Genomic DNA, 48,153 nt, shown 5'->3' with positions numbered 1-48,153 from the left:
CCGAGGGAGTTCAGGCGCTTAGCGGCAGCATCAATTTAACGGGGACTTGGTGTCCGGTTTGGTAGGGGCAAGTCCAGAGCGTGCCCTACATGATCCGTCTGCTAAAGGTCTGCTTCTAATATCCGTAGGGCCAGGTGCGTCGCCGCCCGTGCATACCAAATTTGGTGTAACTGGCCAGGTATGGATTCCCGAAGCGTTGTGTTCAGAAATCTTGGAGTACGCCAAGGGTCTTCGCAGGTTGACTCGCGAGGCATCTGCTGCTGGCGAGCATCAAGACTTAGTGTTCTTGACACGTTTCGGAAACCCTTTCGGACGTCGCAACAGTGATCAATCCTCGGCCATAAACGTTGAGATGTCATCGCTTAGAAAATTAGGCATCGCGTCGGGCATCAAAGCGCTCAGGAAGTTTCGCTTCCACCAATCCCGGTGCACCTTCGGAACTGAGCTAGCTATGCTCGCTTTAGCAAATTGCACTGATGTGGCAATAGTGATTGCGATGGTCAGCAATGCATTGCTTCACGGTCGAAACTCGGAGGCCACCACCTTCAAATACATTAAGTTTGTGCAGGCCGCACCTGCTAAGCAGGCCCTTGCGAACAGCTTCATGACTGCGTTTACAGGAATTGCTTCAAGGCAGGGAGCGAGCAATGAGTAACCTGACGTCTTTAGATCTGACGTTTCCAATGCTTGAGTACGGGAAAACCGAGACGCCCTGGGATTTGGCACCGCTTTTATACAGCGGTGGTGCTGGGGCAAAAGTGAAGACCGTGCGCAGTGAAATCACATCAGGTGTTTTAGGTGATCTTTTGCTGGAACGGGCAGAGCTTGTGAAGGAGCTTCATGACTGTTTGACCGACGACCTTGTCGGCGGGGGGAGCCGCTTTTCGGCACATAACAAGATTGGTGCGTTGAGGAGGTTTTTTCAGTGGGTGGATCAGTGCGAGCGTCCGTTGAGCATTGATACGGTCGCGGAGGAATACCTGGGGTGGGCTGAACATCTTCTTCAGCGTCATCGCGTGGAAGGATATCAAACTGCTAGTTCATTATACGACGTGGCAAGTTTAACCGCGACGATACTCGACCGAGTTCTAGGCCGAAGCTCGACGCTTCTGTACAGCACCCGAATCCGCAAGCCTAGAGGCAAGGGAAAGGCCAGTAATGGGGGCGCTGATAAGCAAAGTTTAGAAGAGAGCTTTTCATTCGGGCTGAATCGCCCCTAATTTCGTAGACGGATCCAAGTCTTAAATGGACTGCCCATCGGCACCGTTACAGGGTTAGTGGACGCTTAAGTGTCCGGCAGTCTTGCTACTCTAGGGCTACATGCTATGGACATAACAAAGCAGGATCGACAGCAAATGTCTTATCACTATGGACATTTGAATAGAGAGCTGAGACACCGCGCAACATGGTGCGGAACCATGTCCATAGCTTGAAACCTTTCCTTTACGTCGACGAGTCCTTTGCCGACCTGAGCGGTATCGTTGACGCCACCGCCATGGGCCGTCAGTTGCGCAGTCGCATCCTGCAATGCACGGGCATTCCGGTGGGGGTCGGTATCGCGCATACCAAGACCCTGGCCAAGCTGGCGAATCACACCGCCAAGCGCTTGCAGGCCCACACGGGGGGCGTGGTGAACCTGTGTGGCGACCATGAACGTGACTGGGTACTGCGCAATACCGCGGTGTCGGAGGTCTGGGGCGTTGGCCGACGCATGACCGCGCATCTTGAAGGTATGGGGATTCGCACAGCGATGGACCTGGCCAAAGCGGACCCGTGGTCGCTGCGCAAAAAATTCAGCGTGGTGATCGAAAAAACGGCCCGTGAATTGAACGGTACATCCTGCCTGGCCCTGGACGAGCCCGACCCGCCCAAGCAGGAGATCTGCTGCAGCCGCATGTTTGGCAAGCGCCTGACCGAGCTGGCACCGATCAAGGAGGCCGTAGCCACCTATATGATGCGTGCCTCGGAAAAACTCAGGGCACAAAAGTCATACTGCCAAAAAGTCCGGGTCAGCATTCGTACCGGCATGTTCAACCCGGACGAGGCGAAGTACGCCAAGGGCGTGGTGGTGACCTTGCCCTATCCTACCGATGATGTGCGGTTACTCACCAGAGCAGCGGTGGATGCTCTGGAGCATGTGTTTCAGCCCGGCTTCAGATACAGCAAGGCCGAAGTGTTGTTGCTCGACCTGCGCCAGCCGGGGGAGTTTTCCGACGATCTGTTTGCCGTCAATCAACCGGCAGAAGCTTCACGGGTGATGGCGGTACTGGATGCCATCAATGGCCGCTGGGGCAGGGGCACGTTACGGGCCGCCAGCGTGCCGGGCAAACCCGACTGGGGGATGCGCCGGGAGATGATGAGCCAGAGTTATACGACGCGGGTGGATCAGCTTTGGCAGGTTTCGTGCCGATAAATACGGCCGTTGATTGTGCAGAACTGTGGGCAATGAACTGTACGCGCAAAGTGGAGATCCGGTGTGTGAAGTTCAAACATATGGCCTGCTCAGAACACTGGGCTGTCGTGTGCTGCTGGTTTGCTTGTTGAAGACTCAAGAAAAATCAAGGTAGGAAAACCCTGAATTAATAGTGGGGTTATTCTTGCGCTTGCTCCTGGCAGTTGAATGTTAGTACTGATGCTGTACTAATGGTGTTGCCCTGTTATATCAATTGCCGAACAGGCACTGGTTTTAATTGCAAGAGTGGCGGGCTATCAAGACTATCAAGAAAAGTCAAAAAAGCAGGTGCAGGTACGTGCCTGCTATCAGGCAAGGTCAGGATTAAAGATGATAAACACAGTTGCATTGTATTGGTTGCTCACTTATGCGATTTAAATGGATTGTTTTTGTTGTCGGGCTGGTCGCATTATCTTCTTTTGCATTTTATGGGTTGTTTGATCGGTCTGATAAAGTGAGCCATATCGTTGCGCCAGTAACGAAAATCGACATGGAAAGTCTGGTTTTGGCAACAGGCCCGATAGTCGCAACGGGCTTGGTCGATGTCGGCGCGCAGGTTAATGGTCAAGTTAAAACAATCCATGTGCGACTGGGTGACAAGGTCAAAAAGGGCCAGGTATTAGTGGAGATTGATCCGGAGCTTCAGGAAAATGCCTTGAGCAAGGCGAAAGCCAGCCGCGATCTTGTACTGGCACAGCAAAAGGCCAGGGAAAAAGCACGCCAGCGCGCAGAGAGGGTATTTACCCGCCAGCAAGCGCTGTATCAGGCAGATGCCAGCGCAAAAAGAGACCTTGAGCAAGCCGAGGTGGAGCTGGAAAATGCCCGGGCTGAAGTCTTCGTTCTAAAAAGCCAGATTCATTTGGCTCAAATCGAGATGGATAGCGCAGTGGCTAATCTCGGGTATACGAAAATCAAGGCGCCTGCCGATGGCGAAATCATCGCTATTGTGACTAAAGAGGGCCAGACAATTGTGTCCGCCCAGACATCACCGACCATTCTGATTATGGGCAATATGGACAGGATGACAGTCAAGGCCAGAATATCCGAGTCGGATATTGTACGAGTGCAGGAGGGGCAAAAGGTTGTTTTTACCGTGACCGGTGCACCGGAGCTGTCTTTCGAATCGAACATTCTTGCCGTTGAACTTCTGCCGGAGTCCGTCGTTACTGACAGCAAAGAACTCTCAAAGCCCAATGCAACGTCCAATGTTCCTGTTTACTACAATGCTACGTTTGAAGTTGATAACCCTGATCGTCTGCTCAAGCCTTTGATGACAGCCAACGTTAAAATCACTCAGGAAAGCGTTGATCAGGTGATGGCAATTCCTTTGGCCGCTCTCGGAAAAAAGCAGTCTGCGGGCAATCTTTATGAAGTGCGTATATTGACGGAGCAGAAAGAAGTGGTTGCAAGATCCATTGCGATCGGTCTGCGAAACAATACGCATGTGCAGGTTAAGTCGGGGCTTGAGCTAGGCGACAATGTCATTATCGAATAGGCGTTGATTGATGTTGTGCTGTGGGAGTCATTGTTAATATTTATTTGTCGGGTAGTGTATGGAATGTCTCAGGAAAATAAAGTTTCGAACTCGGCCCACGAAGGATGCCGTAAAGCCTGGCAACCTGCCAGAGGAAAACCTGAGCTTATCCGCGCCATTAATCCAATTGATAAATGTCAGCAGGAGCTATTTCAATGGTCATTCATCTACAGAGGCTTTACGAGACGTCAACCTGAATATCCGTGCAGGTGAGATGGTTGCAATTGTCGGGACATCGGGCTCGGGAAAGTCGACCCTTCTCAATATTCTGGGGTGCCTTGTCCCGCCTTCGCAAGGGCAATACATCCTGCACGGGCGGAGTGTGACCCGTCTGACGAATAATGAGTTGGCAGATTTGCGCAGGGGCACTTTCGGATTCGTATTCCAGCGCTACCATTTGCTGGGCCACCTGAATGCTGAAGAAAACGTTTTGTCTCCAGGCCTTTATGTCGAAGGGGAGAAGAAAACACTGCGTGCACGCGCACAAATGCTGTTGAACAGTCTTGGGTTGAGTGACCGCTTGCACTTCTTTCCGGGACAGTTGTCAGGTGGGCAGCAACAGCGTGTCAGCATTGCGCGTGCACTGATGAATGGCGGCGACATCATATTGGCCGATGAGCCGACCGGTGCGCTGGATACCAAGAGCGGTGAGGAGGTGATGGCCGCCTTATGTGAACTGAATGCAAAAGGGCATACCGTCATTATTGTTACGCACAATAATGACATCGCTTCATATGCGCAGCGGCTGATTCATATTCAGGATGGATGCATCTCTTCGGATACAGGCAATCACCCTGCCTCGTCAACGGCAGGGCCGCGAGGGGGGCCCGGGTTGAAACCTGCACAGGGCTCCTCGATAAACATGCTGTCAGGCTGGGTGGAGGCAATTAAAATTGCTTTTTCGTGGCTGGTCAGAAAACCCTTGCATGCGGGATTGACGGTACTGGGAATCGTCATCGGCATTGCTGCGGTTTCATCGGTTATTGCCCTGGGTGAGGGGGCGCGCGACCGTATAGTTCAAGAGATCAGCGCCCTGGGTGCTGACACCATCGATATTTACTCCGGAAAGGACTGGGGTGATATCTACAAGGGTTCAAACAAAGCGCTGAGTGAATCTGATGTGGACTATCTGCGATCACTTCCCTACGTTGACAGCATCTCCCCGGTCACTTCTGCGACAGCCACCATTACATCAAAAAACGCCAACCTTTCAGCTCAGGTATTGGGTGTCGGTGAAGCGTTTGCCAGGGTGAGAGGCGAGGTATTTGCGCAAGGTACTTTTTTTTCCAGTGATGATGTTAAACGGCAGGCGCAAGTTGCAGTCATTGATGAAAATATGCGCAAAAGACTTTTCCCGAGCTGGGAGGACCCGATTGGAAAAGTCATATTGGTAGGCCCGATGCCGGCAATCGTCATAGCGGTTATCAAGAATACACCGTCTTCATTTGGTGAGGCGCCTGTTCTGCAGATGTATATGCCTTATACCACGTTGATGTCACGTATTTCGGGTCAGTCATTTCTTGAGAGCATTGTAGTGCACGTGGCTGGTGGGATTTCAAACGAACTGGCCGAAAGTAATATCAATCGTCTTTTGGAACTCAAACGCGGCAGCAAAGATTTTTTCACAAGTTCTGCAGACTCAATACTCCGGTCGGTGACCAGTGCTACCAGAGTCTTGAACGTGCTGAGCATATCGGTCGCATCGATTTCTCTCCTGGTTGGAGGAATTGGCTTGATGAATATGATGCTTTACTCAGTAGCAGAGCGAACCTATGAAGTAGGCGTTCGTATGGCGTTCGGTGCCCGTCGACGAGATATCATGCAGCAGTTTCTCAGCGAATCCTGTTTGCTGTGCATATTTGGCGGTGGTTTTGGGTTTTTGCTGGCCCTGCTTGCCGGGGAAATTTTAGGCGGATTACAAACTGATTTTCCGCTTAAATTTTCTTATTGGTCGTTCATGGTAGCGTTTGCAAGTTCTACCGTTATTGGTCTTGTATTTGGTTATATACCTGCTCGAAATGCCGCCAGGCTGGATCCTGTCGAGGCTTTGTCCCGGGCGTAAGTCAATGGGTTTGCCATCGTAATCATTCAACATGAAGTCGATGCCTTACTGGACGCAGTCAACACTGCGCTCCAATGTTCTTGAGAATATCATTGTGATTACTAGATATTACCCTGCTGTGTTTTGTAGCGTGATGCTGTTGGCAGGTTGTAGCACTCATCTGCCCAATGTGAACGCTGTCAAATCACAACTGGCGCTGCCTGCAAAATGGCGTAATGCATTACCTGAGGGTAAAGATATAAAGCAGACACAGCATTGGTGGCGCTCATTTCAGGACCCTGACCTGGACGCTCTGGTGGAACGTGTACTGCGCAATAATAATAACCTGGCAGCGGCTGCATACAGGGTCAAAAAGGCAGAGGCACAAGCGGGTATTGTCAGGACGAATTTAACACCAGATGTATCAAGTGGATTCAAACTGAGCAGTAGCAAGGAACTGAACAGAGGAAGTTCGGAACAAAAGGCTTTTTACCAGCACATTCTCCTTGAGCTACGAGCTGGATTTATGGGGGCGTCTTGCAAAGGCTCGCGATATCTCGGCCTGGGAAGCCATGGCGACCCGGGAGGATCGTGAGCACATCGCGATGCAACTGATCGGTACAACAATGGAGCTGTACTGGCGATTAGCGTTTTTGAATGAAAGCATTGAAATTAACGACACCAGCATTGCCAGCGCCCGTTCAATCCTTGAGCTGGCACGCCTGGGTGAATCCGTTGGGCAGGAGGGGCGTCTTCAGTCGATTCAGGCAGAGCAACAGTTAAGTGTACTGCTGGCCGATAAAACAGGGCGGCTTCAACAGCGTGAAGAAAGCCGCAATGCCTTGTTGGTTTTATTGGCGTCGCCTATGGGATGGGATGACACGATCAAGATTCGTCCAGTTCCGACTCAACCGTCTACAGCGCTACGGTCGGAGATACCTGCCCACATTCTGAGCCAGCGACCCGACATGAGGGCTGCTGAACTCAGGTTGCGCGCTCATTTCAGCAATATTGAGATCCAGCAAAGAAACCTCTATCCGGCAGTGAATCTTACGGCAGGTATCACTGGAGGAGGGACACGCGAACTGTCAAATATTCTGCGAAATCCGGTGGGTTTTTTTACGGCAGATTTACTGCTTCCGTTTTTTGAGTTCAATAAAGGCAAGTTGCAAGTTGAAATCGCCGAAGCAACGTACCAGGAGAGTATCGAGTTATACAAAAAGCAGTTGCTTGATGCACTGCAGGATGTTGAGAACTCACTGTCGGCCTATAAACAGCTCACCGATGAGGGGCTCTACCTGGCCCGTGCCCATGAATCTTCATCCCGGGCAGAGCGCATTGCTGAAATACGCTATCGCCTTGGGCAGTCGAATATAAAAGAATGGCTGGATCAACAGGATGCGAAGCGCAGTATCGAACTGCGACTGGGTAAGAGTCGCACTGATCGGTTGATTGCCATGGTCAAGTTTCATCAGTCTATCGGTGGCGGCTGCGGTGATGGATGCGCTGATGCCTTGCGATGAAAGGTACCTGGTCAGGTGCTTCAGGTTTATTTGCCGGCTGTGTGCGTTAAGTGCTCGCAGGCCTGGTTGATGTGTGAGTTTCAAATCAAGCCATGCGTTTAATTGAATTTAATGTTTTCCGGGGCCGGCCAATCCTGCTGCACGTCAACGCACAGCCATGCAAAACCTCCTGATCGCCTCGCAGGCCCGACGCAACACGGCGTCATCCAGGGCATAGGCAATTCGGATATAGGGCCCCAGGCCAAAGGCGCTGCCATGCACCACGGCTACACCGGCTTCGTCGAGCAGGGCCAGGGCCACGTCTTCATCGGTGGACAGCACCCTGCCTGCGGGCGAGGTGCGGCCGATCAGTCCGGCGCAGCAGGCGAACGCGTAGAAGGCGCCTGCCGGGCTGGTGCATTCAAGGCCCGGTATGCTGTTGAGCTGGTCGACCATCAGATCGCGGCGCTTCTGGAACGCGGTACGGCTGGTGTGGATAAAGTCCTTGGGGCCTTCCAGAGCGGCGAGAGCGGCCTGCTGCGAGATTGAGCCGGCTCCCGAAGTCTGCTGGCCTTGCAATGTTTCCATGGCTTGCAACAGCCAGCGCGGGCCTGTGGCAAAACCGATACGCCAGCCGGTCATGGCGTAGGCCTTGGACACGCCGTTCATGGTCAGGGTGCGCGCTGCCAGGCGTGGTTCAACCTGGGCCAGGGTATGGAACAGCTGATCATCGAAGATCAGGTGTTCGTAGATATCATCCGCCAGGATCAATACATGAGGATGGGCCAGCAGCACATCGGCCAGTGCCGCCAGCTCGTCGCGGCTGTACACCGCCCCCGTCGGGTTGGAGGGCGAGTTGAGGATCAGCCAGCGCGTTTGCGGGGTGATTGCCGCTGCCAGTGCCGCTGCGGTCAGCTTGAAACCGGACGCTGCGTGGCAGGTCACGAAGCAGCTTTGTGCGCCGCATAACTGAACCATCTCGGGATAACTGACCCAGTAAGGCGCCGGGATGATGACCTGATCTCCCTCATTGAGGGTCGCGGCCAGGGCATTGTAGATCACCTGTTTGCCACCGTTGCAGACCAGGGTGTCCTGCCAGCCGACATCCAGGCCGTTTTCACCACGGAATTTGGCCGCCACCGCTTCTCGCAGTGAACGTGCGCCAGCGACCTGGGTGTAGCGGGTGTGGCCCTGGCCTATGGCGCGGATTGCAGCGTCGCGCACAGGCTCGGGCGTATCGAAGTCCGGTTCGCCAGCGCACAGTGAAATGATCGTGGCGCCTTGGGCGCGGCGCTCTGCAACACGGTCGATGATCCGATAGGTGGCCGAGGGCAGGGCGCTTGCCAGGTGCCGGTTGAGCCGCTGGATATCGCTGCTCATGGGCGGTGTCTCCAGTGAGTCAGGTTCATCAGTTCGAGCGTGGAGCGGCCTTCAGTCAGTGCCTGCATCATATGGGCTTCCTTGTCGGCACGGGATTCGCCTTCGGCGAAGGTACGTGCGGCGTGTGCCTTGGGGATGATGATCACACCATCATCGTCAGCCACCAGCAGATCCCCCGGCGCCACCTCTGCGCCGTTAAAATTGAAAGCCTGACCGACCGAGGTGGCGCTGGCCTTGACGGTGCCTCTGACCGAGATGCCGCGGGCAAATACCGGAAACCGGCGCGCCTTCAAGGCCGCGATATCACGTACCCCGCCGTCGATGACCAGGCCGACCACACCGGCTGCCTGTGCCGCAACGGTAAGGACTTCGCCCCAGTAACCGGCAATAAAATTACCGGTACCCACTACCAGCACACTGCCGCGGGGCACTTGTTCAAGGGCCAGGTTATCGCCAGGAGCGCATTGCAGCGGGTACGCCGGCGCGGCGATAAAGGCGCCATCCCAGATCGGGCGGATGCCGCTGTCCACGGCACAGGCCAGGTGTGATGCCTCATACAGGGTCGAACTGCCGAGGATTCTGGCCCGTTCGTGGTAGTTCAGGGGCAGGGCGAGTGTGCTCATCAGGCTTTCCTCTGCAGGCTGTGGTAGCCCAGTGCAGCGCGGGCGCTTGCAAGGGTCTGGCCTTGACTGATCAAGGTACGGATTTGCGCTTCGACGGTTTCAATCTGCCGCGCACAGGCGGCCACTTGTGCGGCATGGGCGCGGGGTACGATCACTACGCCATTGGCGTCGGCCACCACGATGTCACGGGCACAGACGCGGGCGGTGCCAATGGAAACGGGCTGGTTGATCGACTGCACCTGGACACGGTCCTTGCCGGTGCGCATAAAGCGGCCCTTGCTGAAGATCGGATAACCGTCTCCCAGCGCCTTGTTCACGTCACGGCAAACACCGTCGATAACCGTGGCAGCGATGTTTCGGCTGCCGGCGTACTGGGTCATGATGTCGCCCCATACGGTGCAGTCGGTGCGCCCGGCATTGTCGATCACCACTACGTCACCGGGCAGAACTTGCTCGATAAAGTCGCCCACGGTCCCGGCAGGCACGCTGGCCGGGACGTACTGCACCGTGAATGCCGGCCCGACAATAACCCTGCTGTAGTTGCCCAGCGGCATCACGCCCAGGCATTGACCGGGCAGGCCGAGCTTGTCCAGGGCATCGGAAACCCCCGGCGTGTCCAGGCCCTCAAACAGGGCGACCAGTGCTTGATCTTCAGGGTTCATCAGACGTGCTCCGTGCGGATGGCTTCAAACTGGCTGTCATGCATGACTTCGGCTACGGAGCGACCGCTGCGTACTGCGTCGAGCATGGTTTGCTGACGCCGGGCGATACGTTCGCCAAGATCGACGACCTGAGCGATATGGGCCTGGGGCACAAACACCGTGCCGCAGTTGTCGGCGATCACATAGTCGTCTTCGCTGACATTGACCCCGGCGACTTCGATGGTCACGGCGGCCGCTATCTGCATCACGCGATTGCGCGCACTGATCATGGTGACGCCACGGCCGTAAACCGGATAACCGATTGCCGCACTGCCATCAATATCGCGGCTGCAACCGTCAATGATGGTGCCTCGCACCTGTTTGGCGAGCGCCGCATTGGCAAGGATATCGCCCCAGCAAGAGATGCCCTCGATACCGCCGGCGATCACCAGCACCCGATCATCCGTGTTGATGTGTTCGACCACCGGGGTGATCAGGTGGGCGCTGGGCACCGTGTCGGTCTTTGCGGCCAACAGTACGGTACTGGCACGGCCAACGATCGGCGGGCAGTTCCACAGCGGCCGCAGCCCCACAGTGGCCCCTGCCAGACCAAGAAAATCCAGCGCATCGGACACGGTATTACTGTCCAGTGCCGCCAGACGCTGGAGTACAGTCCTGTCGGTCGTGCTTTTGAGCGTCATCGCGCAGCCTCAGTGGTGGTGTAGGTGCTCAGTGTCGGCGAGGCTGTTTGATAGGTATATTCCTGTTCACGTAAGCTTTGGATACGTTAAACCTATGGAAAAACCATGATCAATTTCCGTCTGATCCGTCACCTCTGGCTCTTTCTGGCCGTCGCCGAAGAGCAGAATTTCGGCCGCGCCGCCAAGCGCCTAGGCATGTCCCAGCCGCCGCTGAGCGAGCAGATCCAGGTGCTGGAGCAAGCGCTCAAGGTCAAACTGTTCGAGCGCTCGCGGCGCGGTGCCAAGCTGACGCCGGTGGGGGCGGCAATTCTGCCGGCCGTACGCAAGTTCGCCGAGCAGTTGGAGCGTCTGGAGCTGGCCGTGGATGAAGCGCTGGCGGGGCAGTCGGGGATGTTGACCATTGGCGCAATTTCCACGGCCATGTTTGATGTACTGCCGGGCCTGATCGAGCGGTTGAAGGAGGATTACCCGCACTTGACCGTCTCGGTGCGGGAAATTGACAGCGTCGAAGCGGTGCCGGCGCTGGAGGCGGGGGATATTGATCTGGCGTTTGCCCGCCTGGACGGTGGTCTGGGGGACTCAATCCAGTCACTGCCGCTGCTGGAGGACCGCCTGATGCTGGCCCTGCCCAGTGATCACCCGCTGGCAGCGCGCACGCGCATCAGCCTGGCCAGCCTGTCCAATGAGCCTCTGGTGATGTTTTCGCGCAAGGTCAGCCCGGTGTATTTCGACAATCTGATTGCCACCTGCCGGGCTAGCGGCTTTTCCCCGCGGGTGTTGCACGAAGTGCGTTCCGTGGCCTCGCAAATCGCCTTTGTCAGCTATGGCCAAGGTATTGCGCTGGTGCCTGCGTCCTTGAAAAAGCTGGCTCCCGCCAATGTGGTATTCCGTGCACTGAGCGAAAAGCTCAACGTGGTGACCACTGCCGTGGCATGGAATGCCAATCGGTCGAACCCGCTGATAGAGGCGATCATTGCTCGTTTAAGCGCCAAGGCATGATGTTTTTGATAGGTTTGGCCTATGTAAACCTTCTGGTCTTAGGCATTTACACCAGGGCCGATGTGCCTGACATTGGTCCGCCGCCTTAACGCTTCAGGAGTCATGCCCGTGCCCGTACCCGCAACCTTTGCCCATACCCAAGTGCCGCTGGAGGTAGAGGGTGTGCACTTGACTATTGCCGCTCTTCACCGAGAAGGGGAACTGGCACCGATTGTCTTTCTGCATGGCTTCGGTTCGAGCAAGGAAGACTATGCCGATATCGCGCTGCGTGCGGAGTTCGCCGGGCATGCCTTTCTGGCCTACGATGCGCCGGGGTGCGGTGACAGCGGGTGCAGTGATCTTGCCCGGGTTTCCATCCCTTTTTTGCAGCAAACGGCGCTGCAAGTGCTCGAGCATTTCGGCATCGAACGCTTCCATCTGGTGGGCCATTCCATGGGCGGGTTGACCGCCCTGATGCTGGCCCATCAGTTCCCGCAGCGGGTACTCAGTTTTGTCGATATCGAAGGCAATATTGCCCCCGAGGACTGCTTTCTCAGCCGTCAGATCATCGACTGCCCGAGTGATGATCCTGAGCTGTTTTTTACGGCCTTTATCGAGCGTGCCCGCCATGCCCCGGCCTATGCCAGTGCCCTGTATGCCGCGAACCTGAGACACAAGGTGCGTGTGCAAGCGGTGCGGGGGATTTTCGAATCGATGGTCGAGCTGTCCGATAACGCCAACCTGATGGGCAAGTTTCTCGGCTTGCCGTGCCCGAAGATGTTTATGTTTGGCGACCAGAACGCGTCACTGTCCTACCTGCCGCATATCGCGGCTCACGGCGTACGCCTGGGGCAGATCCCGGCTTGCGGCCACTTCCCGATGTATTCCAACCCGATTGCGATGTGGCAGCACATGGCGGATTTTTATGGGGCAATTTCAGGCTAGGGCAACGCCGCCTCCACCAGCTCGATCCAGTGCCGCACCGGGGTTCTGCCTGCACTGTCGAGGTGTGCCTGGCAGCCGATATTGGCCGTGACAATAACCTCGGGGTGCGCGCTTTCCAGTGCGTTGAGTTTGTTGTCGCGCAGTTGCCGGGACAGTTCGGGCTGGGTCAGCGAATAAGTGCCTGCCGAGCCGCAGCACAAGTGGCTGTCGGGCACCGCGGTCAGGTTGAACCCCAACCGGGTGAGAATGCCTTCAACCGCGCCGCCGAGTTTTTGCCCGTGCTGCAAGGTGCAGGGGCAGTGGAACGCCAGCCGTTGATTGCTGTGCACACCGAGGGTGTGCAGTGGCTCGTCGCGCAGCACTTCAACCAGATCCCTGGCCAGCGCACTGACCTTGGCAGCTTTTTCGGCATAGGCCGGGTCGTTGCCGAGCAGGTGGCCGTACTCCTTGATAAAGGCACCGCAGCCGCTGGCGGTTTGCACGATTGCTTCGGCCCCTCGTTCAATCCCCGGCCACCAGGCATCGATATTGCGCCGGGCGCGATCAAGTCCTGCGGCCTGGGCGTCCAGGTGGTAGTCCACTGCACCGCAGCAAGCGGCTTCTCGGGCAGGAATCACGCTGATGCCCAATCGGTCCAGCACTCGGGTCGCTGCTGCGTTGGTGTTGGGTGACAAGCTCGGTTGCACGCAGCCTTCGAGCAGCAGTACTTGCCGGGCATGGCGGGTGGTCGGTCGCAGCCCGGGCGCGGGGACCTGGCCTGGCAGTTTGTCTTGCAGGCGTGCGGGCAGCCAGGGGCGCAAGATCTGACCACTGCGCAGTAGCCACCTGAACCGGCCCGCATTGGGTATGACGCTGCGCAGCCCTTGAAACAGCAAGCGTTGCCCGAGCGATCTGGGTACCTGGGCCTCAACCATTGCCCGGCCAATGTCCAGCAAGTTGTGGTAGTCGACGCCTGAGGGGCAGGTGGTTTCGCAATTGCGGCAAGACAGGCAACGGTCCAGATGCTGTCGGGTTTTCTGCGTCACCTGATTGCCTTCCAGTACCTGTTTGATCAGGTAAATACGCCCCCTCGGGCCGTCCAGTTCATCACCGAGCAACTGATAGGTCGGACAGGTGGCGTTACAGAAACCACAGTGCACGCAACTGCGCAGGATGCGTTCAGCCTCCCCGGCACGGGGCAATTGGCGGGCCTGTTCGCTCAACGTGGTCTGCATGGTTCAAAGCTCCGCGTACAGGCGCCCGGGGTTGAAAATACCCTGCGGGTCGAGTTGTTGTTTGAGGCTACGCTGGTAGCGCATCAGAGCCTCCGGTAACGGCTGGAACGGGCTGTCGACAAGACCGTGGCTGTAGCAGGTGGCATGGCCGCCGACCTCGGTTACGACCGTGCGGATAAAGCTCGCCTCAGCATCCGACTTGAGCCAGCGCTGGGCACCGCCCCAATCGATCAACTGCTCACCGGGCAGCTCAAGTTCCGGGGTGTTGTTGGGCAAGGACAGGCGCCAGAGGGGCTGGCCCTCATCGAAGAAGCTCAATTGGTGTTCGTTGAGCCGTGTCCAGAACGAAGCGTCCAGGCGCTCGCCGCCCAGGCGTTCGTGAGCCGCCATCACCGAGCCTTCGCCACCCTCCAGGCGCAGGTGCAGGCGCTGGCCATCGTGGCAGGCAGCGCTGATCGGCAGCGGTTGCCGGCCCCATTCGGCGAGGCGCAGCAGGGCTCGCGCCGTGTCCAGTTCCAGGCTGATACTCAGGGATTGCCGCGGCTTGGGCAGCACCTTGAGTGACACTTCGGTGATGACTCCCAGTGCGCCGTAGCTGCCGGCCATCAAACGGGACAGGTCATAGCCAGCGACGTTTTTCATGACTTCGCCGCCAAAACGCAAATGCTTGCCGTGCCCGGTGATCACCCGGGTGCCGAGGACAAAGTCCCTGAGCGAACCTGACCAGGGCCGGCGCGGCCCCGACAGGCCGCTGGCAACCATGCCGCCGACCGTGGCGGCACCGAAAGAGGGCGGTTCGCAGGCCAGCATTTGCCCGGCTTTATCCAGCGCCTGCGCCAGCTCCATCAGAGGCGTACCGCAGCGTGCGGTGATCACCAGCTCGGTGGGGTCATAGCTGACAATGCCCCGATGGCCGCGGGTGTCGAGCACTTCACCGGCCACGCTGCGGCCAAGGAAGGCTTTGCTGTTGGCGCCCTGGATACGTAGCGGGGTGGCGTATTGCAGCGCCTGATTGACCTGCTCCAGCAACAGGGCGCTGGTATCGACATTGTCTGCACTGCGCATCAGAACCGCTCCAGTTCGGGGAAGGGCAGTTGCCCCATATGCACGTGCATGGCGCCCAACTCGGCGCAGCGATGCAGGGTGGGGATGTTCTTGCCGGGGTTGAGCAAGCCGCCGGGGTCGAAGGCGGCCTTGACGGCATGAAACAGGGTCAGTTCATCGCTGTTGAACTGCGCGCACATCTGATTGATCTTCTCGCGGCCTACGCCGTGTTCGCCGGTAATGCTGCCACCGACCTTGACGCAGAGCTCAAGGATCTGGCCGCCCAGGGCTTCGGCGCGCTCGAGTTCCCCGGGCTGATTGGCATCGAACAGAATAAGCGGGTGCATATTGCCGTCACCGGCATGAAACACATTGGCCACTCTCAGGTTGTAGTGGGTCGATAATCCGGCAATGGCCTGCAGTACGCCGGGCAACTCACGGCGCGGAATGGTGCCGTCCATGCAGTAGTAATCCGGCGCAAGGCGACCTACGGCGGGAAAAGCGTTCTTGCGCCCGGCCCAGAAGCGCACCCGCTCAGCTTCGTCCCTGGCCTGGCGCACGGAGCTGGCGCCAGCCCGTTCAAGCACCTGGCGCACGCGCGCGCAATCGTCATGTACATCGGCTTCGACGCCGTCGAGTTCGCACAACAAGATGGCGTGGGCCTCGACCGGGTAACCAGCATGAATAAAATCTTCGGCGGCGCGGATGGCCAGGTTGTCCATCATCTCCAGCCCTGCGGGTATGATGCCGGCGGCGATGATGTCAGCCACGGCGCGACCGGCTTTTTCAACCGAGTCGAAGGCTGCCAGCAACACTTTGGCGGTTTGCGGTTTGGGCAACAGTTTGACCGTGACCTCGGTAATGACCCCGAGCATGCCTTCGGAACCGGTAAACAGTGCCAACAGATCGAAACCGGGGGAGTCGAGGGCATCCGCCCCCAGGGTCAGGTGCTCGCCGTCAACGGTCAGTATTTCGATCTTTAGCAGGTTGTGCACGGTCAAACCGTACTTGAGGCAATGCACGCCACCGGCGTTTTCAGCGACGTTGCCACCGATCGAACAGGCAATCTGCGAGGACGGATCCGGCGCGTAGTACAGGTCATACGGCGCCGCTGCCTGGGAAATGGCCAGGTTGCGCACACCGGGCTGAACCCGTGCACTGCGGGCGTTGGGGTCGATATGAAGGATAGCGTTGAAGCGCGCCATTACCAGCAGCACGCCTTTTTCCAGGGGCAATGCCCCTGCGGACAAGCCGGTACCGGCCCCGCGTGCGACCACCGGCACGCGCAACTCATGGCAGATGCGCAACACGCCCTGTACCTCGTCCAGTTGGCGTGGCAGCACTACCAGCAGGGGCGTGGTGCGATAGGCGCTAAGCCCGTCGCATTCGTAGGGCTTGAGTTCTTCACGCTGATGCAGGACTTCAAGGTTTGGCAAGCGTGTGCGCAGGGTGCGCAGTAATACGGCTTTATCGACGTCCGGCAGGACGCCGTCGACGCGTTCATCGTAGAGAATGTTCATGGCGGCTCACGACACTCGATTGTTCTTATTGGAGGTCTGTTCCGTATGCAGCCTAGTCGCAAAGTGCGCCCTGTATCACTTGCAGGGTGATATCGGTGGCGCCGGTGTTGAAACCGGGGGTGATAAAAAGCGCTGTGCTACTGGCCCTTGAGGTACAAGGGCCCGCTTGCGGGGCAAAAGGTCAATAGGCCTTGGCGCTTTTGATATCGGCAATGATTTGCCGGGCGATGGCTTCGACCTGCTCCTGGGTCATGGCCGACATGACGCCTTCCCAGGCCGATGATGACGTATCGTAGGTCCGGGTCCCCAGCAACTGGCCGGTCTTCAGATCGGTGAAGTCTGCACTTGAGTTGACCCAGGCATTCCCCACCATGATGCCTGCGCCATACCGTGCACCCGGCGTGATGTAGCGGAAGTTGCTTACATTGATCTTGATGCCCACACCGTCTTTTCCATCAAGGCTGAGCAGTTGGGACTCAGCAAGGCGGTAGCCCTCTGCAGAGGCTTCGGCATGCAAGGCCTCCTTCCATTCTTGCTTCAGCAGGGGCCAGTCCTCGTTCTGTTGAACCTTGCTGTTGCCTTCAAAGTTGACGCGCAGGTTTTGCTTGGCTGTTGCCTGGATCGGCAGCATGGGGCTGCCACCGCTTTTAACCGAGGCCGCGCAGCCGCTCAACAGTGAAATGGCCACGGCACAGTACAGCGCAGACGAGAGTTTGGAAGCGTTCATTGAATGTCCATATTCTGGGGATGAACGCTATCTATACCGCAACGCCTCAGATTTTTCACCGGCTTTAATGGCTCTTGGCCAGTATCGGCATCAGTGAAGCGTCGCCGCCCGACCGATTTCGCCAATCCGGATCCGGTCCAGCGCCCGATTTAGAGCATCAAGCGCGTCGATCAGGGCCTTGGCCTCGGCTTCGCGGCCATCACCCCACAGGCGTTCGGCCATTTTGTTGAGGGCCTGGATCGATTGTTCTATGCCAGCTGCCGTAGCTGCCGGGTTTTCTGCGGTTTGCTTCTTGGACATGTCAAAAATTGCGCCATAAGTAATGGCTGCATACTAGCGCCGGATGCGGTTTTTTTGCCAACTGGCATCGCTGTGGAAGGTGCCTGTATCGCCACGCAGCACATAAAGGGTGGCCCTGTAGGCCGATGTCACCCGTGTGCATTGCAGGCCGCGAATCTTGTGGTACGCCCAGGCCCAGCCGTGGTTGGTTTTACTGCTCATCGGTGTGCCTGCGTTTTCATCATCTAGATCCTGAACGACATGAACCTGATTGGACTCGATTTCGCTCAGTAGTTCCCTGGCAATGACGGCTCAAACAAAATGATTTACATGAACAGTCATATGCAAGTTATTGATTTACATGATGTCAAACCTATGGCTTTGCCTGGAATTCCTCTTCATCCATGAGCACCAGTGCGCCAACGATCAGTGCACGCATGCCGCGGTCCAGCTCGGCCTCCATCTCGATTTCTTCGGCCAGGCGCTGGGCTTCTTCAACGGGCTGGCCGGTGACTGAATACACCGTGTCGGCTACGGCAATTCCGTGGAAGGCCACGGTTGCCAGCAGCCAGCGGGCCTGCGCCTTGGTAATGGCGTAGACCTGGGCGATATGGCTCTGATGCTCGTCGATCTTGGCGAGCATCGGTTGGGTCGCCGCCAAGCGGCGAATCACGTAGGGCGTCAAGCCGGGGTGGGCCTTTACAAACAGGCGCACCGAGGTGGCAAACACCGTCAGGTAGTCCTTGAGTTCACCACGCTGATCGGCGTCGACCCGCGGTATCTGCCAGCGGGTGAAGATCTCTTCGGCGATCAGATTCTTCAGCGCCTCCAGATTGGCAACATGCTTGTACAGCGCCATATGACTGACCCCCAAAGCGGCAGCAACGCCGACAAAAGTGATACCCGGCAGGCCGATCTCGATGCCTGCTTCGACGATGCGCTCGCGGGTGATGGTGCGAGGGCGCCCGCGGGTCGCGGGTGGTTGTGAGGCGTTCATGGCCGTTCCTTGATCGGTGAGGAGTGTCTTGTAGCTGTCTTGTCAGCATTTCGCAAATTAGTTTATAGTCATGCAACTAATTAAGGTTCTCATTTGCGAGCCACTATCAGTTGCGCATACACCCCCCTTGTTTGCGCTTAACCGGAATGCCAGTGGCCTTCCATTCTTATGACATTGCGGATGTTTGACTGGCATGGAAACTCCTCACACGGCTGCGGCCACACCCAAGATGCGTGACCCTGTCAGCCAGGTGCTTCACCCGATTCGTGGGCGGCTGCTGATTGCCGCCCTGCTTGCGGGCGTTGGCGCCATGCTGACGCTGGTACCGCTGGCAGGTATTGCGCATGTCGCCGGGCTGGTTCTGGGTGACAACGCAATCACTGCTCATGAGGTGTGGCGGGCAGTAGGTATCGGCGTGGCGAGTCTGTGCGCGGGCATGTTGTTGATATCCACCGGGGAGCTGCTGGCCCATCTGGCGGATAACCGTATTACCCACCACCTGCGCCTGGCCATTGTGCAGCGCCTGAGCCGCGTGCCCTTGGGCTGGTTCACCAGCCGGGGCTCGGGTGAGGTCAAGCAGGCGATGCAGGATGACATCAATACCCTGCACAGCCTGACGGCGCATTTCTACACCACCGTGGGGCGAGCGGTCGGCGCCATTGTGTTCTCGCTGGTCTACCTGTTTGTAATGGACTGGCGCATGGCAATTGTCTCGATCCTGCCGTTCCCGGGGTTCTTCCTGTTTTTTACCCGCGCCATGAAAGCCAGCGAGAGCAACATGCAGGCGTTTGTCGAGGGCATGGGGCGTATCGACAATGCCGTGGTCGAGTTCGTCAATGGCATCCCGGTAGTGAAGTCGTTCGGGGCTGTTGGCAAGGCACACGGCAGTTACCGTGAGGCCGTCGATGCCTTCGCCCGGGCTTTTGTCGGTTTCACTCGCCCGCTGGTGGGTTCGATGGCCAATGCCAACGCAATGATCGCGCCGGTCGCGGTGCTGGGCGGCGTGCTGGCGTTCGGCACCCTGTTCGTGGCACTGGGCTGGATCGCTGCGCTGGATGTGCTGCCGTTCGCCCTGGTGACTCCGGGCCTGTGTGGCCCCTTGCTGTTGCTGCACTACATCACCCATGACCTCAACAATGCAGTGGGTGCGGCCCGGCGTGTACAGGCCCTGCTCGATACACCGGTGCTGGAGCAACCGGCACCGGGCATGCAGCAGATGCCCCGGGGCAGCGAAATTGGTTTTGAGCACGTTGGCTACTGCTATGAAAGCGCCGGCCGGGGGCTGGCGGACATCAACCTGGTTCTCAAACCCGGCACGACCACCGCTGTGGTGGGGTGCTCCGGCGCCGGCAAGTCAACCCTGGCGCGCCTGCTGCTGCGTTTTTTTGACCCGACGCAAGGGCGTATCACCCTGGGGGGTGTGGATCTGCGTCAGATTGAGACGGCAACCCTGTACCGGCATATCGGTTTTGTATTGCAGGAGGTACGGCTGATCCACGCCAGTGTGCACGACAACATTGCCCTGGGCAGACCAACGGCCACCCGCCAGCAGATTGAGGATGCTGCGCGCACGGCCAATATCCATGCGCGCATTGTTGCCCTGCCGCGTGGCTATGACTCGGTGGTGGGTGAGGATGCGCAGTTTTCCGGCGGTGAGTTGCAGCGGGTGAGCATCGCCCGTGCCGTGTTGCTCGATCCGCCCGTGCTGGTGCTCGACGAGGCCACGGCGGCGGCGGATGCCGAAAGTGAAGTGGCCATCCAGGATGCACTCTCGCGTTTTGCCGGCGGCCGCACCTTGCTGGTCATCGCGCACCGGCTCGACACCGTGATGCACGCAGACCAGATCATCGTGCTCGACAACGGCACGATTCACGAGCAGGGCAGCCACGGCGAACTGCTTGCCCGCAAGGGCCTTTATGCCCGCCTGTGGGCGCAGGGCGACTACTCATTCTCTGCAGAACTGGCGGTGCCGTCATGCTGAAACCCTTGTTAGAACTGTTGGGCGACGACGCGCCCGTGCTGCATCGTTATGTCTGGATGGCAGTGTTTTATGGTTTGCTCAGCGGGCTGACACTCACCACCCTGGTACCGGTGCTGGGGCATTTGCTCGCTAACGATCTACGAGGTGCAGCATTGTGGCTGCTGGTGACGCTTGCCGGCATGGCTGTGTGCTGGGCCTGCCGGCGCCGGGTGGAGCGCGCCGGTGTCGCGGTGGGCGTGGCCCTTTTGCAGGGGGCGCGCCAGCGCATCGGCGACCATGTGGCGCGATTGCCCCTGGGCTGGTTTACGACGCAGAACACCGGCCATCTGGGGCATGTAATTACCCAGGGCATGATGGCGGTGGCGCAGTTGCCAGCGCACGTTTTCACCCCTGTGATCAGTGGCGCGGTGACGCCTTTGGTGATCGTCGCCGCACTGTTTGCCGTGCATTGGCCACTGAGGCTGATTGCGCTGTTGGGGCTTGCGGTACTGGCAGGGGCGCTGCTGTTGAACGCGCGCCTGGGGCAGCGTACTGACCGGGCTTTCCAGCGGCACTTCGCGGATGCCAGCCAGCGCATGGTCGAGTTTGCCCAGGCGCAATCGGTACTGCGCGCGTTCAATGGCGAAGGGGGCGGGACGCAGTTGCTGGAACAGGCGCTCGAGCGCCAGCGCCAGTCCGGGCTGCGCCTGATCTATCAGTCATCGCTTTCGGTGGTACTCAATACCTGGGTCGTGCAGGTGATCTTTGCGGCCCTGTTGATCGCAGCCGCCTTGTGGCTTAACGGCCTGATGGGCGACACGCGGGATAACGCTTCGGTGATTGCGGTAGTCGTTGCGCTGTTGTTGAGCAGCCGCTATATCGAGCCGTTGCTGGACGTGGCCGGTTATGCCGAGATCCTGCGCAGTGCCAGCGGTCAACTTGACGCGGTGCAGGCCATCTTTGCCGCCCGGCCCTTGCCGGAGCCGGATCAGCCACAACCGCCACGGGATGGCTCTATAGAGTTGCGCGCAGTGAGCATGGCTTACGCGCCCGATCAGGCCGATGTGCTGCATGATGTCAGCCTGCGTATTGAGCCGGGCAGCATGACAGCGTTGATCGGTGCTTCGGGCTCGGGCAAGACCACGCTGGTACGGCTGATCGCACGGTTTTTCGATGCGCGCGAAGGGTGCGTGCTCGTGGGTGGTGTGGATGTGCGGCACATGTCCGACAGCCAGTTGGCGGGTCAGATCAGTCAGATATTCCAGGACTGTTACCTGTTTCAGGGCAGCATTGCCGACAACATCCGCATCGGCAAACCCACCGCCAATGCTGACGAAATCCTCGAGGCGGCGCAGCAGGCCGGGCTTGGCGAACTTGTCGGGCGCTTGCCGCAAGGCCTCGACACACCGGTGGGCGAGGGTGGTGCACGGCTGTCGGGCGGTGAGCGCCAGCGTATTGCAATTGCACGCGCACTGATCAAGGAGGCGGCCATCTTGCTGGTGGATGAAGCCACTGCGGCGCTGGATGCCGAGAATCAGCACGTGATCGCCCGGACACTGGCCAGGTTGCGCGGGCAGCGCACGCTGGTGGTCATTGCGCATCAACTGTCTACGGTGTCGATGGCCGACCGGATCGTGGTACTGGATCACGGCCGGGTGGTCGAGCAGGGCACGCCCGCGGCATTGCTTGCCGCCAAGGGGCTTTACGCGAAGTTTCTTGAACAGCGTCGGGCTGCCAAGGGTTGGCGGGTGGCGAGCGGCAGTGAGCTGCAATGATGCGGGCACGATGGCTAGGGGTATTTGCCATGCTCTGCGTCACATCACTGCTGGTGGGGGCCCGGCAACTGGAGTGGTCGCAGCTGTGGTCCTTGTCGGGCGATGCCTGGCTGACGCTCACGGCCAGCCGCTTGCCGCGCCTGGCGGCGCTGGTGCTGACCGGGGCTGGCCTGGCAGTGTGCGGGGTGATCCTGCAACACATCGTGCACAACAAGTTCGTTGAGCCAGGCACTTCGGGCGGGCTGGATGCGGCCAGGCTCGGCATCCTGGTATCGCTGGCTGCGGTGCCCGGCGCCGGCACGACAGGGCGCATGCTGTTTGCGCTGGTGTTTTGCTTCGCCTCGGGGTTGATATTTGTCGTGATCATCCGCCGGATCCGATTCAAAAACACGGTGCTGGTGCCGGTCATCGGCCTGATGTATGGCGGCGTGCTGAGCGCCATTGCCGAGTTCTACGCCTACCACCACAACATCATGCAAAGCATGCAGGGCTGGCTGCTGGGCGACTTTTCCAGGGTGGTGCAGGGCAGCTACGAGATCATCTACCTGATCTTGCCGATTGTTGCCCTGGCCTATCTGTATGCCCACCGTTTCACCGTGCTGGGCATGGGTAAGGGCATGGCTACAAGCCTGGGCCTGAACTACTCGTCAAACGTTGCCCTGGGCTTGCTGCTGGTGGCGGTCACGGTATCAGCCACGGTCATCACGGTAGGGGCGATTCCTTTTGTCGGGCTGGTCATTCCCAACCTGGTGGCGCTGCGTTATGGCGACCACCTGGGCCGTACGCTGCCCATCGTTGCCCTGGGCGGCGCGTCAATGCTGCTGGTGTGCGACATCCTCGGACGGCTGCTGATTTACCCGTTTGAAGTGCCCATCGGCTTGATGGCAGGCAGCGTGGGCGGTGTGCTGTTCCTGGCGCTGATCATCTGGAGGCACCGATGAGGCGTCTGCAACCCCGGCATGGGGTATGGGTTCTGGTAGCGGCCCTGGCGCTGACCTTCGTGTTGTTGGGGTCGGGCATGGATTTTGATTATGTAATCCCCAAGCGGATCGCCCGGCTTATGGCCATGGTGATTGGCGGTGTGTGCATCGCCTGGTCGTCGATCACGTTCCAGACCCTCACCGGCAACCGGATACTGACCCCGGCAATCATGGGCTACGAGGCCATTTACCTGCTGTTGCAAGCCTTGCTGGTGCTGTTGCTGGGCACCAGCAGTGCGGTGTTACTGGGCAGTAACGGCAACTTTATGGTGTCTGTGCTGCTGTTGCTTGGCTACTCGTGGCTTATCCATCGTTACCTGCTGCGCAACGGCAAGAGCAACGTGTATTTCCTGCTGTTGGTCGGGCTGGTGCTGACGATGGTGATAGGCACGTTCACCCAGTTTGTCCAGCTCAAGGTCAGCCCCGGCGAGTTTTCGGTTTTGCAGGGTTTCAGCCTGGCTTCGTTCAACCGCGTCCAGCCGCAGCAGTTGCTGATTGCGGGGCTGCTGGTGGGCGCCGTGTGCCTGGTGGGCAGCAGAACCTTGGCAACCCTCGATGTGCTGGCGCTGGGGCGCGACCAGGCCATGTCCCTGGGGGTCGATTACCGGCGCAGCGTGCGCCTGCACCTGGCGCTGATTGCGGCACTGGTGGCGGTCTCAACCAGCCTGCTGGGGCCCACGGCGTTTATGGGCATCTTCGTGGCGAACATCACCTATGCGCTGGCCCGCACCTTCAGGCACCGGGTCACGCTGGCGCTGGGCAGCGTGATTGCCATCGGCATTTTCATCGTTGCGCAACTGCTGGTCGAGCATGTCTTCAACTACAAAACCACCGTCGGCATTCTCGTCAACCTGGTCTGCGGCGGGTATTTCCTGGTGTTGATGGTGCGTACCCGAGGAGCTCCATGATCACTGTTCACGGCATCCATAAAACCTATGGCAGCAAGACCGTACTACGCGGTGTCGACGCGAGTTTCCCGCCCCGGCAACTGACGGCGCTGATCGGCCCCAACGGCGCGGGCAAAACCACGCTGTTGATGATGATAGCGCGGCTGATGGAGCCCACGGCCGGTGAAGTACGCATCGAGGGGCGTGGGGTCGCGGGTATCGCGATTGGCGATTACGCCAGGCGCGTGGCCACTTTGCGCCAGTCACCGGACTTCAACCTGCGCCTTCGGGTGGAGGAACTGGTTGCCTTCGGGCGCTTCCCATACAGCCGTGGTGTGTTGACCGGCGAAGATCAACGGATCATCGACGAGGCCATCGCCTTTCTGTCGCTGCAAGCGCTGCGCCATGCCTACCTCGACGAACTCAGCGGCGGGCAGCGGCAGATGGCCTTTCTGGCCATGACCATCGCCCAGCAAACCGATTGCCTGCTGCTCGATGAGCCGCTGAACAACCTCGATATCAAGCACGCCGTACAGATTATGCGGGCGCTGCGCCGCTTGTGCGACGAACAGGGGCGCACGGTGATTCTGGTGGTGCATGACATCAACTTTGCCGCCAGCTACTGCGATCACTTCGTTGCGATGAAGGCGGGCGCGGTGCATTGCGCCGGCAGCGTTGACGAGGTGATCACCGAAGCGCGGCTGGGCGAACTCTACGGGCTGGACTTCGAGATCACCCACAGCCCGCGCGGTCGCCTGTGCAACTACTTCAACCCCCTGGAAAGAGACGCGAAATGATGATCCACAACAAAGATCGGTTATGGCCGTTGGCCCTGCTGCTCGGCGCGGCCGTGGCAGTGCAGGGCTGCAATGACAAACCGGCAGAGCCCCCACGGGCCGCCACCGCTGTGCAAGCCGTGCAGACGCCTTTTGCGCCGCTTACGGTGCAACACCAGTTGGGCACCACGGTCATTGAACGTGTACCGCAGCGGGTGGTTGCACTGGACATGAATGAAGTCGACTTCCTCGATCAACTGGGTGTCCCCGTGGCGGGCATGCCCAAGGATTTCATCCCGCACTTTCTCGCCCGCTATCGGGATGCACCGGGTGTCGAGGATCTGGGGTCGATTGTGCAGCCCAACCTGGAACGGGTACATGCCGCCAGGCCGGACCTGATCCTGATCACCTCACTGCAGGCCAACCACTATCAAGCCTTGAGCGAGATGGCCGCGACCGTTCATTTCGATGTCGATTATCGTGACAGCGAGACCCGCCATATCGAGGTGATCAGGCAGCACCTGCTGACCCTGGGGCAGATGTTCGCCAAACAGGGGCTCGCGCAGGAAAAAGCCCGGGCACTGGACGCGAAAGTCGAGGAGGCGAGAGGCATCACCCGCGGGCGCCCTGAAAAAGCGCTGGTGGTGCTGCATAACAACGGCGCGTTCAGCTCCTTCGGCGTGCAGTCGCGCTACGGCTTTATTTTCACCGGCCTGGGTGTCAAACCCGCCAGCCCTACGGCAGAGGCGGGGCTGCATGGGCAACCGGTATCCAGCGAATTTATCCAGCAGGCCAACCCCGACATCATCTACATCGTGGACCGTACGGCGGTAATGGAACACCGCCCGGCAATGGCTATCGAGAGCCTGGGCAACCCGTTGCTGCGCCAGACCAACGCCTGGAAAAACGGCCGGGTGATCGTTGTCGATCCCCAGGCCTGGTACGTCACAGGTGCCAGTCCGACCGCCCTGAAACTGGTAATCGACGATGTGATCAAGGGCTATCAGGGCTAACGCCTGAAGGCGGCTGCCAGGCATTTTTCTGGCCATATAACGATTCTCATTAAAACCATTCCTTAGATTCAGATTAACAAAAACCATTCCCTGCCAGTCCAACGGAGTCTTCACGTGAGTCACTGTCATTTTCCTACCCGCATTGCGCCCCCGCGCGCAATTTTTGCCCTGAACCGTACCGCCACGGCGGTACATGCCGTGTTGCTGACGCTGGCCATGACAAGCCTGGCAGCCCATGCCGAGACCATCCCTGACGAGAAAGAACCCGGCGCATCAACGCTGCCTGCCACGATGGTTGAGGGCCATATGGCCACCCCGGCCGACTTGCCGCCCGGTTACGCAGGCGGGCAGGTGGCCTATGGCAGCCGGGTTGGGCTGCTGGGCAACAAGGACTTTATGGAAACCCCGTTCAGTACCATCAGCTATACGGAGCAGTACATTGCCGACCGTCAGGCGCAGAACATCACCCAGGTGATTGCCGCAACTGATCCCTCGGTGTTTAGCAACGGCCTGACCGGGACCTTCAGTGAGAACTACTCCATCCGTGGCTTCGCCAGCAATATCAGCGACGTGATGATGGGCGGGCTGTTTGGGGTGGCCCCGTATTACCGGATTTCACCGGAAATGTATGAGCGTATCGAAGTGCTCAAGGGCCCGTCGGCCTTGCTCAATGGCATGCCGCCGGGAGGCTCGGTCGGAGGGGCGGTCAACCTGGTACCCAAACGGGCCGGCGACGAACCGCTGACACGGCTGACGGGCACCTATATGTCCGATGCGCAGTTCGGTGGCCATCTCGATGTGGGCCGGCGCTTCGGTGAAGACCAGCAATTCGGCGTACGCTTCAACGGTGTGTACCGTGACGGTGACGGCGCAATCAACCACCAGCGGCAGAAAGCCGAGCTCACGTCCCTGGGCCTGGACTGGCGCGGTGAACGCGTGCGGCTGTCTGCCGACCTGTATCAAAGTGAAGACCGTGTGCGCGGGCAGAACCGCGGTATCAACCTGGCTTCCGGTGTGGCCGTGCCCAAACCGCCCAAGGCCGACACTCTGCTCAACCCTGACTGGGCCTATGTGCAAACCACGGACCGGGGGGCCATCGTGCGCGGTGAGTTCGACCTGAGCGACAACCTGATGGCTTATGCGGCGTATGGCATGAGCACAACCCATTACGAGTACAGCGGCACCATGATGGCGACGGTGTTCAACGACGCGGGTGACTTCAAGACCTCCATGGGCCAGTTGAAAATGGACCTGGAGAAAACCTCCGGCGAGGTCGGCCTCAAGGGCAACCTGCACACTGGCGCGATCAAGCATCAATGGACCCTCAATGCCACACACTACGGCGACACTCAAAAGGACTACGGGCGCCGCTCGGTGCCGGGCGCGGACTGGGTCACCAACATCTACCACCCACAGTGGGGGCCAGCTGCGGCCAAGAGCTTCCCGTACATTGCCCATACCAAGAGCCGCCTGACCAGCTATGGCCTGGCCGATACACTGTCGGTTCTCGAAGACCGGGTGCAACTGACCCTGGGTGTACGTCGCCAGCAAGTGCTGACCGACAGCTTCAGCACATCCACCGGCGCACGCATCAACCGCTATGACGAAGGCGCCACCACCCCGGCAGCGGCACTGCTGGTCAAGATCACCGACCAGGTGTCGGTGTATGCCAACTACATCGAAGGCCTGAGCGAGGGCGCGGCGGCACCGATGACGGCGAAAAACTTCGGTGACGTGTTCGCCCCCTACAAGTCCAAGCAGAAGGAAGTAGGCCTCAAGGTAGACCTCGGTGACTTCACCCACACCCTGAGCCTGTATGAAATTACCCGCCCCAGCAGCTACCTGGACCCGGATACCAATATCTTTTCCTTTGGCGGCGAGCAGCGTAACCGAGGGGTCGAGTGGGGCTTTTTCGGCTCGCCGCTGCACGACGTACGCCTGATGGGCGGTGTGGCCCATGTCGACCCGAAAATCACCAAGGCCCAGGGCGGCACCAACGAGGGCAAGACCGCCATTGGCCAGCCCCGGCTGCAGGGCAAGCTGGGTGTGGAATGGGACACCCCGGTCATCGAAGGCCTGACACTGACGGCCAACGCCACCTCGGTGTCCAAGCAATACATCAGCGCCGATAATACCCAGTCGATACCGGGCTACACGGTCTACGACCTGGGCACACGCTACAGCACCCGGGTGGCCAGCCAACCGGTGACGTTGCGTGGGAGTGTGAACAACGTGACCAACAAGGCCTATTGGGGGACGCCGCTGTTGTCCAGCCTGGGCCTGGGTGCGCCGCGTACCTTTGAGTTGTCCGCGACCATTGACTTCTAAAGGCGGGCCGCCAGATATCGAATAAAAAAGCCCGACACGAAGTCGGGCTCTTGGCCATTGGACACTGGAAAGTCAACGGTGCTTATGTTTGTGCTTGTGCTTACCCTTGCCGCCGGAGCTGTGTCTGTCGCCGTCGTCGCCAAGGTTATTGCCCACTGCACCACCTACTGCGCCACCCAGCCCGGCACCAATGGTAGAGCCGGTGGAACCGCCCAGTTGACCGCCGATAAGCGAGCCGCCAGCGCCACCGACGCCGCCACCGATGGCGGCTTCGGTTTTACTGCCTCTGGGTGCACCCACTGCACTACCGGCAGCGGCGCCCACACCTGCACCGATGGCCGCTCCTGAAGAGCCGCCCAGCTGTTGACCGACAATATTGCCCAGTGCGCCGCCAACACCGCCTCCGACCGCGGCAGATCCATCCCCGGCAGCCATTGCTCCCTGCGAAATCACGATGCCCAGCACCAGGGCGGGTAATGTAATACGCATGTCATTCACCTGAATCGAAAGTGATCAAGAGATGTATGCAGGAGAGTAAGAATCCTGCCTGTGCAGAATTTGACGGCTTACCAGGCATAAAGTTCGATAACGGCATAGCGTCCTCTATTTGCAGGAAGCAAATAGATTTTCCGCAGCAAAAGGCTCATTGAGTGATGCCTGAATCAGGCAGGGGCAGCCGCGGCGATGCGGCCGATGCAGGCCCCGACAGCTGAAGGGGCCTGCCAGAAGCGATCAGAATGCCAGACCGACCTTCACGCCGAACTCGTCACGCTTGAGTTTGGTGTTGTCGGCAATCGGCGAATCTTCGTCGATTTTGTACTCCGTACGGGTGTAGTACACGCCTGCATTGATCGGCATATCACCGTTCTGGTTCATCAGCAGCGAAACTTCAGCGTAGGGGTTGGTGCGGTCTTTCATGTCGACGTTGCCGCTGCCGAAGCCGTCGACTTTCAGCCGTGCGCGACCATCCATAGCGTGACGGGCGCCTACTTCTACACGCAGGGTCGAGGTGTCGAACTGGTGGTTGTAACCCAGTGCGGCCTTGGCAAACGGCGATTTGAAGGTCAACGTTGTGTCCAGGTCGTTTATTTCAGGTTCGAAACGGGTCCAGCTGTAACCGCCACCGACGATAACGTCGACGAAGTTGCGGGCATCCAGCGCTGCGCGCCAGCCAAGGTCGAGGTCGGCCTGGGCTTCCTTGAGCTTGTTGTCGTTTTTCTTGCTGTATTTGGCTTCACCACCGATCTGGTAGATGAAACCGGATTCGGCGGTCATCTTGTTGCCAAAGTTGGCGAACACACCGGCCTGACCCATATCCTCCTTGTCGGATTTGCTACCACCTTCGAATTTGAACTTGGTGTAGGAGCCCAGTAAACCGACGGTGAAGAGCGGGTCAGTGCTTGGGGCTGCCATCACTGCCAATGGTGCGCCGAACAGCGCCAGGGCACAGGTGTGACGCAGCAGTTTTGCGGTAAGCATTCGTGAATGTCTCCATGACGTAGATAAAAATGTTTACGGCTATTTAGATATAACGACTCTGATAAGTTCAGAGCGAATCGATAAGAAGCTAAAACCCGCTCCGAATCAAGTTTTGCTGCCCCATGCCCGCCGGGGTCTTTTTTGACCTTGAGCCGTTGTGGCTGCTTACCGCTATTGCAGGTTTGAGGGCTGTAAACCCGTGGCCATAGATCCCGGAGGAGCAAACACATGAAAGAAATAACGCGCCTGTCGCCAATCAGGCGCGTGCTGCTTTAGTGCGTTACCAGCGTGTCCAGCGACTTGTCGACATACCCCTTGGCCAGCTCCACCAGGTGCAGGGTCGACAACACCAGGTCGCGCGCAGGGCCGCTCAGACCATTCCCCGCCTCATTCGCGCAGGCACCCGCACAGCGCAACAAGTCTGACGCCTGGGCCAGGGCCGCTTCTGAATTGACACTGGACGGGATGGCAAACAGGGCCGTGCCCGAAGCGCGAACGGGCCTATGGCCTTGCAGGTAGAAATTGAGCGCACGGTCGGTGGCGGCACGGTCCAGCAACGGGTCGTTACCGTCAGCAGCATCGAGGGGTAAAACGGGTGGGTCGGGGGTGATCTTTTTCATGGCTTAACTCCAAACACGTTAAGGAAGCTGCCACTTTTAGCTACTAAACGAATGGGTGGCAGCCGTGCACAGGTTAGTAGACCGGCGTGTTTGGGAACCGGTGTGCCCGAGGGCACCCTGCGCACGGCCACCATAAAACGCAGGCCGTAAAAAGCGCCTCACGGAGGTGGCGCCTTGCGCCAAACACTAAAACCGGGCTACTAAACCCGACCGCTGATTTTGCAGCGATGGGACGAGACTATTCCCCGATTTTAGGCGGCGCAAGCGAGCAAGATTTTCTAGGATGTTTCATTGGAATGAAAGCGAAACGTCGTACGAAACGGCTGATGTTAAAGGCCCAAAGCCTGCCACGATCCTGTCGCCGCGGCCGGCAACGAAGGCTGCGTTCCTCGGCAGCGGCGACAGGAGATTACGCAGCGCACTCTTGCTTCTAACAGGCTGGTCGACCGCCGCAACAGGCGAATCAGGCCACATCCACCAGCACAATCTCGCTGTCTTCAATCGCGGTGACCCGTAGCAGGGTCTCATCGACAACGGCCACACCATCCCGTGCGCTGGCCCGAAGACCATTAACCTCGATCACCCCGGTGGCAGGCACCAGGTAGGCTCGCCGGCCGCTGTCCAGACGGTACTCGGTGGTTTCCCCGGCCTTAAGGTTCGCCGCTACCAGTCGCGCATCGGCACGAATGCGCAGGCTTTCAGGGTCACCCTCCTTGCCGCTGGCCAGGGTCACAAAACCCTCACGGCCGCCCTTGGGAAAAGGCTTGGCACCCCACGCCGGAGCATCACCCTGCTGGTTGGGTACGATCCAGATCTGGAAGATCCGGGTCGGTGTGGACTCCAGGTTGTATTCGCTATGCGCAATCCCGGTACCGGCGCTCATCACCTGTACATCACCGGCTTCGGTACGACCCTTGTTGCCCAGATTGTCTTCGTGGCTGATAGCACCTTCGCGGACATAAGTGATGATTTCCATGTCGCGGTGCGGGTGTTTCGGGAAGCCGGTGCCGGGGGCGATCACGTCGTCATTCCAGACCCGCAGGTTGCCCCAGTTCATCCGCTGCGGGTCGTAGTATTCGGCAAACGAAAAGTGATGATGGGCGTCCAGCCAGCCGTGGTTTGCTCCGCCCAGCGTATTGAAAGGTCTGAGTTCAAGCATGATGCTTCTCCTGAGAAGGGTGCCAAGGGTTGACCGGTTGGCGATGAGGTGATTCTCCATCAGCAACATATCGATAAAAAGCTGAAAAAATGCGTTAAACCAATCGGTTTACTAGATGCATTAGCAAGCCAGTCAATCGCTATTTACCTTTAGTACAGGCTCTAAACGGCTGATGCCCAAGCAATTAGCTAGAAATCGGCGCGCAATGGGGTGACCATAGCCCCTCCACCCGGACAGCCTCACACCCTGGAGTCAGCGTGCCGCAACACAATCCCGAACTGCCTGAAGACCTTGCCCCCATTACCCAATTGCCCTTGCTCAAGCGCCTTGCCGCGCGTGTGTTTGGCAGTGGCTTGAGCCGTTTGCGCGCGCAACATGCGCCGTCCTGGCTGCAGGGCCAGGCAGACGGGTTCCGCAGCGGGCACAGTGCCGGGGTGGATTACGGTTTCAAGGAGGGGCATGCCGAAGGGCTCGAAGAGGGTCGCCAGGTGCTGTTTATCAGCGATATGCGCCCGCAGGAGCTGCGTGCTCCCGGGATCGACGAGAATCTGTTCGATGACTGGCGCCTGCCGCTGGGCCCGGAACTGAAAAAGCTGATCAAGGCCGACGTGGCTGCCAACCTGCCCGAGCATGCCCAGCCCAGTGCCGCACAGTGGAAGATGATCTTCAGTGATACCCCGTCGACCTCGGTGGTTGCAGGCGCCGGAGCCGGCAAGTCGACCTCGCTGGTGTTGCGCATTCTGCTACTGACCCATTACCTGGGCTTTGAACTCGATTCGATGACCGTGGTGACCTTTACCCGGGAGTCGCGCAAGGACTTTATCAAGAAGCTGCAGGAAATCTTCGCCTTGTGGGGGCGCAATCTGTCGCTCAAGGAAGCCCGGGATGTGGTGCGTACCTTTCACTCGCGGATTTTGCCCATGGTGCGCAGCTTGCCCGGCTATAGCCAGTTACAGGCCTTCGAGACCCTGAATAGCCGCAGCCTGCTCAACGACGACGAGATCGACAGCAACCCGTTTGACCTGCGGATCAACGATGCCCAGCGTCAGCAACTGAATGCCTGTTATCACGGGCTATATAACCGCGATGAGCGCTTCCGTCAGACCCTGGCACCACTGCGACTGCATGCCTTGCAGCTCAAGGAGCTGGAGCGCGACCATCCTGATGTGCAAAAACGCATGGCGGTGACCGAACTGGCCGCCAGGCGCGACGAAGAACTCTGCGACACCCTGGAAGACCTCTGGTTTGCCGCCGGCGCCTGGCCGATCAAAGGCATTGAGCCCAACCGCGAAACCATCGAGATCAATGGCGCGCAGTTCCATTGCCACGGCTATATTGCCGAGCTGGATGCCTGGGTGGTACTGGGCTTCGATCCCCGTGAAAACCCGCAGATCTGCCGCCCCGGGGCCAAGCTCAGCGTGCGCGCCGAGTGGGCAGTCAAGCGCACCCTGTTTCAAGCTTTTTGCAGCAAGCCATTGATATGGCTGGAAAACTACGAGTCTGCAAAGCGTGTTGTCAGTGCCCTCGCCGGGGATGCCAGCGCAGGCCCCGGCTTTGATTACAAGCTCAAAGGTGAGTTGGGCTCGGCGCCTTTGCTCGACAGTTTTGTCGCCGCCGCCAGTTTTATTGAAAACCTGGGGCTGGACGTGGCCGCCGCAGTGGGCGATATGCGCTTTGCCAAGGATGATCCAGACCGTTTCTTTTTTGAGGCCTTGAGCCTGTTCTGGCGGGCGCTGGAAGACCACCTGCTGGCACAGACCCCGCCGGTGATGACCTATAACCGCATGTTCTCCCTGTTTGGCGAGAACACCCCGCAGAACTTCAAGCTGCTCAGCCATGAGCAACTGCGGCCGTTGTCGCATTTGATGATTGATGAGTTTCAGGATGTCTCACCACAGATCGTGTCCTGGCTACGCGCCAGCTTGCGCGAGATCCGCAGCCGTGGCCCGGCCATGCATGTAGGCCGTGGAGCCCAGCGTTCATCGTTGTTGTGTGTGGGCGATGACTGGCAATCGATCTACGGCTGGCGGGGCAGTTCGCCCAAATACTTCATGGAGTTCAACAAGGAATTTCCGTCACCTGCCACCACCCGGGTGATGCTCAGTGACAACTTTCGCAGCCATCAACACATCATCGATGCCGCCGAACATATCGTGCGTGCCGCGCCGTCCATTGCCGGCAAGCGGGCCAAGGCCAGCGGTGAGCCCAAGGTGGCAGTCCCGGTCAATGTGCTGCATCGCGATGACCAGGGGTTGGCCGCGCAGTTGATCGAGCATTACAACGCCGGGGACAGTATCTTGATGTTGTTTCGAAAAAGCAGCGATAAGTTTCTGATAGAAAAGGATATTCAATCAGTAGTTAATGTTGATTCGAGGTTGGCGCCGGAAGATCGCAGGCTCAAGCAGCTGACCTATCACAGCTCCAAGGGCTTGCAGGCGGATGCTGTTTTCCTGCTGGGGGATTGTCAGCATCTGACAACCTCACCTTATAAGAACCAGGTTTACCGCATGGCCGGTCTGGGTAAGGAGGGTGACCCCGAGCCGTATGACAATGCCCAGAAAGATGAAATCCTGCGTCTGGCCTATGTCGGTATTACCCGGGCAGTGAAGCATTGTTACTGGTATGTGGAAAACCAGGATGCCCAGGGTCCGAATATCCCCAGGGCCTCGGACCGTGTGTCCCAGGGCAAGGCGTTCTTTCAGGACTTGCGACTCACTGACAATAATTGAAGGAATACCTTTTGATTGATCTTCTGCTTGCCAAAAACAACAGTCTGCGCGTATTCGCCTTGTCAGCCCTGGCCCTGTGGACGGCCGGATGCAGTACCGGGGAGCCCGAGCTGCACAAGCCCTCCGAGTTGCCGCCTGCGCCCGAAATAGCCTCGGGTTTGCGTACCGATATGGCCCCGGTACACGCCACCCGGCATATGGCTGCTGCAGCCAACCCGCTGGCCACTGAGGCGGGGCAGAAAATACTGCGCAAGGGCGGCTCGGCAATCGATGCAGCAATCGCCATGCAAGCCGTACTTGCACTGGTTGAACCCCAGTCCAGTGGCCTCGGCGGCGGTGCGTTTATTCTGTACTGGGACGGCAAGCGGGTGCAGGCCTATGATGGCCGCGAAACTGCTCCGGCAGGTGCCACCCCGGGGATGTTCATGGGGGCAGAAGGTCAACCGATGCCTTTCTCCGAGGCCCAGATAGGCGGACGTTCAGTCGGCGTGCCCGGGGTGCTCAGGGCGCTGGAAATGGCCCATCAGCAGCATGGCAAACTGCCCTGGAGTGATCTGTTCCTACCGGCAATCAAACTGGCCAGCGAAGGTTTTCCTGTTTCCCAGCGCTTGCATACGCAAATCGCCGCCGACAGGTTTATCGCCGGCTCGGCGGAAATGGCCCGGTATTTCCTTACACCTCAAGGGCAAGCGTTGCCGGTTGGCACCTTGCTGAAAAACCCGGAACTTGCACGCACCTTGCAAAAAATTGCCAGCCGTGGCGCCGATGGGTTTTACCAGGGGGCCGTCGCGCAGGCGATGGTCGACAACGTTCGATCCCACCCTCGTGCCGGGACCCTGTCCCTGGCGGATATCAGTGGTTACCAGGCCAGGGAGCGCACACCGGTGTGTGCGGACTACAAGCAGTGGCAAGTCTGCGGTATGCCACCACCGTCTTCGGGCGGTGTCGCGGTGTTGCAGACCCTGGGGATTCTTGAGGCCCTGCAAGATAAATCCCCGGCCCTCGATCTCGCCAGCATGCCCCCCGTACCGAGCAGCTCCGGTGCAGGTCTTGAGCCTTCGCCTTCAGCGGTACACCTGATCGCAGAAGCCGAGCGCCTGGCTTACGCTGACAGGGCACAGTACCTGGCGGACAGCGACTTCGTACCAGTCAATGTGAAAGGGCTGACGGATAAAGCCTATTTCAGGACGCGGGCCGCTCTGATCGGTGACAAGAGCATGGGCCGTGCCGAGGCCGGTGTTCCGGCAGGCATTAACCTTGCCCTGGCTCCTGATCGCTCGCCACTGCGCATTTCGACCTCCCACATATCCGCTGTCGATGACCAGGGCGGGGCGATCGCCATGACCACTTCGGTTGAGGCTGCGTTTGGTTCACACGTAATGACCCAGGGTTTTATCCTTAACAATCAGCTCACCGACTTCTCGTTTATTCCCGAAGAAAACGGCAAGCCGGTGGCCAACCGCATCGAGCCGGGCAAGCGCCCGCGCTCTTCAATGGCCCCGACCCTGGTGTTCGAACGCAAAAGTGGCGAATTGGTCGCAACTATTGGTTCACCGGGTGGCTCGCAAATCATCGAGTACGTCAACAAGTCGGTAGTTGGCCTGCTGGACTGGAAGCTGAACCCCCAGGACGCAATCAGCCTGCCCAACTTTGGCAGCCGCAATGTGGACACTGAGCTTGAGGCTGGCCGGTTCAGCCCGGCGCTGGTGCAACAGTTGCAAGACCGCGGGCACAAGGTGGCGCTGATCGAAATGACCAGTGGCACGCAGATTATTGTGCGCGCCCGGGACGGTTGGACTGGCGGTGCCGATCCGCGTCGTGAAGGCACTGCCTTGGGGGATTGATGTCTGCAGCATCGCTTCGCTCCTCAGCTGCAGGAAAACTGTAACTGTGGGAGCGAGCCTGCTCGCGAAGGTCGTTCGCGAGCAGGCTCGCTCCCACAATAGGGCTTGACCTGTAGCAGAGTATCTACAGCAAACTCAGGCCTGCGCCTGCCACGTCATGGGCGGCACAAAACTCTCGAGTTCGTCTTCTACGCATTGAATGAGGCGCCCCACTTGACCGGGGGTCATCACCGCCGAGCAGGGGATACCGGCGACGGTAATCACGGTTTCACCACTGGCACGGTCAAACAAACGGGCGACCATGCTGCCTGGTGCGTCCATGGTTGCCTCGAAGCCCATCGGGTGGAAGTGCCAGCGCATCAGTTGGCAGGCATTGGGGAAGGTGACTTTGTTGATGTTGTCCATGGGGTACATAGAGCAATTCCTTTAGCTCAAGATAAGGGGCGGTTGTTTCTGACCGCATAGGTTTTCAAGTATTTCGTGATCAAACCTAACACTCGGGAGAGTTGCTGCTAAGCCTTATTTTTCCCGCAACCCGGTTGTTTGCCCGTACTTTGATGTGAATCATGCACTTAGGTTATTTATCCGCAGCCAGTACCCATTGAAGCCCATGGGCAAACTCGGCACTCTGTGTTTTTTTACCTTCGAGCCCCCCATGCCAGCTCCAGACGACGGTCCCGAAAATACCCGCGCCACCGGCGAAACCGTGCTGCGTTACCACCTGTGCTGGAAGCATCGGGATCTGGACGGGGTAATGGCGTTGTATCACCCCGATGTGACCTACAACGACTTCTTCCAGAATCGGGTCATGGTGTTCAATGAACTGCGCGAGTATGTGCAGTCGTCCATGCCCAGAGAACCGGATGAAGCCCTTGAGCACAGTGATCGCATCCGTCTGGATGGCAATACCGCCTTTATTCAGTACCGCATGACCTTGCGCGGCAGCCAGGGGTTGGTGTCATTTCGTGCCAGTGAAGCCATTACCGTGCGCGATGGTTTGATCTGGCGCGTCAACGAGTACGCCTCGCTGGTTCATGAGTCAGCCGTCAATCCGGCACGGCAGGGCTCAACACGCCCCGCGGTCAGCCGCCTGGGGCTTTCGGCGCGGCAGCTGGGCTTTATGGCCCGTGACCTGCAAACCTACTTCGAACGACAGCAACCCTGGCTTGACCCCGAGCTGGACTTGCAACAAGTGGCCAAAGCCTGTGGCTATACACGCAATCAGCTGTCGTATCTGTTCAATCAGGTGCTGGGGCAAAGCTTTTACCGCTATCTCAATCACGCACGATTACGCCATGTACTGGCTGCGATGGATGCCGCCGAGACGTCGGTCAAGGTTGATGAAATGGCCTTTGCAGCAGGCTTCAACTCGATTTCGGCGTTTTACAGCTGTTTTCGCCAGCACACCGGGCAATCGCCCAAAGCCTATGCCAAACAAATTTCTTTGCGGGCACGCACGCAAGACGCGCCCTGATGCCTGCGACTAGGATCGAGCCATTCCTGGATCGGTGTGGAGTCGGCAATGCCAGCATGGTGCTCAATCAGTTTGTGGATGGACCAGCTTGGGGAGGAACTCGCACCCCGACCGTCCCTTGAGCACGATCTGGATGTCGATGTCGCTATCATCGGCGCCGGATATACCGGGCTGTGGACCGCGTACTACCTCAAGCGCCATGCGCCTGAACTGAGCATTGCCATTGTTGAAGCGCAAACGGCCGGTTTTGGTGCATCAGGGCGCAATGGCGGCTGGCTGATGGGCAACCTGCTGGGCGAAGACCGCTTGCTTGCAGGCCTGTCTGTGGAGCAGCGCCGGGAATCCTTCGACTTGTTGCACGGTATTCCTGATGAAGTGAAGAATGTTATCGATCGTGAGGGTATCGACTGCGATTACCGTAAAGGGGGCGCCTTGTATTGCGCGGCGCGCTACCCGGAGCAGGAGGCCAGCTTGCGCAGTTATCTGGCCAGCCTGTATGCCGAAGGCCTGAACGAATCCGACTACCGCTGGCTCACCCCGGCCGAACTGGCGCAACAGATCCGCATCAACCGGCCTTATGGCGGGATTTTCACACCGCATATCGCCACCCTTCACCCGGCCAAACTGGTGCGTGGTTTGGCCCGCGCCGTTGAGCGCATGGGTGTACAGATCTACGAACAAAGCCCGGTATCCGAGTGGCAGGCAGGGTTCCTTCGCACGGCCAGGGCGCAGGTGCGCAGCCGCTGGGTGGTGCCTGCCGTGGAAGGTTATGCCAACACCCTGGCGCCTTTGGGCCGCTATCAACTGCCGGTACAGAGTCTGATCGTGGCAACAGAGCCATTGCCTCAAGCCACGTGGGACGAGATTGGCCTGTGCAAGGGCCAGGCCTTCAGTGAGAGCAGCCGTCAGGTCACTTACGGCCAGCGCACGGCCGACAACCGCCTGGTATTTGGTGCCCGGGGCGGATATCAGTTTGGCGGGCGCCTGCGTGAGAACTTTGACCTCAGCCGCGATGAAATCGAACTGCGTCGCTATTTGTTCAGCGAACTGTTCCCGCAACTGAAAAACGTTGAAATCAGCCATGCATGGGGTGGCAACCTGGGGATGTCGCGACGTTTTCAGCCGCACATGCTGTGTGATCGGCAGCAGGGCATTGCCCTGGCCGGCGGCTACGGTGGCGAGGGCGTGGGGGCCAGCCATCTGGGCGGGCGCACCCTGGCCGACCTGATCCTGCAGCGCGACACCCTCGAAGTCCGCCAGCCCTGGGTCTTGACCGAAGGCGGGTTGGGTGCGCTGAAGAGCTGGGAGCCAGAGCCGTGCCGCTGGCTGGGTTACAACGCAATCATTCGCAGCTTTGTGTACGAAGACAAAACCCTGGCCAACCCCAACAGCCCGCCTTGGCGTCGGCAATTTGCCCGCCGCCTGGCCGGGGTGATGGAAGGCTTTATGAAGTAATCCGACATTTGCGTTCAACAGGAAGCACGCCATGAGCATTACCCAGTTCAAAAACACCGCCCAGGTGACGTTGCAGGAGTCTTTCCCCGTGGCCGCGCCCCTCGGTACACCGGTGGCGGTGACCTCGCTGACCTGCGTGGAGCGTAACGACGGCGTCGAAACCGGTATCTGGGAATGCACCCCGGGCCGATGGCGCCGGCAGATCATGGAGCAGGAGTTCTGCCACTTCATTCAAGGCCGCTGCACCTTTACTCCGGACAACGGTGAAACCCTGACCATAGAAGCGGGCGATGCACTGATGTTGCCTGCCAACAGCACCGGTATCTGGGATATCCAGGAAACCGTGCGCAAGACCTATGTATTGATCCTTTGATCGCCGAAACCTGCCTATAAAAACAGCTGCCCAAAACATGCAAGGAATCGAATCATGATCCGTATAAGCCTGTTGCCCCTGATGCTGGCCACTACCTTGTGTCAGGCCGGTGAAACCGTAAAAGTCTATAACTGGTCGGATTACATTGCCCCTGACACGATGAAGAACTTTCAGCGCGATACCGGCATTGCTTTCAGCTATGACCTGTTTGACAGCAACGAAACGCTAGACGGCAAGTTGATGACGGGCTCATCCGGTTATGACGTGGTGTTTCCGTCCAACCACTTTATGGCGCGGCAGATCCAGGGCAAGGCGCTGAAGAAGCTCGACAAGAGCCAGTTGCCAAACTGGAAGAATCTCAACCCGGTGCTGCTCAAGGCACTGCAGGTCAACGATCCGGGCAACGAACATGGTTTTCCTTACCTGTGGGGCAGCACCGGCATTGGCTATAACATCGCCAAAGTAAAAGCCGTGCTGGGGGATGACGCGCCGGTGGATTCCTGGGATCTGATCTTCAAGCCCGAGAATATGGAGAAACTCAAATCCTGCGGCGTGGCGATTCTGGATAATGGCCCGGAGATCTTGCCAGCGGCACTCAACTACCTGGGGTTGCCTCATCACAGCAAAAACCCGGCTGACTACAAGAAAGCTGAAGAGATGCTGCTCAAGGTCCGACCTTATATCAGCTACTTTCACTCATCGAAGTACACCAGCGACCTGGCCAACGGCAATATTTGCGTGGCCGTAGGCTTCTCTGGCGATATCTTGCAGGCCGAAACCCGCGCTAAAGAGGCCGGAAATGGCGTCGAAATCGGTTATTCGATTCCCAGGGAAGGTGCCGCCATCTGGTTTGACATGGTTGCCATGCCCGCCGATGCACCTGACGAAAAAGCTGCTTACAGCTTTATGAACTACCTGCTGCGCCCGGATGTAATGGCCGGGATCACCAACTACGTGCACTACGCCAATGGCAACGAGCAGGCCGATGCCTTGGTCAGCCCTGAAATCAAGGCTGACACCAAGGTCTATCCAACCCCCGCCATGATGGACAAGCTGTTTGCCCTGGAGGCCATGCCGCTGAATATTGACCGGGTACGCACGCGTGTCTGGACCAATATCAAAAGCGGCAAGTAACTAGCGCAATGCTTGCGGGTTGACCAGATTGGCCGGGCGTTCACCGGCCAATGCCGCCAGCAGGTTTTCGACCGCGCAACGGGCCATGGCCTCGCGGGTTTCGAAGGTGGCCGAACCGATATGTGGCGTGGCCACCACGTTATCCAGCTTCAGCAAGGGCGAGGTCAGTTCCAGCGGTTCGCGCTCGAACACATCCAGCCCGGCAGCGCGGATCTGACCTTGTTGCAGGGCGTTGATCAGCGCCGCTTCGTCCACCACTTTGCCTCGGGAGATATTGATAAAAATGCTCTCGCGGCGCATCAGGGCAAATTGCTCGGCGCCGATCAAACCCTCGGTTTGTGCGGTCAGGGGCAAGGTCAGGCAGATAAAGTCGGCTTCTTGCAGCAGCTCGTCGAGGCTGCGGTACTGCGCATTGAAACGCGTCTCTACCGCGGGTTTGGGCGAGTTGCTGTGGTAAATCACCGGCATGCCGAAGCCAAAATGGCCGCGCTGGGCCAGGGCTTCGCCGATGCGGCCCATGCCGATAATACCCAGGGTCTTGCCGTGAACGTCGGTGCCGAAATGCTCTGGGCCGACGTTTTTCTGCCATTCGCCGTTGCGCACCATGTTGGCCAGTTCAACCACCCGCCGGGCGCTGGCCAGGACCAGGGCAAAGCCGGTGTCTGCAGTGGTTTCGGTGAGCACGTCAGGCGTGTTGGTGAGCTGGATCTTGCGCTCGGTCATGTAGTCGATGTCGTAGTTGTCGACACCCACCGACACACTGGCCACTGCTTCAAGGTTCGGTGCCAGGTCCAGCAGTTGCGCATCCAGCTTCAGGCTTGCGCCCAGAATGCCTTGCGCCCGGGGCAGGGCGGCACGCAGTTGGTCCATGCCTGCGGCGTCAAGCTTCTTGATCAGCGTGACATCGGCCTGGGCTTGCAGGCGCTGCATCAGTTCCGGGGACAGTTCTTTGTAGAGCACTACATTCTTTTTCAAGGGATTCACCGACATTGAATTCAAGAGTGGGCCAGACGTTGCGAGGTGCTGTGTTGCGGCGCAGCAGGGTCTTTGGCAGCGGGTTTGAGCATGAGGGTCAGCAGTACCGAAATCATCAGCGCGCCACTCATCAACAGAAACGATGCGCCCGTCGAGCCGGTGGAGCTGTTCAGGTAACCCACCAGGTACGAACCGGCAAACGAACCCAGTGCGCCCATGCTGTTGATCAGCGCCATGGCACCACCGGCCACGTTGGAGGGCAGGATTTCCGGAATGATGGCGAAAAACGGACCATAAGGGGCGTACATGCAGCCCCCGGCAATGACCAGGAGTGCGTAGGACCACCAAAAGTGTTCAGCGCCCAGCATGTAGGAAGCGTAGAACGCCACAGACGCGATCAGCAGCGGTGGCCAGACGAAGCGTTTGCGCTTTTGCATTTTGTCCGAGCCCCAGGACACCACCAGCATCGCAATCACGGCTGCCAAATAGGGCAGGGCCGAGAGCCAGCCAGCTTCGATCATGTCCATCTGCGCGCCTTGCTTGAGAATCGAAGGCAGCCACAGGACAAAGCCGTAGACGCCGATGCTCCAGCAGAAAAACTGCAAGGCCAGCAGGATAACGGCGGGCGTACGGAACGCTGCAGCGTAGTTTTTCACCGGCTTGAGGCCCACTTGCTCGGCATCCAGTGCGCTTTGCAGGTCTTGTTTCTCCTGATTGCTCAGCCATTTGGCTTCGCTTGGACGGTCATCGGCCAGGCGCCACCAGATAAAGGCCCAAAGCACTGCAGGCAGACCTTCGACGATAAACATCCAGCGCCAGCTGTAATGCTGCACCAGATAACCCGATACCACTGACATCCACAACATGGTCACCGGGTTGCCCAGGATCAGGAAGGTGTTGGCCCGCGAGCGTTCGGCACGGGTGAACCAGTGGCACAGGTACACCAGCATGGCCGGCATTACGGCGGCTTCAACCACTCCGAGGGTAAAACGGATAACAATCAGCCAGTAGGCGTTGGACACCACGCCGGTCAATGTGGCCAGGCTGCCCCAGAGGATCAGGCTGACAAAAATCAGCTTTTTCACACTGTTTCTCTGGGCGTAGATCGCCCCGGGTACCTGGAAGAAGAAATAGCCAAGAAAGAACAGCGCGCCCAGCAACGACGACAGCCCGGGGGTGATGTTCAGGTCTTCGGCCATTCCTGAGGCAGCTGCGAAACCGTAGTTGGCACGGTCAAGGTACGCCAGGCTGTAGGTGATAAACACGATCGGCATGATGTACCACCAACGACGGGCGGCGAGTTTTAGGGATTGCATAGAGGGTGCTCCTGAGCTTGTTTTTGTTTTTTCGCAGCAGGTGACAGGTCAAGCAGATAGCGGTGTTTCAAGAGGCGCGTGCAGCGCGTTGTAGTGGTTCAGTTCGTCGCGGGTGGGCAGGCCTTCCATATCGCCGCGGCTCTGTACGGCGCGACTGCCAATCCAGTTGCCGCGCTGTACGGCCTCGGCAAAACCGAGATTTTCCAGCAAGGCACTGACTACCCCGACGGCAAAGCCATCACCGGCACCCACGGTGTCGATAACGTTGGCCACCGGCACAGCCGGGACAAACTGCTCAACCTGGGCGGTGCGATAAAACGCGCCTTTGGCCCCCAGTTTGATAATCACGGCTTCAGCACCCTGATCGAGATAGAAGGCGGCGATATCGGACGGGTCTTCAAAACCTGTCAGTAGCCGGCCCTCACTCAAGCCCGGCAGTACCCAGTCGGCGTGGGCAGCAAGCGCATTGATGTCGCGAATCATCTGTTGTTCGCTGGCCCACAACGATGGGCGCAGATTCGGATCGAACGACACGCTGTTACCTGCTGCGCGCATCGACTTCATCAGCTCAAAGGACAGTTCATTGCAGCTGGCCGACAGCGCAGGCGGTATGCCGGTGGCGTGCAGGTGGCGGGCGCCGAGCAACTGCGGGTTGAGCACGGAGCGGTCCATATGGCTGGCGGCCGAGCCCCGGCGGAAGTACTCCACCTGTGGGTCGCTGCCGTCGTCAACGCGGGATTTGAACTGAAAGCCCGTGGGATGTTGCGTATCAGTGGTCACGTACTGGCAGTTCAGCCCTTCGGCTTGCAGTGCATGGCGTACAAAGCGCCCTAGGGAGTCCGCGCCCACTCGGCTCAACCAGGCGACATTGAAGCCCAGTCGCGCAAGGCCAATGGCCACGTTGCTGTCCGCCCCGGCGATGCGTTTGTGGAACCGTTCGACCAGGGCCAGATCGCCAGTTTCTTCAGCCACCAGCATGGCCATGGTTTCGCCAAACGACAGCACATCGACCTTAGACATGGCTCAACTCCTGTTGTTTTTGGCTCAAGCGCGCCAGTACGGCGACGTGTTCCTGGGTCAAGCCGTCCAGATCCGAGCCCTGCAGCGGATATTCGATGGCCCGGGTCAGACCGTGGGGCATATGGGTCATCAGGTGCTGCCAGTGCTGCAGGTCGGTGTCGGTTGGCGGTGTGGCGACCAGTTTGCCGTCCGGGCGACGGCTCACGCCTTTGCAGTGCAGATAGGTGACGTAGCGGCCCAGCAGGCGGGCTGCGGTACTGGCTGACTGATCCTGCCAGTGCCAGTTGCCGATATCGAAGGTCATGCTGATTGGCGCTTGCTGTTGTTCAACCTGATCGAAAAAACGCTGCATGGGCTCAATGCGCCCGCCGTAGGAGGTCTGGTCGTTTTCTACCAGCAGTCGTACAGGTTGCTGGTTGAGCAGGGCAGCGAGGTTTTGCAGGTCACAGTGTTCGGTGAAATAGCCCAGTGACACTTTCAGCCATTGGGCGCCGAAAGCGTGGGCGCGCTGCAAGGTGGCCAGCAGTTGGGTATTGGGCCGCGACTGCCCGGCTTCCCACAGTTCCAGTGGCGATGAGAACACGCATTCAAGCCCGTTATCCTGCACGGCCTGGCTGAATGTGGTCGGATCTTCTGTGGTCAGCAGTTCTTCGCGCAGTTCGATGCGTGACACACCGGCGTTGGCCAACACTTCAATAAAGCTGGCCTGGCCGCGCTGGCGAACCAGATCGGCACCGTAGCTCGACAAACTGATGGAAACGGGAAATGTAGTCATTGTCATTATTCTCTGAAACCGGTTTCATTTTGTTGTGCATCAAACGGCCGGTAACCGGGTCAAGGTTGTCAGCCGGTAAAGTGTCAGGCAGTCATGGGTGATCGGGTTGAGCCGCGAACAATCAATTGAGGGGCAAAATCCAGTGCCAGGGGTGCAGATTTGTCACCGCCCAGGCGTTTAAGCAGGCAGTCAAAAGCGCTGGCACCGATCTGTTGCGTAGGCTGGGCCAGGGCAGTGATGCCGTTACCCACCAGCGGGAACCATTCCAGGTCATCCAGGGCAATCAGGCCCACGTCTTCAAACAAGCGGCAATTCAAGTCGCGCAGCACCTGGGTACAAGCCAGCGCAGCCAGGCCGTTGGCACAAAATATGGACTTGGGGCCGTGGCCGGGTGCTTGCATGAAGGACTGGATGGCAGCACGAAGGCCTGTACCGGTTTTTACTACGGCGCCGTGCAGGGCAGGGCGCGCGGCCAACTGGCGGGTAAAACTGTCGATGCGCTCGATTCGCGAACTGGTGCCATCGACCGGCTCACTGACCATCAGCACATCGCGATAGCCCTGCTGCTCAAGATGCTCCACAGCCATGCGCACCGCGTCAGCGTTATCGAGGCCGACCAGATCGGTATGCAGTTGCTCGACTTTGCGGTCGATCAGCACGATGGGCATTTCCTGATGCAGTTCTTGCAGTGCGTCAGGGTCATGGCCAAGGGTGTTAAGGATCAATCCTTCGATATTGTAGGAGCGTAGCGCTGCCAGATGCTGACGCTCTTGCTCGTCATTACGGTCGGTATTGCACACCACCAGGTTGTAGCCGTGCAGGCGGCAGGCGGTTTCGACGCCGTGCATGACGGCAATGGAGTAGGGGTTGCGGATATCGGCCACCAGCATGCCGATCAGCCGTGTGCGTCCGCGTTTCAGGCCACGGGCCATTTGATTTGGGCGATAGCCCAGGTCATTGATGGCGCGCTCGATCCGTTCGGCGATGGCTACGGAGAGCAAGGCGCGGTCTTCGCCGATAAAGCGTGACACGCTGGCCTTGGAGACGCCGGCGCGCTGGGCAACATCGAGCATGGTTACGCGGGAGCGTTGAGCTGCGGAAAAACTGTTCACGGCCTGAAACCTTTTATTGGTGTTATCGCAGGCGATTTCGCGGGTGGGCGCTGAAACCGGTTTCATGGAAACCCAAATACCCTGATGACGTCAAGTGACAATGGTTTTAAGGGATACCCGGACCTGTAGCCGCAGAGGAGCGAAGCGAGGCTGCGATCGGCTGCGCAGCAGTCGTAGAACCAGGCCGCTCGACCTCTCATGCATACCAAAATTGCCGGTTTTACGAGCGCTTAGCGCCTCAGCGGCTACAGCGATCAGGCAACTTGCTAGTTGCGACGCAAACTTGTCAGTTAGCGACGTTGCACATATAAAAATCGAGAAGTTGCCGTGGCGAGAAAGTTATATGACGAGTGTTATATCAATCTGCTTTCGGCCCAGGTTAGAGACGAACGGGAAGCCGTTTAATTTAACTTTTTATAATTAGACCATGCAGTCAGTTAGTGGCCGATAACGGATAAAAAAATACTGCCGGTCAAGTATTCAATGTTTCCGGGAACTTGCGCCGTTTGCGCAAATAAGCCGTAAAAAAGTACTGGACTAAATATTTCAGATTGTGTCAGTTTTGCTCCGCCATAAACGGCGAGTGATAGGACGATCTCGCCAAGGGGTCGTCGTGGTCTGTCAATAAACTTTCTACTGCTAAACAAGGAAATGTTTACATGTCGAAACTTAAAGAGAAAGCGGCACTGTCCGTTGGCCAGGTACAAGCGGCAAGCGCCAGCAGTTCTGCCTTCACTCAGATTGATAACTTTAGCCATTTCTATGATCGTGGTGATCATCTGGTCAATGGCAAACCTTCGCTCACTACCGACCAGGCCGCCGATCAGCTCACGCGCTCCGGCGCCAGTTGGCACGACCTCAACGGCGATGGTGTGATCAACCTTACCTACACGTTCCTCACGGCACCGCCGGTGGGTTACGCGACCCGTGGCCTGGGCACTTTCAGCCAGTTCTCCTCGCTGCAGAAAGAGCAGGCCAAGCTGTCGCTGGAATCCTGGGCCGATGTGGCCAAGGTGACCTTCACTGAAGGCGCTGCAGTCCGTGGCGGTGATGGCCACATGACCTTTGCCAATTTCAGTGCAAGTAACGGCGGTGCGGCGTTTGCCTATCTACCCAGCAGTTCGCGCAAGGGTGAGTCGTGGTACTTGATCAACAAGGACTATGAGGTCAACAAGACCCCGGGTGAAGGCAACTATGGTCGCCAGACCCTGACCCATGAAATCGGCCATACACTGGGCCTGTCGCACCCGGGTGACTACAACGCCGGCAATGGCAACCCGACCTACCGGGATGCGGTGTATGGCGAAGACACCCGTGCCTACAGCGTTATGAGCTACTGGAGTGAAAGCAACACCGGCCAGCATTTCACCAACAGCGGCGAAGGTGCTTACGCCTCTGCGCCATTGCTGGATGATATTGCGGCGGTGCAGAAACTCTATGGCGCCAACCTCGAAACCCGCGCTGGCGATACGGTCTATGGTTTCAACTCCACCGCCGATCGTGATTTCTACAGCGCGACGTCTGCCAGTTCCAAGCTGATTTTCTCGGTGTGGGACGGTGGCGGCAACGACACCCTGGACTTCTCCGGCTTTAGCCAGAACCAGAAGATCAACCTGACTGCAGGCTCGTTCTCCGATGTTGGCGGCATGACCGGTAACGTGTCGATTGCCCAAGGCGTCACCGTGGAAAACGCCATTGGCGGTTCGGGCAACGATCTGCTGATCGGCAACAGCGCTGACAATGTGCTCAAGGGCGGCGCCGGCAACGACATTATCTATGGCGGCGGCGGTGCTGATACCTTGTGGGGCGGTACGGGTTCAGATGTGTTTGTGTTTGGCGCGGTGTCTGACTCTGCGCCGGGTGCAGCCGATATCATCATGGACTTCCAGTCCGGTATCGACAAAATTGATGTATCGGCCATCACCAAGCTGGCCGGGCTTAACTTTGTCGAGGCCTTTACCGGCCGTGCCGGTGAAGCGATTGTCAGCTATGACATGGCCAGCAACCTGGGCCACTTTGCGGTCGATTTCAGCGGTCATGCCGTTGCCGACTTCCTGGTGAACACTGTGGGCCAAGTGGCAACTTACGACATCGTTGTCTAAGCCTGCCGGTACACGGGCAGCGCGCCAGCGCTGCCCTCTGCCAGGAAGCCTGAAATCATGAGTCATTTGGCATACCGTTTATTCAGGGCAGTGGGGTGTATCGCCGCACTGCTGACTTTTACCACAGAGAGCGCCATGGCCAATTCCTTGCTGTTGATGAGCCCCGCACAACTGGCGGGCAGTTGGACGTTTTACCTGCAGGGCGATGCAAAAGAGGCCTGCAAGGTGCAGTTGATTGCCGAACATAAAACCTTCAGTGCGCAAGTGAAGTGTTTGAAAACATGGTTGG

The 48,153-nt window shown here is 58.5% G+C and carries 44 protein-coding genes and 1 pseudogene (1 of these 45 cut by a window edge); 24 read left to right on the top strand and 21 right to left on the bottom strand.

Going from position 1 to position 48,153, the window contains the following annotated elements:
- Positions 1-76: 76 nt before the first annotated feature.
- The 7 genes and pseudogenes from GHN92_RS12905 to GHN92_RS12880 form a co-directional block, all read left to right on the top strand.
- A pseudogene (locus GHN92_RS12905) lies at positions 77-655 on the top strand (site-specific integrase); the annotation flags it as partial.
- On the top strand, positions 648-1,220 hold the full coding sequence (locus tag GHN92_RS12900) for a hypothetical protein (RefSeq protein WP_256666462.1): 573 nt from the start codon (positions 648-650) through the stop codon (positions 1,218-1,220). The pseudogene GHN92_RS12905 and the gene GHN92_RS12900, both read left to right, overlap by 8 nt.
- Positions 1,221-1,429: 209 nt before the next feature.
- The gene (locus tag GHN92_RS12895) at positions 1,430-2,413 is read left to right on the top strand and encodes a DUF4113 domain-containing protein (protein ID WP_372239745.1); all 984 of its coding nucleotides are present in this window, start codon (positions 1,430-1,432) and stop codon (positions 2,411-2,413) included.
- Between the two features lie 406 nt (positions 2,414-2,819).
- A complete protein-coding gene (locus GHN92_RS12890) occupies positions 2,820-3,947 on the top strand; it encodes an efflux RND transporter periplasmic adaptor subunit (protein ID WP_153380338.1) in 1,128 nt (375 codons plus the stop codon).
- Positions 3,948-4,005: 58 nt separating this feature from the next.
- Positions 4,006-6,048, top strand: coding sequence for a MacB family efflux pump subunit (locus tag GHN92_RS12885; protein ID WP_218574316.1), 2,043 nt, complete (start codon positions 4,006-4,008; stop codon positions 6,046-6,048).
- 40 nt (positions 6,049-6,088) lie between these two features.
- Positions 6,089-6,622: a hypothetical protein gene (locus GHN92_RS23870; RefSeq protein WP_178102629.1), complete on the top strand. Its 534-nt coding sequence runs from the start codon at positions 6,089-6,091 to the stop codon at positions 6,620-6,622.
- Positions 6,534-7,550 carry a TolC family protein gene (locus GHN92_RS12880; protein WP_153380336.1) on the top strand — a complete coding sequence of 339 codons (1,017 nt, stop codon included), beginning with the start codon at positions 6,534-6,536 and terminating at the stop codon, positions 7,548-7,550. Before GHN92_RS23870 ends, GHN92_RS12880 begins: the two co-directional genes overlap by 89 nt.
- A 144-nt stretch (positions 7,551-7,694) precedes the next feature.
- Here the strand turns inward: GHN92_RS12880 and GHN92_RS12875 are convergent, their stop codons facing one another.
- From GHN92_RS12875 to GHN92_RS12860, 4 genes are read right to left on the bottom strand one after another with little or no spacing between them, the layout of a single operon-like run.
- Complete coding sequence (locus GHN92_RS12875; protein WP_095000121.1) at positions 7,695-8,909, bottom strand: pyridoxal phosphate-dependent aminotransferase; 1,215 nt, start codon at positions 8,907-8,909, stop codon at positions 7,695-7,697.
- Entirely contained in the window at positions 8,906-9,532 is a 627-nt protein-coding gene (locus tag GHN92_RS12870) for an RraA family protein (protein WP_153380334.1), read from the bottom strand. Before GHN92_RS12870 ends, GHN92_RS12875 begins: the two co-directional genes overlap by 4 nt.
- Positions 9,532-10,194 carry an RraA family protein gene (locus GHN92_RS12865; RefSeq protein ID WP_095023352.1) on the bottom strand — a complete coding sequence of 221 codons (663 nt, stop codon included), beginning with the start codon at positions 10,192-10,194 and terminating at the stop codon, positions 9,532-9,534. Before GHN92_RS12865 ends, GHN92_RS12870 begins: the two co-directional genes overlap by 1 nt.
- Positions 10,194-10,874, bottom strand: coding sequence for an RraA family protein (locus GHN92_RS12860; RefSeq protein WP_153380332.1), 681 nt, complete (start codon positions 10,872-10,874; stop codon positions 10,194-10,196). Before GHN92_RS12860 ends, GHN92_RS12865 begins: the two co-directional genes overlap by 1 nt.
- A 105-nt stretch (positions 10,875-10,979) precedes the next feature.
- Here GHN92_RS12860 and GHN92_RS12855 point away from each other — a divergent pair, with 105 nt between their 5' ends.
- Both GHN92_RS12855 and GHN92_RS12850 read left to right on the top strand, forming a co-directional pair.
- Positions 10,980-11,873, top strand: a complete 894-nt coding sequence (locus GHN92_RS12855) for a LysR family transcriptional regulator (RefSeq protein ID WP_153380330.1) — start codon at positions 10,980-10,982, stop codon at positions 11,871-11,873.
- A gap of 108 nt (positions 11,874-11,981) precedes the next feature.
- Positions 11,982-12,797, top strand: coding sequence for an alpha/beta fold hydrolase (locus GHN92_RS12850; RefSeq protein ID WP_240055604.1), 816 nt, complete (start codon positions 11,982-11,984; stop codon positions 12,795-12,797).
- Here the strand turns inward: GHN92_RS12850 and glcF are convergent.
- The 7 genes from glcF to GHN92_RS12820 form a co-directional block, all read right to left on the bottom strand.
- Entirely contained in the window at positions 12,794-14,011 is a 1,218-nt protein-coding gene (glcF, locus tag GHN92_RS12845; protein ID WP_153380328.1) for a glycolate oxidase subunit GlcF, read from the bottom strand. The two genes, GHN92_RS12850 and glcF, sit on opposite strands and share 4 nt — an antisense overlap.
- A 3-nt stretch (positions 14,012-14,014) precedes the next feature.
- The gene (gene glcE / locus GHN92_RS12840; RefSeq protein ID WP_153380326.1) at positions 14,015-15,076 is read right to left on the bottom strand and encodes a glycolate oxidase subunit GlcE; all 1,062 of its coding nucleotides are present in this window, start codon (positions 15,074-15,076) and stop codon (positions 14,015-14,017) included.
- Positions 15,076-16,575 carry a glycolate oxidase subunit GlcD gene (gene glcD / locus GHN92_RS12835; protein ID WP_153380324.1) on the bottom strand — a complete coding sequence of 500 codons (1,500 nt, stop codon included), beginning with the start codon at positions 16,573-16,575 and terminating at the stop codon, positions 15,076-15,078. The genes glcE and glcD overlap by 1 nt, the downstream gene beginning before the upstream one ends.
- A 181-nt stretch (positions 16,576-16,756) precedes the next feature.
- Positions 16,757-17,302 carry a DUF4410 domain-containing protein gene (locus tag GHN92_RS12830; RefSeq protein ID WP_095000130.1) on the bottom strand — a complete coding sequence of 182 codons (546 nt, stop codon included), beginning with the start codon at positions 17,300-17,302 and terminating at the stop codon, positions 16,757-16,759.
- Positions 17,303-17,392: 90 nt separating this feature from the next.
- Positions 17,393-17,602, bottom strand: coding sequence for a hypothetical protein (locus tag GHN92_RS12825; RefSeq protein WP_095000131.1), 210 nt, complete (start codon positions 17,600-17,602; stop codon positions 17,393-17,395).
- 33 nt (positions 17,603-17,635) lie between these two features.
- Positions 17,636-17,803 (bottom strand): hypothetical protein, encoded by a 168-nt coding sequence (locus GHN92_RS23865; protein ID WP_165446467.1) that lies wholly within the window; start codon positions 17,801-17,803, stop codon positions 17,636-17,638.
- Between the two features lie 151 nt (positions 17,804-17,954).
- On the bottom strand, positions 17,955-18,578 hold the full coding sequence (locus GHN92_RS12820; RefSeq protein WP_095000132.1) for a TetR/AcrR family transcriptional regulator: 624 nt from the start codon (positions 18,576-18,578) through the stop codon (positions 17,955-17,957).
- Between the two features lie 193 nt (positions 18,579-18,771).
- On the opposite strand from GHN92_RS12820, the gene GHN92_RS12815 reads away from it, so the two are divergent.
- The 7 genes from GHN92_RS12815 to GHN92_RS12785 all read left to right on the top strand — a co-directional run bounded on the left by GHN92_RS12815 (position 18,772) and on the right by GHN92_RS12785 (position 28,297).
- Positions 18,772-20,559 carry an ABC transporter ATP-binding protein gene (locus GHN92_RS12815; RefSeq protein WP_153380322.1) on the top strand — a complete coding sequence of 596 codons (1,788 nt, stop codon included), beginning with the start codon at positions 18,772-18,774 and terminating at the stop codon, positions 20,557-20,559.
- Positions 20,553-22,313 carry an ABC transporter ATP-binding protein gene (locus tag GHN92_RS12810; protein ID WP_153380320.1) on the top strand — a complete coding sequence of 587 codons (1,761 nt, stop codon included), beginning with the start codon at positions 20,553-20,555 and terminating at the stop codon, positions 22,311-22,313. The genes GHN92_RS12815 and GHN92_RS12810 overlap by 7 nt, the downstream gene beginning before the upstream one ends.
- Positions 22,313-23,254, top strand: a complete 942-nt coding sequence (locus tag GHN92_RS12805) for an ABC transporter permease (RefSeq protein WP_095026285.1) — start codon at positions 22,313-22,315, stop codon at positions 23,252-23,254. The genes GHN92_RS12810 and GHN92_RS12805 overlap by 1 nt, the downstream gene beginning before the upstream one ends.
- The gene (locus GHN92_RS12800; protein WP_153380318.1) at positions 23,251-24,201 is read left to right on the top strand and encodes an iron chelate uptake ABC transporter family permease subunit; all 951 of its coding nucleotides are present in this window, start codon (positions 23,251-23,253) and stop codon (positions 24,199-24,201) included. The genes GHN92_RS12805 and GHN92_RS12800 overlap by 4 nt, the downstream gene beginning before the upstream one ends.
- Positions 24,198-24,977, top strand: a complete 780-nt coding sequence (locus tag GHN92_RS12795) for an ABC transporter ATP-binding protein (RefSeq protein ID WP_138737953.1) — start codon at positions 24,198-24,200, stop codon at positions 24,975-24,977. The genes GHN92_RS12800 and GHN92_RS12795 overlap by 4 nt, the downstream gene beginning before the upstream one ends.
- Complete coding sequence (locus GHN92_RS12790) at positions 24,974-25,969, top strand: siderophore ABC transporter substrate-binding protein (RefSeq protein WP_138737954.1); 996 nt, start codon at positions 24,974-24,976, stop codon at positions 25,967-25,969. Before GHN92_RS12795 ends, GHN92_RS12790 begins: the two co-directional genes overlap by 4 nt.
- Before the next feature lie 114 nt (positions 25,970-26,083).
- Entirely contained in the window at positions 26,084-28,297 is a 2,214-nt protein-coding gene (locus tag GHN92_RS12785; protein ID WP_178102628.1) for a TonB-dependent siderophore receptor, read from the top strand.
- A 72-nt stretch (positions 28,298-28,369) separates the two neighbouring features.
- Here the strand turns inward: GHN92_RS12785 and GHN92_RS12780 are convergent, their stop codons facing one another.
- The 4 genes from GHN92_RS12780 to GHN92_RS12765 form a co-directional block, all read right to left on the bottom strand.
- Positions 28,370-28,786: a hypothetical protein gene (locus tag GHN92_RS12780; protein WP_095000139.1), complete on the bottom strand. Its 417-nt coding sequence runs from the start codon at positions 28,784-28,786 to the stop codon at positions 28,370-28,372.
- 243 nt (positions 28,787-29,029) lie between these two features.
- On the bottom strand, positions 29,030-29,776 hold the full coding sequence (locus tag GHN92_RS12775) for an outer membrane beta-barrel protein (protein WP_095000140.1): 747 nt from the start codon (positions 29,774-29,776) through the stop codon (positions 29,030-29,032).
- A 272-nt stretch (positions 29,777-30,048) separates the two neighbouring features.
- Complete coding sequence (locus tag GHN92_RS12770) at positions 30,049-30,396, bottom strand: DUF6124 family protein (RefSeq protein WP_095023364.1); 348 nt, start codon at positions 30,394-30,396, stop codon at positions 30,049-30,051.
- A gap of 463 nt (positions 30,397-30,859) precedes the next feature.
- Positions 30,860-31,555 (bottom strand): pirin family protein, encoded by a 696-nt coding sequence (locus GHN92_RS12765; RefSeq protein WP_133145177.1) that lies wholly within the window; start codon positions 31,553-31,555, stop codon positions 30,860-30,862.
- Positions 31,556-31,812: 257 nt separating this feature from the next.
- Here GHN92_RS12765 and GHN92_RS12760 point away from each other — a divergent pair, with 257 nt between their 5' ends.
- Both GHN92_RS12760 and ggt read left to right on the top strand, forming a co-directional pair.
- The gene (locus GHN92_RS12760) at positions 31,813-34,284 is read left to right on the top strand and encodes a UvrD-helicase domain-containing protein (protein ID WP_178102627.1); all 2,472 of its coding nucleotides are present in this window, start codon (positions 31,813-31,815) and stop codon (positions 34,282-34,284) included.
- A gap of 68 nt (positions 34,285-34,352) precedes the next feature.
- Positions 34,353-36,128, top strand: coding sequence for a gamma-glutamyltransferase (ggt, locus tag GHN92_RS12755; RefSeq protein ID WP_256666464.1), 1,776 nt, complete (start codon positions 34,353-34,355; stop codon positions 36,126-36,128).
- Between the two features lie 135 nt (positions 36,129-36,263).
- Here the strand turns inward: ggt and GHN92_RS12750 are convergent, their stop codons facing one another.
- The gene (locus GHN92_RS12750; protein WP_095023367.1) at positions 36,264-36,542 is read right to left on the bottom strand and encodes a DUF1652 domain-containing protein; all 279 of its coding nucleotides are present in this window, start codon (positions 36,540-36,542) and stop codon (positions 36,264-36,266) included.
- Positions 36,543-36,783: 241 nt separating this feature from the next.
- Here GHN92_RS12750 and GHN92_RS12745 point away from each other — a divergent pair, with 241 nt between their 5' ends.
- The 4 genes from GHN92_RS12745 to GHN92_RS12730 are packed head-to-tail and all read left to right on the top strand — an operon-like array spanning position 36,784 to position 40,564.
- Positions 36,784-37,602 (top strand): AraC family transcriptional regulator, encoded by an 819-nt coding sequence (locus GHN92_RS12745; RefSeq protein WP_095020072.1) that lies wholly within the window; start codon positions 36,784-36,786, stop codon positions 37,600-37,602.
- Positions 37,603-37,650: 48 nt separating this feature from the next.
- On the top strand, positions 37,651-39,057 hold the full coding sequence (locus GHN92_RS12740) for an FAD-binding oxidoreductase (RefSeq protein WP_095032122.1): 1,407 nt from the start codon (positions 37,651-37,653) through the stop codon (positions 39,055-39,057).
- A gap of 31 nt (positions 39,058-39,088) precedes the next feature.
- Positions 39,089-39,430, top strand: coding sequence for a cupin domain-containing protein (locus tag GHN92_RS12735; protein WP_133144652.1), 342 nt, complete (start codon positions 39,089-39,091; stop codon positions 39,428-39,430).
- A 54-nt stretch (positions 39,431-39,484) separates the two neighbouring features.
- Positions 39,485-40,564 (top strand): polyamine ABC transporter substrate-binding protein, encoded by a 1,080-nt coding sequence (locus GHN92_RS12730; RefSeq protein WP_095000146.1) that lies wholly within the window; start codon positions 39,485-39,487, stop codon positions 40,562-40,564.
- Here the strand turns inward: GHN92_RS12730 and GHN92_RS12725 are convergent, their stop codons facing one another.
- The 5 genes from GHN92_RS12725 to GHN92_RS12705 all read right to left on the bottom strand — a co-directional run bounded on the left by GHN92_RS12725 (position 40,565) and on the right by GHN92_RS12705 (position 45,762).
- Entirely contained in the window at positions 40,565-41,539 is a 975-nt protein-coding gene (locus GHN92_RS12725; RefSeq protein ID WP_153380312.1) for a D-glycerate dehydrogenase, read from the bottom strand. It lies immediately after the preceding gene.
- A gap of 20 nt (positions 41,540-41,559) precedes the next feature.
- Entirely contained in the window at positions 41,560-42,855 is a 1,296-nt protein-coding gene (locus GHN92_RS12720) for an MFS transporter (RefSeq protein WP_095018532.1), read from the bottom strand.
- Between the two features lie 48 nt (positions 42,856-42,903).
- On the bottom strand, positions 42,904-43,875 hold the full coding sequence (locus tag GHN92_RS12715) for a sugar kinase (protein ID WP_095000148.1): 972 nt from the start codon (positions 43,873-43,875) through the stop codon (positions 42,904-42,906).
- On the bottom strand, positions 43,868-44,650 hold the full coding sequence (locus tag GHN92_RS12710; protein WP_095000149.1) for a sugar phosphate isomerase/epimerase: 783 nt from the start codon (positions 44,648-44,650) through the stop codon (positions 43,868-43,870). Before GHN92_RS12710 ends, GHN92_RS12715 begins: the two co-directional genes overlap by 8 nt.
- Positions 44,651-44,733: 83 nt before the next feature.
- Positions 44,734-45,762, bottom strand: a complete 1,029-nt coding sequence (locus GHN92_RS12705; protein ID WP_095020074.1) for a LacI family DNA-binding transcriptional regulator — start codon at positions 45,760-45,762, stop codon at positions 44,734-44,736.
- A 659-nt stretch (positions 45,763-46,421) separates the two neighbouring features.
- On the opposite strand from GHN92_RS12705, the gene GHN92_RS12700 reads away from it, so the two are divergent.
- Both GHN92_RS12700 and GHN92_RS12695 read left to right on the top strand, forming a co-directional pair.
- On the top strand, positions 46,422-47,864 hold the full coding sequence (locus tag GHN92_RS12700; protein WP_153380310.1) for a serralysin family metalloprotease: 1,443 nt from the start codon (positions 46,422-46,424) through the stop codon (positions 47,862-47,864).
- Positions 47,865-47,921: 57 nt separating this feature from the next.
- Positions 47,922-48,153, top strand: the 5' portion of a protein-coding gene (locus GHN92_RS12695) for an AprI/Inh family metalloprotease inhibitor (RefSeq protein ID WP_095018535.1). 158 nt of this gene lie beyond the right edge of the window; the window shows 232 of its 390 coding nt (coding positions 1-232); the start codon lies at positions 47,922-47,924; its stop codon lies beyond the right edge, outside the window.

The organism is Pseudomonas sp. FSL R10-2964 (assembly GCF_009600035.1).
Classification (GTDB): Bacteria; Pseudomonadota; Gammaproteobacteria; order Pseudomonadales; family Pseudomonadaceae; genus Aquipseudomonas; species Aquipseudomonas bubulae.
The sequence above is the reverse complement of the archived record's forward strand: the minus strand, read 5'-3'. Positions and strand labels throughout refer to the sequence as shown.

Excerpts from the sequence above, each read along its gene's own strand:
- GHN92_RS12900 (WP_256666462.1), top strand. The coding sequence starts at position 648 with ATGAGTAACCTGACGTCTTTAGATCTGACGTTTCCAATGCTTGAGTAC.
- GHN92_RS12890 (WP_153380338.1), top strand. The coding sequence starts at position 2,820 with ATGCGATTTAAATGGATTGTTTTTGTTGTCGGGCTGGTCGCATTATCT.
- GHN92_RS12885 (WP_218574316.1), top strand. The coding sequence starts at position 4,006 with ATGGAATGTCTCAGGAAAATAAAGTTTCGAACTCGGCCCACGAAGGAT.
- GHN92_RS23870 (WP_178102629.1), top strand. The coding sequence starts at position 6,089 with ATGCCTTACTGGACGCAGTCAACACTGCGCTCCAATGTTCTTGAGAAT.
- GHN92_RS12875 (WP_095000121.1), bottom strand. The coding sequence starts at position 8,909 with ATGAGCAGCGATATCCAGCGGCTCAACCGGCACCTGGCAAGCGCCCTG.
- GHN92_RS12870 (WP_153380334.1), bottom strand. The coding sequence starts at position 9,532 with ATGAGCACACTCGCCCTGCCCCTGAACTACCACGAACGGGCCAGAATC.
- GHN92_RS12865 (WP_095023352.1), bottom strand. The coding sequence starts at position 10,194 with ATGAACCCTGAAGATCAAGCACTGGTCGCCCTGTTTGAGGGCCTGGAC.
- GHN92_RS12860 (WP_153380332.1), bottom strand. The coding sequence starts at position 10,874 with ATGACGCTCAAAAGCACGACCGACAGGACTGTACTCCAGCGTCTGGCG.
- GHN92_RS12855 (WP_153380330.1), top strand. The coding sequence starts at position 10,980 with ATGATCAATTTCCGTCTGATCCGTCACCTCTGGCTCTTTCTGGCCGTC.
- glcF (WP_153380328.1), bottom strand. The coding sequence starts at position 14,011 with ATGCAGACCACGTTGAGCGAACAGGCCCGCCAATTGCCCCGTGCCGGG.
- glcE (WP_153380326.1), bottom strand. The coding sequence starts at position 15,076 with ATGCGCAGTGCAGACAATGTCGATACCAGCGCCCTGTTGCTGGAGCAG.
- glcD (WP_153380324.1), bottom strand. The coding sequence starts at position 16,575 with ATGAACATTCTCTACGATGAACGCGTCGACGGCGTCCTGCCGGACGTC.
- GHN92_RS12830 (WP_095000130.1), bottom strand. The coding sequence starts at position 17,302 with ATGAACGCTTCCAAACTCTCGTCTGCGCTGTACTGTGCCGTGGCCATT.
- GHN92_RS12825 (WP_095000131.1), bottom strand. The coding sequence starts at position 17,602 with ATGTCCAAGAAGCAAACCGCAGAAAACCCGGCAGCTACGGCAGCTGGC.
- GHN92_RS23865 (WP_165446467.1), bottom strand. The coding sequence starts at position 17,803 with ATGAGCAGTAAAACCAACCACGGCTGGGCCTGGGCGTACCACAAGATT.
- GHN92_RS12820 (WP_095000132.1), bottom strand. The coding sequence starts at position 18,578 with ATGAACGCCTCACAACCACCCGCGACCCGCGGGCGCCCTCGCACCATC.
- GHN92_RS12815 (WP_153380322.1), top strand. The coding sequence starts at position 18,772 with ATGGAAACTCCTCACACGGCTGCGGCCACACCCAAGATGCGTGACCCT.
- GHN92_RS12810 (WP_153380320.1), top strand. The coding sequence starts at position 20,553 with ATGCTGAAACCCTTGTTAGAACTGTTGGGCGACGACGCGCCCGTGCTG.
- GHN92_RS12805 (WP_095026285.1), top strand. The coding sequence starts at position 22,313 with ATGCGGGCACGATGGCTAGGGGTATTTGCCATGCTCTGCGTCACATCA.
- GHN92_RS12800 (WP_153380318.1), top strand. The coding sequence starts at position 23,251 with ATGAGGCGTCTGCAACCCCGGCATGGGGTATGGGTTCTGGTAGCGGCC.
- GHN92_RS12795 (WP_138737953.1), top strand. The coding sequence starts at position 24,198 with ATGATCACTGTTCACGGCATCCATAAAACCTATGGCAGCAAGACCGTA.
- GHN92_RS12790 (WP_138737954.1), top strand. The coding sequence starts at position 24,974 with ATGATGATCCACAACAAAGATCGGTTATGGCCGTTGGCCCTGCTGCTC.
- GHN92_RS12780 (WP_095000139.1), bottom strand. The coding sequence starts at position 28,786 with ATGCGTATTACATTACCCGCCCTGGTGCTGGGCATCGTGATTTCGCAG.
- GHN92_RS12775 (WP_095000140.1), bottom strand. The coding sequence starts at position 29,776 with ATGCTTACCGCAAAACTGCTGCGTCACACCTGTGCCCTGGCGCTGTTC.
- GHN92_RS12770 (WP_095023364.1), bottom strand. The coding sequence starts at position 30,396 with ATGAAAAAGATCACCCCCGACCCACCCGTTTTACCCCTCGATGCTGCT.
- GHN92_RS12765 (WP_133145177.1), bottom strand. The coding sequence starts at position 31,555 with ATGCTTGAACTCAGACCTTTCAATACGCTGGGCGGAGCAAACCACGGC.
- GHN92_RS12750 (WP_095023367.1), bottom strand. The coding sequence starts at position 36,542 with ATGTACCCCATGGACAACATCAACAAAGTCACCTTCCCCAATGCCTGC.
- GHN92_RS12745 (WP_095020072.1), top strand. The coding sequence starts at position 36,784 with ATGCCAGCTCCAGACGACGGTCCCGAAAATACCCGCGCCACCGGCGAA.
- GHN92_RS12740 (WP_095032122.1), top strand. The coding sequence starts at position 37,651 with ATGCCAGCATGGTGCTCAATCAGTTTGTGGATGGACCAGCTTGGGGAG.
- GHN92_RS12735 (WP_133144652.1), top strand. The coding sequence starts at position 39,089 with ATGAGCATTACCCAGTTCAAAAACACCGCCCAGGTGACGTTGCAGGAG.
- GHN92_RS12730 (WP_095000146.1), top strand. The coding sequence starts at position 39,485 with ATGATCCGTATAAGCCTGTTGCCCCTGATGCTGGCCACTACCTTGTGT.
- GHN92_RS12720 (WP_095018532.1), bottom strand. The coding sequence starts at position 42,855 with ATGCAATCCCTAAAACTCGCCGCCCGTCGTTGGTGGTACATCATGCCG.
- GHN92_RS12715 (WP_095000148.1), bottom strand. The coding sequence starts at position 43,875 with ATGTCTAAGGTCGATGTGCTGTCGTTTGGCGAAACCATGGCCATGCTG.
- GHN92_RS12710 (WP_095000149.1), bottom strand. The coding sequence starts at position 44,650 with ATGACTACATTTCCCGTTTCCATCAGTTTGTCGAGCTACGGTGCCGAT.
- GHN92_RS12700 (WP_153380310.1), top strand. The coding sequence starts at position 46,422 with ATGTCGAAACTTAAAGAGAAAGCGGCACTGTCCGTTGGCCAGGTACAA.